Source organism: Parasulfitobacter algicola, from assembly GCF_013315265.1.
GTDB classification, from domain to species: domain Bacteria; phylum Pseudomonadota; class Alphaproteobacteria; order Rhodobacterales; family Rhodobacteraceae; genus Parasulfitobacter; species Parasulfitobacter algicola.
On record NZ_JABUFE010000011.1, the window covers coordinates 1 to 56292 of the forward strand.

Consider the following 56292-nt stretch of genomic DNA (forward strand, 5'->3'; position numbering starts at 1 on the left):
CATCATCGCCAATGCCCCCAACCAATAAGGGAATTGAATCAGCCGTTAGGTCATCAATCAAGCAGGAGTTTTTCAACGAAATAAGCCCTTTTACAAGTCAAATCCAGCGATATCTTGTCCCAGCCTTCCGAATCCGTTCATCTAATGCCATTGAATGCGCGTCGCAGTATCTCTGCAAAGCGCTGACATGATTTTCCATGAAGTTGTGGAAGTTGTCACTCGACACATCTGAGATTGCCGCACGGGTGACAAACAGACCCAACAGCTGCGCGTCGATTTCGCGCATTTTTTTGGCGCGGTTGGCATCCCACACATCGTTAGGCAGACCCCGCAACAGTTCGCCCGTAGGTCATTTCACGTGCTTAAACTGCCGCCATAGCTCATGTAGGGGCCAGCGTGACCGGTTTATCGCGACCCGTAAGACGATACTTAGGGTGTTCAGAACGCGCTATCGCACGGTATGGGTTGAGCCAGAACCGTTAAAAATTTAGGTCAGATGAGGCTAGGATTGGCCGTGGTCCTTAGCTCTCGATAGGCGACCGGTTAGAGGTCGACAGATAATCTTCAATCAATGCCCCCAACGCCGCTCCTTTTTTTGTGTCTGTTCGACTTGGAGGCTGCGAGAGGGCTTTAGCTAGAGCTTTGCCAATATTAATATAACATATTGTTGTTAAATAATAAAAAATCACTAAGCGCCATTTGATCCGGTCCAATTTGATCCGACTGTGTCTTTTCTTATTGTTATTTCACGAAGGTGAATGAAGTTTTTCGCGATGCGTTCGTTAAGGTGCAGATGTATCCCTACGGCGCGCACAGCGTTCGCAAGACGCTGGGGCATGAATTAAGCGACCGCAATTTGCCGTTGGCTACGTAAAAGGCTTGGTCGCAAAATATGGGGCACGAAAATTTCACAACAACCGCGTCAAGTTACTTGCCTGTTTCACATCAGCAGCAGGGCGAATTGATCAAAGGTCTAAGCTCGGACGGGTAGTGATAACCGGCATGCATGCGATGAAGATGGCCGCTCTCAGGGCTGCCTTATGACACTGAACCGAAGCGTTGCAGCTCACCGTTTGTAGCCCAAAATTCTAGTTGGTGTAGTCTTGTGAACATCCGCTTTTTAGTTTCGACCTTATCTACCTGTAATTGTGATTGAAAACGATTTCTGTGCACCATTTGGTGGTATTGGAAAAGGCGCAGCTTTTCGAATAACATCAATAGCAGCTCTGTCTAATTCACCAAAGCCAGAACTTCGGGTCAATGACACCCTGGCCAGTCCACCATTAGATGAGATAGAAAAAGAAATAACCGCCGACCCTGATGATCTGACGCGTGGTTTTGGAACACGGGAAATTTGGCTCATGACCCGGCCTGGATAATTGCTGATTTCTGCATTCCCACTGCGCCTGCTGGTTCCAGCGGCAGTACCTTGCACCTTTGCCCGAGATTGCCTGGCCCCTGTGCTTGAGCCTTGCGTATTATTCTGCTTGGCGTTGCCCGGTGCGGGTGGCGTTGGCTGAACCGTCGTTTGCGTATTTCTTGTCGCAATGTTTTCTGGGCGGTTTTTCGGGCGCATTGATGCCACGGGGCTGGTATTCGGCAACGTATCAGCGGGCAGAATTTCAGTGGTATTGAGTAATGGTGTTTCTGAAGGGGTCGGCTTTAGGACCTCAATCGTATTTGTCTTGATATCGGGCAAAGACGTTGGGGGTATAATTTCAGCCACTTCGTCAGGTTGAACCCTTTCAGTTATTTGATTAGCAACATGTGACGTTAGCGTTCCCGCAGCCATATCTGCAAAACTTGTGCCTATTCTTGCCTCAAGCGCCCCTTGGGTGCTTTCAACTTGAACCATAGTTTCGGGGGCCATTCCGATACCAAAGCCAAGATGCAAAACAAAGGCACTGGCCAAAGCTGCAATCTGCATCTTGCGCGAACTGGCGATCATTTTAGTCCCCGCTCGGTCACGATCATGATCTGACCTGCACCACCTGCCCGCAAATCACGCGCGATTTGAACTAATGTTTGGGCTGGCAACTCACGATCGGGAACAAGCCGTACGACTTTCTGTTCTTCAGCGGTCAATTCAGACAAAAACAACCCTGCGCTAGTCTGATCCGCACCGCGATATTGCATCCGCCCATTTGGATAAATGATCAAAGCATCCAAGGGCGCGCGCCCTTGGATATCACTGGTTTGAACAAGATTAAGTGATTTTTCCACAGACTGAGACAAGCTTCCGGCAACCATAAAAAAGATCAACATTAGAAAAACAATATTGATCAAGGCGATCGTAGGTTCGCGATGTGGTTTCTGCCGCTTTTGTCTGCGCATCCGTCAGGACCCCAAGACTGTCACGGATAGATCTGGAAGACTGCCTAACACCACCAAAAGGTCGGTCAGACGTTGAGCGTTGATGTCATTTTGCAAACTGACCAAAACTTCAGTGCCAGGTTTTGCCTGCGCGCGCAGTAATGCAGCCACGTTATCCAATGTCGTTATGTCCCCATTCAAGCGCACAGTATCGCTGGCTAGCTGAAGAAAAGCACGAGATACATCTGTGGGTGTCGCGGCGTTGCCTTGTGCCGCGACCAATTCGACTTCGGCAAACTTTGAAAAAGTCGAACTGAGCATAAAGAAAAGCAATAGCAGGAAAATCACATCAATCAGGGATGTCATAGACAATCTGCGGCGGCGTTTGCGCAGCCTAGCCATGGGCAGGCACCATAGTCGCAGTATCGACATTTACATCGCCACCCGGCGACAGAATGGTCATGATTGCCTTATCTGCGAATACGCGTTCAGCTTCCATTCTGCCTTCGAACCAGCTAAGCACAAGTGCAGTTGGCATTGCCACCACTAACCCGACTGCTGTGGTTAAAAGTGCGACCCAGATACCGCCAGCCAGAATTGATGGATCGACCTGTGAGCCAGCGATCTGCAAGGCCTGAAATGCCTCTATCATGCCCAGAACAGTGCCAAACAATCCCAAAAGCGGGGCCAATTGTGCGACGCTGTCCAAAAACCGCAAACCTTGTTCTAGCCTGCCAAACCGCAACTCGGCTTCGGCTTGAAGACGTGCAGCCGTGTGGTCAGACAGGGCCATATCAATGATTGGTGCCAAGTAACTTTTCGAGTTGCTCAGTGACGTTCGCGCGGCACTATGATCATTACAATCCCATGCGCGGATCGCCTGTGACAAAGCCGTGTGACGCCCCACGCCTGCTGCAGAAAACTGCCAAAGTTTATAGAGCATAACTGACAAGGTCAGAACGGATACCATCATCAAAAGGATGACAACAGGGCCGCCAATATCAGCGATCTGACGTATTGGGCCAAACCAATCCAAGAAGCCGTTCATCAACCCAAAACCTCAATATCTATGCGCGATGATGGCAGAAACCCATTATCACACAGGGTTTCATCCAATCCGTCACCAACGCATGTACTGGCCCCATTGAACAGAACGCGCCCCAGATTTTCACAAGTCATTTGCGGTACTGCGAATTGGCGAACGCGCGGTCTTTGCGATGGCAAACTTCCGAAGTCGAACAGAGTAAGTCGGTTGACTTGCCCATTTTTATCGAACAGCACGGCTTCATATACAACTTTCATGACAGTTATCGCGCTGCTGTTCGTCACCATAAAGATTAATTGACAGCTGCCTTCGTGTGTTTTCGCTGCATTCAATTCAACCGTTATTTGATCAGTTTTTTGATTTGTTTCTGCGGCCAACTGCGGGGCCGGTAAACAAAAGGCAATGATGATTAAAGCATACTTCATACGGAGTCCTAAGTATTTTTGAATGTGTGAGTATCTGATTGAAGAAAGCGAATGCGGTTGCCAAAAGGATCAGTCACAGTGATCTGCACTCCCCATGGCAGTTCTTCCAGATCAGGATTCATATTCGGGTGGTTGCGGCTGCGTAAATCGTTCAAAATGGCTTGTACATCTGATACATTTACCATGATCGTAGAGCCTGGCGTGCAATCGCCATGATGTTCACTAAGATGCAGATTTAAAGGCCCACGCGACAAAAACGCATAAACTGGCGCGCCATCATAAAAGCGATGATCACCGTCCCACCTAAAACCTAGGTAATCGATATAAAAAGCCCGTGCTTTGGCTTCATCAAAGCTGCGAAATACGGGGGTGGCTGGACTAATCTGCATAAGTCACACGATATGTTGTATGGTGGAAAAGCCTTCGAATTTCGGTGTGCCTTCGTGCAGTTTTGCTGTGCTGCCTGCATCCTTATGTGCCGCGCGAAAGGCATCGCTGCGGGTCCAGTTGTGAAACGCGTCTTCGGATGACCAGACTGTATGTGAGGCGTAAAGAAGTTTACCGTCTTCCTCGGGGCCTTTGAGCATGTGAAATTCCACAAACCCTTTCATATCTTTTAAATGACTGTCGCGGCCCAGCCAGAGGGCTTCAAATGCATCGGCATTTTCGGTCGTAACGGTAAAGCGGTTCATAGCAATATACATTTTCATCTTCCGAGTCAGTTGTTGAAAGCATCACATGGATCAGCACGTATCGCAGGATCTGTCATGATGGTTATATCGAATGGCGGAATGCTATCGGGCTGCGGCCGTTCGATAAATCCGATGGACAGGGTTTTGATATTAGGTTCCGATAGTATGATCATGGCTGGTACACCCCAATCTGTGCGCGCATGTCCATTGCCAGCAATCAGCACGATCGGAGCGCCATATTCATCCAAAGTCGCAAGCATGACAGCAGCAAAACTGGCATCACGATACCGTTGTGCTTCGACCATTCCGGCCATCATATCCATAGGCATCGCATTACAATGGGCGCGAAATTGCATATCTTTACGAAGCGCCATTTGTTCGTCAGGCAAAGATTGATCAAGATCAAATCTTGTACCTTCTGGTCCGAAAACGCCAAACGCTGTTTCAGAAAATGCACGCCGCACCTTATCACGAGGCTGTGCCGCCCCAACGACAGGGGTCTCCCCAAGAGCCTCAAAAACAGGTTGGTAAAGCGCGAAATCTGGCCAACCCGCCTCTGCCCAACCAATTCGATGCCCAAGCACGGCAAGATTATCACGCGGATCTGCATTGATCTGTGCGGCCTGAGCAGACGAAAGCATCTCAAACACAACTGCCTTTGGATTGATCCGTTCAATCAGTTCTGCTTGCCCTTTATGATGAAAACCATTGTCATGGATTTCGCCCAGAATGATGATATCAGCCTGCATCAATGCGTCATCACGCACGCGGTCGGCAGTATCTGCCATCCCAGTCAACGGCATACATAGAATTATCAGAAACAGACGTATCATAAGCTATCTTGTGACACAGTGGCCAATCCTGCGCTGTGAGGAAGAAGATACGTGAAACCTGAAGGTGGTGGGGTATTCACTTTGACTGAGCATTCATAAGCTTTGGATAAGATCGCGTCAGTCATTACCTGCATTGGGCTGTCATGGGCCAGAACTGATCCATGCGCCAGTACTGCAACGCTATCGGCATAGAGGGCGGTCAGGTTCAGATCATGCATTACAGTGATTACACCACCACCTGCGTGGGCAAAGTTGCGTGCAATATCCATGATCTGCAATTGGTGTCCGATATCAAGACTGGCCACTGGTTCATCCAAGAGCAACCAACGCGGCGTACCATCCAAAACCGGATCCCAGACCTGCGCCAACACGCGGGCCAGTTGAACACGCTGTTGTTCACCGCCTGATAGTTCTTGAAAAAAGCGGTTGGCATAGTGGGGCAAACCGACAAGGTTCAGGGCCTGCATTGCGACGCTGTCAGTTTCGCCAGAGGTGCCGCTTTGCAGACCAATTCGGACCACTTCAATCACCGTAAAGGGGAACGCCAATGTGCTGGCTTGTGGCAATACCGCGCGTTCGGCCGCTAATTCCCATGACTTTAATTGACGGGTGTCACAGCCGTTTAACAAGACCTGACCGCTATAATCCACATCACCGCTCAAAGCCCGTAGAAGTGTCGTTTTGCCTGAACCATTTGGTCCAACAATCGCTGTTACTGTACCCGGCTGTGCGTTAAAATTAACATTTGACAGGATTGTGCGGTGTCCCAGTTGAACTGTGATATCATTTGCGATCAACATTTTACAGATCCACCATGCCACGGCGGCGAAGCAATATCCAAAGAAACACCGGCGCACCTAAGACAGCGGTGACAATCCCAATGGGCAGTTCTGCGGGAGCGATGATCACACGACTGATCACATCGGCCAGCAGCAATAGGCTTGCCCCTAAAAGTGCTGCATTGATCAACAGTGTGCGATGGTCCGGCCCAGTCCAAAGGCGTAAAAGATGTGGTACGACAATGCCTATGAACCCGATGCCACCAGACACAGCCACGGCTGCGCCTGTTGCTGCCGCGACAACCAGAATAGAAAGGTTTTTCATGCGTTGAACGGGTATGCCGATATGATGCGCCGTCACTTCGCCCAGTGCCAAGCCATTCAGGCCCCGCCCCAGGGTAAAGGCCCCCAGAATGGATAGCAGAATGATAGGGGCCGCAACGGCAACCTTACCCCACGTGGCCCCGGCCAGCGATCCTAGTCCCCAAAAGGTCAGATCGCGTAATTGCCGATCATCCGCAATATAGACAAGAATGCCAGACAGCGCGCCCGCAAGTGCCCCAAGCGCGATACCCGCTAATAGCATAGTTGCAACCGATGTGCGTCCGCCGCGTGTGGCAACGCGGTACAATACGATTGTCGACAACCAGCCACCGAAGAATGCCGCAACAGGGATCAGCGCATTACCAGCCAGCGCCACTATCCCAATCGGCAGGGTTGACCCAAGAACAATTGCACTGATGGCCCCCAGACCGGCCCCTGCGCTGACACCGACCAATCCGGGATCAGCCAGCGGGTTACGAAAAAGCCCCTGCATAACAGCGCCTGCAACAGCCAAAGCAGCCCCAACACTGATGCCAAGAAGCAGACGCGGTGCGCGGATATCCCACAGCACAACTTTTTCCATCTGCGACAGGGATTGCCCCGAAAGGATCTTGGCAAATGCACCCCAAAGCGATGTCCCTGATGCGCCAACAGCCAAACTGGTTACGCTGACACTAACCAGCAGTAACACCAACCACAGGTGAGCTGCGCGGGCAGTCTGAAAGCGATCCTTGGTCAGTGGAACATCACTGAGCGATACCATATTATCAGCCTCCGTAGATGGCTAAATTTAAGTCTAAAATGGCTTCGGATGTGCGGGGACCAAATCCTAATAGATAAAGCCCATTCATCCTTATGATGGCGCGGTTTTCTGCAGCAGGGGTCGGGATAATGGCAGGCATCGCGAACAGCTCGCTATCCGGTACGTTGTGATCACCAGTACGGTCCATCATCAAGATGACATCAGGTGCAGCAGCGCTAATCGCTTCATCCGTCATCGGTTTATAGCCCTCAAACGCAGTCACCGCATTCACTGCACCCGCCATGCGGATAATCCCATCTGCGGCTGTACCTGTGCCCGACGCCAGAATACGCCCGCCTTGAGTGCTTAGAATGAAAAGCACCTTTTTGGGCATACCATCGTAATCGTTGGCACGCGCTTCGGCCTGCGCAAAATCAGTGGCAACCTGATCTGCCAGCGCCTGTGCTTTATCTTCTACGTCTAACGCCGCGCCCACAGCATGAATTTTCGCGACGATACCCTCAAGGTTATAGGCATCGGGAATTTCGATAAATGGGATGGAAGCGGCCTGAAGCAACTCGATCGTTTCAGGCGGGCCGGCACCTTCTTCGGCAATGATCATTGCAGGCCCGACTGACAAGACGCCTTCGGCAGAAAGCGCACGCATATACCCAACATCTGGCAATCGCGTAGCATCGGGTGGAAAAACAGACGTGGTGTCGCGCGCAACAAGACGATGTTGTTGATCCAAAGCGTAAATAATCTCGGTCACTGATCCGCCGATGGACAGTACATCGGCATTGGAATCCACTTGTTGTGCGGCACTTGACGACACCCAAAGCGCTGTTCCTGCACCCCAAAAAACAATCAGAAACGTTATTATCATAAGAATGGAAGACCGCTTATCAGAACACATCATGATACAGCTTCCATGTGCAAGCTATCCAAGTCGTTGACAATTTCACGCCATTCAGCCCGGCTATCGCGGCCTTCCTTACCAACACCGAACACCTGGAAAATCAAAGCCCCGTGTTTGTCAAAAGCTTCAACAGAAATGGCAGGACCGCGTTGCGTAGGCTTGTCTACCGCCCAAACTTCGGCGATGTGATCAAGGCGTAAATGTAAATTGAAGCCGGGATCCATAACGTTTTGCCATGGCCCCATAGGGCGCAAAGTCTTAATCCAACCGGAATGGATTTGAATGCAGCCCTTGTTCCCAACAAAAACCATAACGCCAGTTCCCGTCTGCTGCAGCTTTTGCAGCATTTGGTCAATCGCATCAGGGCGAAGCGCACGCACGAAGGGGGCCCCAGCAATCCGGTAAGCGCCAAGCCGGTTCATCTTGAGTTTTGAGGTTAACCGCATGAACTGATGTGTGTCAGTCATGCGCACCCATTCCTTTCGTAATACATCCACCTTTGAGGGATCGGCCTTAGGCGTCTCAGGTGGAATCCGCGAACTTACAACCTGTGTCTGATCTTGGCTTTCCATGGCAAGTGATGATTTAATATCTTGCCATACATCCAGATTTGAGCTGTCGCGCAGAAATATCTTGTGCACTGCGTCGCCCGCTGCATCATAGATTTGCAGGCTGCGGCGCATGCCATTTTCTGTTTCCTTTTCCACTGCAAAACCATGCTGCCAATGATTTGGAAATATGCGCAAATCTATGTCTTCGGTCAGGATCATGGCCGCGTGCTGGCCTGGATGATAATTGTCGTAGGTGCCCGTTTTTTCATGTACGCAAGACAAATTTCGGGTCAAAGCCATGACTTCACCCAATTTTGTGGCCACAGGCATAATGACATCAGGGTGTGCATTAATCCGGGTGACGCCTTTGCCACAATGTGCAGCAATTAATTCTGCTTCTGATATACCGATCTGACCTGCAAAGTCACGGTCGCGCATTTTAGGCGCATCTGCGCGTCGTTCACGAATCTCATTCGGGGTTAGGTCAGCCACATCAAAACCTCATCATTGTCTGATTAAATTGATTGGCTGGCCCTTCTTGCGGGCTTGGCTATCAGCAGGATTTCATCCCCCGCATAACATTGTTGACACTTTTAGTAAGATTAAATTATGAATGCAAGCGGTACGAACATGTGCCGCAAAACAAATTACGACACGCAAGCCCTTCGCAAGCCTTCGTCGATAGATACGAGCTGGTCAGGGGAATAATGTCTTCAATAAATACCCGCGTATATTTGCGCATAACGACATCTGTCACGGCAGCACTTTGCCTTACAATAGTAAACGTCAAAGCAGAAACCGAAGTTGATCTGGGCACGTTAGTGCTTGGTGAAAGCAAGCGCGAGGTTCAAACAGATCGCGCCGCAGCGGTCACTGAAATTGATCAGCAAGAGATTGACGATCGTCAGCCAGGCACTGTTGCCGAAATTGTTGACAGTGCGCCCGGTGTAAACCTTGTTAATGGGTCAACCCCCCAAGGTTCGGGGATAAACATTCGTGGGTTTGGCGCGAACTCGACTTTTGGGACGGATCAGAAAGTCGCTATTATTGTCGACGGGGCAAATGTTGGCGCTGAAGAAATTTACCGCATTGGAACGCAGCTTTTCACTGACCCGTCCCTTTATCGATCGGTTGAGGTCATTCGTGGTACAGTGGGCAGTTTTGAATTTGGATCAGGTATTGTTGGCGGCGCGGTTATACTGGAAACGAAAGACGCCGCAGATTTCACTGGGGGTGAACCCGGATTTGCCGCTCGTCAAACCCTGCAATTTTCAAGCAATGGCGATGGTATCACCAGTTCGTCTATTCTGGCGTGGCAGCCAGATGAAAATGTTGAATTGCTATTTAACTATACTTGGCGTGAACAGGGTAACCAGACCGATGGCGACGGCAATGAAATAGGATCAAGCGAATTTAGCCTGCCATCGATTTTGTTAAAGGGCCGATATGCCTTTGGAAATGATATGGATCAGTCCCTGACCTTGTCCTATACAGATAGTCGAACCGACGAAAGCGATGTTCCCTATGATACGTTTTTCGTCACGGGCGGTGTGTTTGGCAATGTGGATCGCACAGTGGATTCACGCACAGCATCACTGACGTATAATTACAATCCGGCAGTTAATGATATGATCGATCTAGATGTGATCCTATCTTATGCAGATCAGGAAATTGAACAGGAATATGTTCCGGGCAGTTCAACCTGTGATCTGCCATCGAACCCTTGCATGTTTCCAGGTGGTTTTCCGACAGGCGGCTTTGCCACTGTGAATGCAGATCATCGATATGAAACAACAAAATTGGCGTTGAAAAATACAAGTTTGTTTGAAACCGGCGCAATATCGCATGAATTGCGCATGGGGCTGGAGTTTATCAATAAAGATCGCCGTGATGCGGGCTCAGCCGCACCTGGTGGAACAGATGATCGCATTGCCATATTTGCCGTGAATGACATGCAGATCGGGCGGGCTTGGACGGTCACGCCTGCGTTGCGTTATGAAAGATCGCAGATCGAGGGACAGACGACAAACGGCGCAGCAAGCGAAGATGTTGATTTCGATAATGACGCGTTAATGGGTGGCTTGTCTGTAAGGTATGCATTTGAAAACAACATCGCTATCTTTGCCAGCGCGGCATATACCGAAAGTCTGCCCATCATTGATGATTTGAACACAGCAAGGTTCAGAACCCAGTCTGAAAAATCCCGCACCTATGAAATTGGGGCGTCTTATGATGCTGTGGGCCTGTTTCGCGACAATGATAATTTTGCTATTAAAGCCAATATCTATAACACTGAATTATGGGATGTGACATCGTTTACGGCACCAGGCTCTATGACAGAGCCACTTGATCGGATCGAAACAGAAGGTCTTGAGATCGAAGCAAACTATGCCATAGAAACGGGGTTTTATGCAGATTTCAACGCGAACATCACAGATGGCCGGGGGTATGAGGCCGACGGATCATCGTCATTCTGGCGCGGCTTACCTGCAGATGGCGTGCAGTTTACATTAGGTAGGCGGTTCGATGACGAACTTGATCTAAGTTGGGAAGTTATCGCGGATCGTACTTTTGAGGATACGGCCCCCGACGTGCCTGGATTTGCCGTCAGCAATTGGCGTGCAACATATCGGCCGCAAAACGGCGCATTACAAGGAACCGAAATCCGACTGGGTATAGAAAATGTCTTTGATCACGATTATTCGCGACGCTTGTCAACACGTCCCGCGCCAGGCCGTAACATCAAATTGACATTAGCCAAGACCTTTTAAAGCAATCAACGAAATCAACCTTACTGGGGTCCGTTCCAGTAGGGGGGCAGGATCGTGTCATAAGCGGCCCTTCGAGCGGCGCGCAGAAGCATCTGCCGCTTTGGGCCTAACATTTTGAAGGCGAAACCATCCTGAAAACGGCGTTTCAGGCTCCATTGGCCTATGACCGTTTCGAACCCAAAGCTAGTTTTTGAGATTCCAATATGGTTCCAACTCACGTGCTACGTACCTGACGCCAACGCGAGGTTCGCGTTTCCCACACCTGGATCACCGCATATTCCAGCACCAGCATGACGGCCACGAAAGTGAACGCATAGGCCAGTACATATCCGGTTTCAAACAGCTGAAAGTAAAGGTGTATCTGAAAGCCAACGCCGTCGGACCGGCCCAGAAACTCGACGACTAGCACAATTTTCCAAATAATCGCCAAACCATTACGCATGCTGGCCGCAATAAAGGGGGTCAGTTGCGGCAACAGGATGTGCCGCACCCATATGACACGTGACAGCCTGAAACTGCGGGCCATGTCGTTGACTTTGGGGTCAAGCGTGCGCACGCCTTCGCGGATCGTGACGGCGACCATTGCGGTCTTGTTGACAGCCACCGCGATGATCGCTGCGGTTTCATTCAGACCAATCCAAAGATAGCACAGCACAATCACCACCAATGCAGGAATGTTCTGAAACACCACCACCCACGGCCCAAACCATCTGTTGGCCCACGGGCTTAACCCCAGACCGATCCCGATCAACATGCCTGCGCCCATCGCGATGGAAAAGGCCAGCAACACGCGGATCAAGGTGGCAAGCGTGTGATGCCATAACTCTCCGCTTTGCGCTTCGTTCATCATAATGGCCCAGACCGCCGCCGGGCCCGGCATGATCGTGGCATCCGCTGTCATGATCGCAGCCCCTTGCCAAAGCATCACAAGCAAGACGACTGAACAGGCCAGAACAGGCCATGACATCTGATCCGAAGGTGCACTTTTCATATTGGCATCGTGCCATATCACAGCTGCGCCCTGCAGTGCGACTATCGTCCCATAGAGCACACCCGGCTTGCTGCCTATCGTCACCCTATGGGAGGACTGCGCCACATCATTTGCTGGTTGACCCTTGTGCTGATGCATCTGGGAACAGCAAGCTTTGCAGAGCCTTCAGATCGCGCCATCATCGCCGCGATGATTGCCCCCCCGATGGAACTGGGCGCAGCGCTGAATGACAAGGGCGTCTATCAGTTGCTGAATTCCGGCGGGGCCGAGGCGGGATATGTCTTTGAAACCGAACCTATGGCGCCCCTGCCCGGCTTTTCGGGGGCCGCTATCAATGTTCTGGTTGTGCTGGATCTGAACGGTCAGTTTCTGGATGCCAAACTGATTGATCACAATGAACCGATTTTCGTCTCAGGTCTGGGCGAAGCGCCCTTTCACAAATTTTTCGAACAATATCGCGGTCATTCGATATCGGATTCTTTGGTCGTGGGCAGCCCCTATGGATCAGGGTCCGACAGCAGCGCGCTGGTTTATCTGGATGGTGTGACCAAAGCCACGGCCAGCGTGCGCATCGCCCATGAAAGCATTCTGGCCGCAACGCTGCAGGTGGCGCGCGAAAAGATGGGCGGCATCGCGGCCAGCGCACCGGCTTTTCCGAATGTGGAGTATACCGAAAATCTGAACTGGGATGACTTAATCAATCAAGGGCTAGTGACCCGCAAGACAGTGACCAACCAACAGATAGACGCCGAATTCAAAGGGACGATCTGGTCCGACGACGACCCCGAAGCCACAGCCAACCCAGATGCGCCCTATCTGGATTTATGGCTGATCGACATCGGCCCACCGTCCATCGCGCGCGCGGTGCTAAGTGACGACAGCTTTGATGATCTGCAACGATTCTTGCAAATATCCGGCGATGACGAACCTATTCTGGTAATCGAAACGGCCCGGCACGGTCTGGTGTCCGAAGACTTTGTGCGCAACACTGCACCCGACTGGATCAGCGCTGAACAAGGCGGGTTTCCCATTGCTTTGCGTGACAGCGATCTGTTTGTGGAACTGTCCGATGACCTGCCTGTTGCGCTGCAGGATGGCGCGGTATTGATCCTGCGGACTGATCGACGTCTGGGCTTTGATCCCACAACAGAATGGACACTAAAGGTGCAAGCCGTGCGTGAACACGGCATGTTTCACCCCGAAATCGGGTCTGTCACTCTAAATGTGCCCCATGTCACCGACGCACGCTTTTTCATCCGGCCCGAGGTTGTCAAACCCGCAGCGCCCTGGGTCGGGGCCATCCGCGGTCGCGCCAATGATCTTATTCTTCTGACGCTGTTTTCGATTGCAGTTTTACTGTTGTTGGGCCTGCGTCTGAATCGGTTGGCCGGGCAGCGCTATTTCACGCAGATCAGATTGGGCATTCTGGGCTTTGTCACCGTCTTTATCGGCTGGTGGGGCCAGGGGCAGCTGTCGATTGTCACCCCCCTTGCCAGCCTGCGCGCAGCCCTTGACGGCGGCAGCTTTGCCTTTTTGCTGTATGATCCATTTTCGCTGGTCATCTGGGCTGTGACAATCATCGGCTTTATCCTATGGGGGCGTGCTTTGTTTTGCGGATGGCTGTGCCCCTTTGGCGCACTGCAAGAATTCACCAGCCAGATCGGACGCTGGATGCACCTGCCACAAATTGAGCCATCAGAAACCTGGGACAAACGTCTAAAATGGCTGAAATATATCATTTTGGCCGGCCTTGTCGCAATTGTCTTGGTCGCACCCGACCACATGGACAAAGCAGCCGAGGTCGAACCATTTAAAACCGCCATCACCACCTTTTTCATCCGCGAATGGTACTATGTCGCCTATGCCATTTTCTGGCTGGTGCTATCGATGGTGCTGTTCAAGGGCTTTTGCCGCTATGTCTGCCCCTTGGGTGCGCTGATGGCGATCGGCGGGCTGTTGCGCGGTCGCAACTGGATAGAACGGCGCGCAGAATGCGGATCGCCTTGCCAATTATGCAAGGTCAAATGCGACTATGGCGCCATCGCCAAATCTGGAAAAATTCAATATTCTGAATGCTTTGGGTGTCTTGAATGCGTGACGATCCATGATGATCCTAAAAAATGCGTGCCACTGATTATCTCGGACCGGCGTGAAACACGGGGGGTTGCCGCCAAATGATCTGTCGTCGCCGGTTTTTGACAATTGCAGCGTCTATGGCCGCAGCCCCTGCGCTAGGGGCGACACATCATTGGAACGGCTATGCACTGGGCGCGCAGGTGCATGTGGCGCTGAACGGCCTACGTCGTGACGTGGATCTTTTGATGGCAAATATTCAAGCGCAGTTGATCCGGATCGAACATCAATTCAGCCTTTATAATCCAACCTCACAGCTGGTCAGACTGAACGATCAAAACCATCTTGAAGGTCTATCGCCTGACTGGATCACGTTATTGGATCAGGTGGATCGGCTTTATATGGACACCGGCGGACTGTTCGATCCGTCCATCCAGACCCTTTGGCATCACCGGACTGCAGGGCGTGATAGCACCGCAGGATTTGGGTGGAACAAGGTGCAGCGGTCGCCGAATGCCTTACAATTGGTCCGTGGTCAGCGCATCAGCCTGAACGGGATCGCGCAGGGCTATGCGACAGACATGATCTGCGATTATCTGCGCACACATGGGGCCACCGACACATTGGTGAACATCGGGGAACACGCCGCCATTGGCGGGCCGTTCCAGCTTGGCCTGGAAGACCCGGATCATGGGCTTATGGGGCATATTACACTGAATAATCAGGCTGTTGCGACATCCAGCCCCAATGCAAGTTCCGTTGCAGGGCAGCCGCATATTATGCATCCAAATGCGCAAGCGCAATGGTCCACCGTATCCGTAACTGCAACAAATGCGACGTTGGCGGATGGCTTATCAACCGCCTTGACACTGGCCCACCATGACGACATTCGCCAAATCGTAAAACGCTTTCCAGAGGTCACGCGCATTGTTCTAGTGGAACCGTCCGGCGATCTGATCACGCTTTGAGTTGGCAAATATTCAGTTAGCCGTTCAAACGCTAATCAACTTGATTTTCAGCAGATATCCTGGAGCTAAAATATAAAAGAACAAGACCGAGAACTGCGGGGATCGCTTGTATATAAACGGCGCGTATTGTGACGGTCGCGCCACAAAAAATCCCTGCGACCACAACAAACAGCAAGAAACATACTGCTATGTTACGTTGCCATTTCCGATCTTTGATCAAAAGCGCCCAAAACAACCCCGCAGATAGAAAAGCATTATAGACCCCCTGATTTGCCGCCATCGTAACGGTCTGCGGAAAAAGGTCGTCAGGAAATGATGTAAATACTTTTGGCCCCCGCGTTTCCCAGGCGAATATTTCGAACCAGGCGATATAGGCGTGCACAACCGCGACAAGGCCAATGACAATCAATGCTGCAATGCGCATGGTAAACCTTCTCTGTGGCCAAGTTCGGTCTATGGATAGTACTATCTGTTTGTCGAAAGAAGCAAATAATCTGAACACACCTTTGCTGTGCGAACATGTTCAGACCGTTTTCAATCGCTAGCCGCCAATAGTCGTGCGGCCCGTTCTTCGATTGCGTCAATGCGCAGTTCTGGCGGGCACAGTGCTTCGCATTCGACCACAAAAGCGGCTGTGGCAGCTGCGAATGCTCCGGCAACCTCTAGCGGTTTGTGTTGGTTTTGCGCATGCCAAAGCGCCACCGAAAACGCGTCGCCGGCCCCATTGCTGTCTTTCATGACGGACTTGCATGCCGGAATACGGATGTGTTGCTTTTCAGTAAAAACCTCAGCACCCGCACTTGCCTTGGTCAAGACAACCTGCCGCGCGCGCGCGGAAAGCAGCCTTTCGATAACAGGTTCTGGATCAGGCAAAGACACGTTCGACAGTTGGATGATGTCCGCGCACGCGATGAAATCATCATACCATGGGTTCATCCCATCATAGTCATGCAGATCAAGCAATATGTCATTCGGATAGCCGTCAAGAAGATGAAGTGCTTTCTTTGAAGACGCCGACAGGCTTAGAAAAATCGCGGGCGCTTGATCAATTGCGGCGGCCAACCGACTTTCGTCAAGTACCGGATCCGTTGCGCCGTTTTCAAGAAAAATCGAATATCGACCGCCCATGCTGTCCATGATGTTCAGATGTTGCGGAGTTGGTTCATCGGTCTCGTCGATTATCATCGTGATACCATGCGCCTGGCATTCAGCTTTCACTTTCGCACAAACACATCCCTGCCAAGCGCACAGTGCAGCGTTGTCCGGTATCGCAAAGCGGAAAGGGCCATGGCCTTGCCCATACCCGTTGACCCGGCAGCTGCGGTTTCGTGTGCGTTAAAAATGGTAGCAGATACCCCTTGGGGCAGATGATCCACATGGACCATGCGGTTCCAGCTTGCCGCCCCTAGAACAAGTACAGGATTAGCTGTCACTTTTGCTACCTTGGACTGTCATTTTGCCATTACACAATGAAAATAGCGCACCCGGTATGGATGCGCCATTCCGTTTAAAAAATGCCTTTTAGTTGGCGTCAGCCAGTTGTTTGGGCAGTTTGAATGTCCAAAGCAGACCGCCCTGGTTCAGATAGTTGACCTTGCTGGCCACCTCGCCGCCCCACAGCGGAACTGCGCCGCCCCAACCCGAGATGACGCTGACGAACTGTTCGCCGTCCTGTTCCCAGGTGACAGGCTGACCGACGATGCCGGACCCTGTCTGAAAGCTCCACAGCTCTTCGCCGGTTTCGTCATCGAAGGCGATAAAGCGGCCTTCGGGCGTGCCGGTGAACACCAGACCACCCGCTGTTGTCATAACGCCAGCCCAAAGGGGTGCTTCATTCTTGTATTCCCACTTGATTTCGCCAGTGTCGGGATCAATCGCCTTTAGACTTCCGATATGGTCTTCGTAGTTGGGCTTGATCGTAAAGCCAGACCCAAGATAGGCCGCACCTTGTTTATAGGTGATTGGTTCGTTCCAGATATCCATGCCCCATTCATTGGATGGCACATAGAAATTGCCAGTACGCTGCGAAAATGCCATGGGCATCCAGTTCTTGCCACCCAGGAAACCAGGTGAAGAAAAGACGACCTGACCCTTGTTTCCATCGGCAGATTCAGCCGGATCACCGGGGCGGTTTTCTTCGACAAAGATCGGGCGGCCATTTTCATCAATGCCACTGGCCCACGTGATGTCTTTCACAAAAGGCACAGCGCTGACAAAGGCCCCATCTTCACGGTTCAGCACATAGAAATAGCCGTTCCGGTCTGCAGTGGCATAGCGCATATTGCCATCGCGGTCGGTATAGGACACCACTTCGTTGGTGCCGTCATAATCCCAACCTTCACGCGGGGTGGTTTGGAAATGCCACTTGATTTCACCCGTGGCCGGATCGATGCCCAAACGGCTGGCGGCATAAAGATTATCGCCTGAATTATCATCGAGCGGTTCACCTGCATTGCGCAAATGGCTGTTCCAAGGCGCTGGATTGCCAGTACCAAAGACCAGCGTATCAGTGTCTGCATCATAGGATCCGCCAAGCCACGTGGCCCCACCACCTGTTTTCCACATATCACCGGGCCATGTCGCGTTCAGTGTGCCAGTCATGGTGCTTTCTTCGCCATTCAGCGTGCCCATATGTCCTTCGATTACGGGGCGGGTCCAAACCAGATCACCGGTTTCTGCATTTCGTGCCTGCACTTCGCCAACAATCCCGAATTCACCGCCGGAATTGCCCGTGATGACCAGACCATTCACGATCAGCGGCGCGGCGGTATAACTGTAACCGGCCTTGTAATCGGCGATTTTCTTGCGCCACACGACATCACCAGTGTCTTTGTTCAGCGCAACGATGCGCGCGTCCAAAGTACCGAAATAAACGTTATTGCCATAAATCGCGGCACCGCGGTTCACCACATCACAGCACGGCAAGATACCTTCGGGCAAACGCGCGTCATATTGCCAGATCTCTTTTCCGGTTTCGATATCAATCGCATAGATACGGGAATATGATCCGGTGATATACATCACGCCATCATGTATAATGGGCTGCGTTTCCTGCCCACGCTGCTTTTCACCACCAAGCGAAAACGCCCAGGCAGGCACAAGATTTTGCACATTGTCCTTGTTCAGCGTGTCCAGCGGGGAATAGCGCTGAAGATCGCGACCCATGCCATTGGTCAGCACATCACCCACACTGGCCTGATCGTTTGCCAGATCGGCCTCGGTAACTTCGGCATACGCAGCGCCCGTCGCCAATATCCCAAGCGTTACAGCTAAAATAAACCTGTTCATCGGTTTCCCCTCCTCTGTGATATCAAAAGGCCAGTCGCCAGACCCAACAGCATACAGCCTTGCCGACAGTATTCGCCGAATACCCAATTGTCGGTATTGAACAATGGTCGTACAGATTTTGCGCGACAGCACAGTGCTTTGGTCGTGGTTCATCTGTGGGCGCGACTTGCTAACATTCCCTCACACTGGGAGGTTGAAGATGTCGTTCATGAAAATATGCACCGCAGCTCTTTTTTCGGCTGCAATCCTGTTGTTACCTGCGTCGGCCGAAACGCCAACCCTGCGGGCGGCTGTATTGAAATTCGGAACCGTGAATTGGGAACTGGATGTGATCAAGCATAATGGCTTGGACACACAGAATGGATTTACGCTTGACGTTCAGGGGCTTGGCGGTGGTGCGGCTGCCAAAGTTGCCTTTCAGGGCGATGCGGCAGATGTGATCGTCAGCGATTGGCTTTGGGTGGCGCGTCAACGCGCAGCTGGCAAGGATTACGTCTTTATTCCCTATTCTAAAGCCGTGGGCGGGGTATTGGTGCCAGCCGATAGCACAGCACAAACGCTGGCTGATCTAAAGGGCGGCAAGATCGGAATTGCAGGTGGACCGCTGGATAAAAGCTGGCTGATCCTGCAGGCTTACGCAGAACAAACGCACGGTATGGATTTGAAAGCAGACACCGAACAGGTTTTCGGCGCACCGCCCCTGATCTTTAAAACCGCGCTTGGTGGCGATTTGCAGGGCGCGATCAATTACTGGCATTTCAGCGCCAAGATGGAAGCTGCAGGGATGCGCAAGCTGATTGATGTGGACACGGCCGCCCTTGCCTTGGGCCTTGATCCCGAAACACCGTTGCTGGGCTATGTCGTCAAGGGCGAACTTCTGCGCGACAACCCCGATCTGATTAATGGATTGGCCGCTGCATCACGTGCAGCCAAGGATATTCTGGCGACCGATGACGCAGAATGGGACCGCTTGCGCCCCCGTATGAACGCAGAAACAGACGCGCAGTTTGCAGCCCTGAAAGCAGGGTTTCGCGCGGGCATCCCAGCCCCTGGTCCTGTGGATGAAGTTGCCGCTGCCAAGATGCTTGAACTTATGGTATCTTTGGGCGGAGAGGATCTGTTGGGCCAAGCCAAAACTTTGCCGGACGGAGTATTTCTGCAAAGCGGAAGCTGATGCATTTGAAAGTCGTTGATCCTGTTGACCCTGCCCCGCTGCTGTCTGTGCAGCTGGACGGCTGGTCGGTGGCCAAACGTCAAATTCTTGGGTCGATCGATATAATGATGCAATCAAGCGAAACACTGGCCCTGATCGGACCATCGGGCATTGGCAAAACATCATTGCTTCGGATTATCTCGGGCCTGGAAACCGACTATCGGGGCCAAGTCAAAGCGCCCCCAACAATCGCAATGGTATTTCAGGAACCCACGTTGCTGCCATGGCGCACTTTGGCACAAAACATAACGATCACCACGGGCCTGTCTGACCTTCAGGCGCAAAACGCACTGGCCGAAGTCGGGCTTTCGGGTCGCGACGGAGACTTTCCCAATCAACTGTCGCTTGGTGAACAACGTCGCATGGCGCTTGCCCGCGCTTTTGCGATCAAGCCTGATCTATTGTTATTGGATGAACCCTTCGTGTCGCTTGATCCGCCTTTGGTCCAGGAAATGATGCGACTTTTCGCGATTTTACGGGCCAGACATTCAGTCGCAACCATTTTCGTGACCCATGTCGAAGCCGAGGCAAAGCAGCTGGCCAGTCGCATTATCGAACTGCGCGGCACCCCCGCACAGATTGTTGCGGACCGTCAAAACAAGGGCGCATATTTCCAGTTATCCGCATCTGGTGTAACCTCATCAGGGTCATAACCCGCGCCTTGCAATCGCTTGGCAATCGGCAACCCGTCCGCAGCCGCCTGATCCACATAATTCTGCCCCAACTCTTTGTCTTGCGGCACACCGTGGCCTCGTAAAAGATTCAAACCATAGTTAAACTTGCCCACCGGATCACCTGTTTCAGCCGCACGACGATCCCATTCAGCACTGGCGTCCGGGTCATAATCACCGCCCAGCCCGTTGTTTTCCATCTGGCTCATCCAGGTCATGGCGCCCGGATAACCCGCATCCGCACATTGCTGGAAAAATTTCCGCGCCAGATCATGATTGCCGGATTTGGTCACATAATACCCCATTGAGCAGGTAACCATATCCGTCATGCCCAACTCAATCTTGCGCTTCAACATACCGATACCTGTATCCTGTGGATTAAGTGTGCCTGCGTCGTCCTCAACCGTTTGCACATCTGCAAAGGCAGGCCACGCCAACAGGATCACGATTAGGGACATCAAGCGCATATCTTACCCTCCGTTCAGATCAGGCTAACACATTGCGGCCCATTTTCCAGGTTTTCTATCTTTATTCCGCACAATTACTTTTGAAATCGCCTGTGTTAATCTGCAATCATTCCGTTTGATTTTGATATTCTCGCAAAAATAGACCTATCCCAAAAGACATAAATACATTTTAACCATTATGAAGACGATTTGCGGATTGAGTTTTCAAGATCGGGTTTTTCATGATCGCTGCATGTCAATCCGGACAAGAATGGGGGGCTTGTCTATCAAATGAACAATGCAAATGCCAAACCAAAACCAAGTGAGATCGCAGCACTTTTGAATATGGCTGAAGCAAAACAGAACCGCGAATATTATACTGAAAATATAAGTGATATTGGAATGCCCTGCGGTGGAACAGGCATCGTTATACCGCATGAAAAAGATGCCCCTGAGTTAGATGCAATATTCGATCTTCCAGATCCCGATGATCTACCGATGAGCGATGAGATCCTTCCGGTTATTTTCGATCATGCGCTGATCACAGAGGAAGGTGTGATTGACTGCTTCGCCCGTCATTATCCCAAACGCGCCGCGTTGCTGTTTCAACTTTTGTCAGATGCAGGAAAATTGGGTGCAGGCTATACTTGGGTTTATCGACAAGAAATGATGTCCGACGAAGACATCACTAAAATAAAAGCAGATGCGCAGACCTATGCCAATAGTCGCGCAAGGCCCGGTGTTAAAAATGATGCCATTCCAAAGCAGCCAACACATATTGATAAAAAATACGGAATACAGACTGATAAAAATCACATCCCGGACCTTGATGAACTGGATGAAAAGCGTGCTATGCGTGCTTATACATTGCGAAAAAGATTAGATGAATTCGGCAAATGGCGCATAGATGATGAACGCAAAACAATTTATGTTTATGGCAGCATTAATAAAAACGTAGATCGGAATTATCTGGCCGAACACGTGACAGATGATGATGGCATAAATCACTTTCCAACCAACAAGGATGGCGCTGATTGGCTTTATGCCGTCATGGGCGATTGGATGGCCCGGCAAGGGCATCCCGACGCGGATCCCGAAGAAGAATTTCTGCGCAATGAAGTCGACAGAAAGGTAGGCGGCGTTGCACTGGTGGCATTTGGTACAATAGAAATGTTTGGGGGTGTGGCCGTCATTATCAAAAGCGCAGGAATCGCGACATACCCAGGGGTTGCGCTGACCGTTGTTGGTTTCGACACATTTACCAACGGTCTTGATATGCTTGAAAGCCCTGATCCTGAAGCAGCGGCCAGAGGTTGGATCGGGGACGGTATTCACAATACCGGGAAATATTTTGGCGGCGATGAGTTGGCGCAAAGTTTTGACAGGGGGTGGATTTTCACGCAATTCGCAGTCAGCTTTGGCGCACCCGTGGTCATTCGAAACAGTGCACGAATTGCAAAGACCGTGCATAAATCAAACCAGATTATCAAACCCATAACCAACGGCACACTGAACAAAGCAAAACTTGCCCTGCTGGAAATCAAAAACTGGAAAATCGCCAAGGGTCTTTCGATGGACTATGTGGTGTTACCGTCGGGTCGGGGGGCAATTGTTACATTAAAAGGTATTGGTAAATTCGTATTACCAGCCCTGGAAAGCGACATCCGGGTTTTATTACGGTTGAAAACAGCAAAGCTTGATCGACTGAGGGCATCGACCAAGGCGTCATCAGATGGTCTGGTTCCTGGTCCAGGTCAAAACTTTGATGCAATTCGCGTAATGTTGGATGATATCGGCAGGCACAGCGGCGTAGAATTCAGGAAATGCATAACAAAGATCGGCTTTGATTCCCAAATAAAGGACGCGTATTTCAAAATTCTCAAAGATGGTAGTCTGGGACTTGGTCTTCCACCAAGTTTCAAGAAAAAAGACTATATTGATCAACTCTTCACACTAGCACACGAATTGAACCACGGGCGGATGCTTCAGAAACTTGTCAATAGATTTGGCAAAAAACGTGCATTTGAAATCTGGCATGCTGAATTGAAAAATCAAATAAAATATGTACGTGAAGAAGTCGTTGTAGAATTAGCTGCGCAAAAAATGGTGAAATCCTTTGTATTAAAGTCAGTATATGAAGGCAAGCTCTCCATGAAAGATGTTAACCGACTGATAGAGCTACTAAAAGAATCCGATATTTATGTCAAAGAATTCAAAACCAAATGGCAAGTTTTGGATGAGTTAGATAGACGAATGCTAGAAACTACAGATAAAACGAAGCTGTACATACGTAATGCAGATCAAGGTTTTATAGACGATCTAATGGAAGATTTTGATAAAAGCTATATTCCACCCAAAAGACCTTGGGATTAACAACAGGGAATATTCCGGTCTTTTTTACCTTAAAAAGTAATTCCTTAGCCTTTGCGGCGGATCAAACCGCGGGCAGGATCATACCCCCAAAGGGCAAGCGCCATAAAAGCTGTGACTGCCAGCACAGTCCAGCCAAGGGCTGTCGCATTGAACTGGCCATAAAGCGCAAACCGGATCAGTTCGACGGCGTGAGTAAACGGGTTTATCGAACATATCTGATACAAAAGGACCGAGCTTTCTTTCATTTTCCACAATGGGTACAATGCGGATGACAAAAAAAATGTCGGGAAGATGACAAAGTTCATCACACCCGCAAAATTCTCTAATTGCTTGATGAAGCTTGAGAGTGCCAAGCCCAACGCGCCCAGCATCAACCCCGCGATCAAAAACGCAGGCAAGGCATAAATATATCCTAAAGGGTCAAAGCTGATATCGAACAGCCAAGCCACAAACAAAAACGTATAGACCTGCAAGATCGATATGATCGTGGCGCCCAACAGCTTGCAGGTCAGCAACCACCAGCGCGGCAAGGGCGCTGTCAGCAACAATCGCATGGACCCCATCTCGCGGTCGTACACCAGGCTAAGCGAACTTTGCATACCGTTGAAAAGCAAGATCATGCCACACAATCCGGGGACAATGTAAATCTCGTATGTGATATAGGTCTGATAGGGCGGCGTGATCGACAGGCCAAGGGCCGCACGAAATCCGGCCGCAAAGACCAAAAGCCATACCAAAGGCCGCACAAGAGCCGCGACAAACCGTTCACGCTGATGCACGAAACGCAGGGCCTCGCGTTTGATGATTGCGGATAGGGCGATAAGATAAACGGTCATGCAGGTTGGCCTGTCAGGTCCAGAAAGCGTGCTTCAAGCGGGGCATCCGGCGCGATCTCGTTGGCCTGCCCATCGCGCAGGATACGGCCTTGGTGCAAGATAACGACCTGATCATTTGCGACAATTTCATCGGTCAGATGCGTGGCCCAAAGGACTGTGATGCCATCCTGATCTGCGATGGAATGGACATGATCGGTGATCGCCCGGCGCGTTGCGGCATCAAGGCCGACGGTGGGTTCATCCAATAGTAAAATGCTGGGACCATGCAACAAAGCACGGGCGATTTCAGTACGACGTTTGTGGCCACCATTCAACGTGCGCGCTTTTTCACCAGCACGATCGGCCAAATCAAGGCGATCAAGGGCCGCATCAATCCGAACAGTTGCACCCCGCCCTGACAAACCATGTAATGCTGCAAAATAACGCAGGTTCTGACGGATCGTCAGATCCAGATCCAATGTAGTTTGTTGAAAGACCACACCCATCTGCGCCAATGCTGCACGTGGGTGTTTGGCCAGATCGTAACCACCCACCGTGATCTGTCCATCTGGCGTTGTGAAAAGCCGCGTCAGCAATGAAAACAGCGTTGATTTACCCGCCCCATTCGGCCCAAGCAACGCGCAAAACACCCCAGGTTCGACGCTGAACGATACATCCACCAGCGCCTGTTTTCGGCCAAAGGCAAAGCTGACCCCTTTGACCGACAGCCCCTTATTCAATGGTGATTTCAAGGCGTTGCGTTTCCCCGGTCGTCCCTGGAATTTTCATATAATAACGCCCCGGCTTGATGGCGACAAAACCGATCTCCATCTCGCCTGCTTCGTCAAATTCGATGGAATCCAGGCCCAAAGGGCGAATTTCCAGCCCTTCGACCACGATTTCATCAATCCAGATCGCGCGAAAAAACTCTGGCCCCACCAAGGCAAGTTCCTGTGATCCATCGCCTTGGATTTCGAATTCATAATAGGTGCCAGATTTCAGGACCCAAGGCGCTGATGTCAGCGGAATGCCCGCACTCAGCTGGATCGGTTCAAGATCCTGTTTGTTCTTGGCAGACAGGATGCCTGCCAGGCCAAAACCACCTTCGGCCAAGGCCATACCCGGCAAACACATCATGCATGCAAGTGATAGTATGTATTTCATAAATTCCCTCTAGTCTGTTGGACGAAAGGCGGCACCCCAGGGAAACCGGCCAACCTTGATCGTCTTGATGGGTTTACGACTTGCAACATCAATCACCGTTACGTCCCCAGATACGCCATTTGTTGTAAACAACTGCGACTTGTCGGCGTTGAAATCCATATGCCAAACACGGCGCCCGACAAGAACATAGTCTTCAACTTCATAAGTTTGCGCATTCACCACAGCCACATGGTTCGACGGCCCAAGCGCGACAAAGGCGTATGTATCACCGTTGGTAAATTCAAACCCCACGGGCTGAACCCGGTCAGGATGTACGCCCGTCACGTTGAAATCAATCTTCGCAATTTCGCTCTGGTCGGCCACGTTGAATACCGTGATTGTACCCCCGATTTCCGAACTGACCCAAAGTTCTGTACCATCTTTGGCAAATTCAGCATGACGCGGGCGGCTGTCGACAAGTGTGTTGGCAAACAGCTCTTGCGTACTGGTATCGATCCAATGGGCCATATTCGTTGTTTCAGACGTGGTGATGGCGATCTTGCCATCGGGCGATACGGCCATGCCTTCGGGTTCGATCCCGACATCGATCTGGGCCACGACTTTGCGGGTTTCAGTATCGACCACAGTGGTGATCGCATCGTCTTCGTTCGCGATATAAAGATGCCGGTCATCGGGGTGCAGCACGAATTGTTCAGGATCTTCGCCAGACGGCAGATCAAACAGGATTTCGCCAGTATTTGGGTCCATCACCTGAACCGTGTCGCTGTCAGACGCGCAGATATAAAGACGGCTGAAGTCTTTGGAAAAGGTGATGCCACGAGGCCGTTCACCCGTGGGATAGGTTTGAATCACCTCAAGAGTTTCAATGTCAATCACGCTGACCGTGTCGTCTTTTTCGTTCGATACCCAGATTTCATCGGCGACTGCGGGCAGCGCGGCGATCATCAGGGCAAGTGTCATGCGTATCATTGGGCAAACTCCGTACAGTTGCTTTCGGGTTGATCCAGGCCAAGGGTGTCCAGTTCCGTGCGCTGGTGCAAAAACCCTTCCAGCGGGGCTTGCGCCACCAAGGCACGCGGATGAACCAGCGGGATCGGTTGGCGCAACTGGCCGTTCCAGGTGCGGAATGTCAGTGGACGCCCCTTAAAGCCCGCCAGTTCGAACTGGTCCGAAAGCATATAGCTGCGCAAGGTGGCCGGATCGTTTGAGTTGGTGCGCGTCACGGCCTCGCCCACCGCACGCACGGCAGCCCAGGCGGCATAGTCTTTTTGGGCCATGCTACGCCGAAATTCATCAGTAAAACGACTTTGCAACTGTGCTGCCCCCCATTGTTCAACGACGGGCGACCATGTGACGGCGGTCAGACCTTCGGACCCCACAACAGGGCGCGCTTGCCAAGTATTATAGATGATATAACGCCCGAAATCGCCCAACTCATCCGCGACGATCAGCGCGTTGTAATCGCCGAAATCCTGAGTGAACAGCGGCACCTCTTGCGCGGCGTTCCGGCGCATATCGGCGTCAAAAGCCCATGTCTTTTGCCCACTTAACTTCAACCCGAATTTCTGCAAAGACCGCAGCATCGCATCGGCATAAGCCACATCCCCGGGATGTTCGCCCACGATCATAACCAGATCATCCCACCGTTTTTTGACAAAAAACTGCGCCAAGGCATCTGTGCGCATGGCGACAGACGGGACCGTATGCAAAATATTCGCACGGCAGTTTTCGGCGCGCAACGCCACGTCTTCAGCGGCGACGTTTAGCAGCACGGCACCGCGTGCATCGGGTAAATCAGCAATTTGCAGCAAAATATCTGCGGGTGCATCCATCACGACAATCTGTGTTGTCCCAAGCACCGCTTGTGCAGCTGCAACTGCATCACCGCCAACTGGCACTCTGACCACGTCCAGCCCGTAGTTATGGCCAAGAAACCGGCCTGTGGTGATATTGTCCTGCAATCCCGCATGCGCCCCGTCGATGCCAAGCGTGTCAGGCAAAGGATCAAGGCCAGATAAAGTGGGTGGTTGCGGTTGTTCGACCAGAAGATAGGTCATATCCAGGCGCACGTCTGCATGTGCAAAGCCAAATATCGCCCATACCGCCAAGACAGCCCAGATCAATCGCATCAGATCCTCCCACATCTTCGACGCTATACGTTACGGCCACAAAGGCGCAGTCCGACTTTGGTCTGATTTCACGGCATTCGAAACCAAAGTCCAATACCACACACGTCAATCACCACGTTACAACACATACAAACACCAGAATACTTTATCAGGAGTTCACAGGATGGCATACGGCACGCGGATTATATCAGGCGCATTGGCATTGGGGATCGCAGGATCGATGGCACTGGGTCACGGCGATGTTGCGCCGCAGGCCGTTGATACCGCAGGCCTGCCAGAATTGGGCGACGAATGGTTGATTGAAAACCCCTATCGTGCCGAAGCCGCAGGCGAAGATGTCTGGGCCCGTGCTGTTGAAATCGGCGCATCCGGATATAACCAGAATTGCGCACGTTGCCACGGGCTTGAGGTCGTATCAGGCGGGTTGGCCCCTGATCTGCGCTTTCTTGAGGCCGAAGAATACGGCGATGAATGGTATGCTGAGCGGTTTCAGACAGGCTATACCCAGAACGGAATCACCAAAATGCCAGCCTTTGGCGACTTATTGGGGCAAGAGGCCGCATGGGCCATCCGCACCTATATCGAAACGCGGCCAGATGATGCTGCCATGGAACAGGCCAGCGACACGCTGAAAGGCTTGCGCGATCAATTGGCCAGCATGGCGGATGGTGCAGAAGGCGACAGTGCCGCCATTCAATCGCAGTTGTCCGAAATCGCCAGCAGCATTGATACATTGTCCGGCGCGCCCTTGGCCGACAGCGTGGCATTTCGTGCCGCGAACTTGCTGCAAGGCAAACCCATGGCCTATAAAGAAGCGGCAGAAATTCTGACCATCGGTCTGTCTGCGGCCCATTAAAACCCTATGAAACGGCACGCTTTTTCAATTGCTTTGACATTTTGCCTTTGGGCGGGCCATCCGGCTTTCGCGAATGATCCCTGCGCAGATCACATCCCCCAGGCAAAACCCCAAAACGCATCGCGCGATATCGTGGGTCAGGAACTTGACCAGATTATCGACCAAGGTCACATGCTGTTTGCGGTCTATGAAGAGTTCCCGCCCTATTCCTGGGAAGACGCCGGAACGCCCCGTGGTGTCGACATTGATATCGCCCGCCTGATTGCGGCTGATATCGGCGTTGAAGCTCGGTTCAATTTCGTCGATGCTGGCGAAACGCTTGAGGCTGACTTGCGCAACAACATCTGGCAAGGCCCCATTATCAGCGGGCGCGTGGCCAATGTGATGATGCGGGTTCCTTACGACTCCGCCTTTGCCTGTCGCGTTGAACAAGTTGTCTTTACCGGCCAATACGCCATGGAAAGCATCGCTATCGCCTATCGCAAGGATGCATATCCCGACGAAAAACCGGTGCCCGCCTATTTTCGCTATGACACAGTTGCGGTGGAAAACGATTCCATCTCTGATTTCTATCTCAGTTCATTTGCGGGCGGGCAGATGAAGTCAAATGTCGTGCATTTCACCACAATGGCGGACGCAATGCAGGCCCTTGCAAATTCAGACACCATGGCAGCCATGGGGCCATTGGCACAACTGGAATATGGGGCAACGGACAAAATCGGCATCCACCAACCGCCCCTGCCCGGCTTTGCTGTTGGCACATGGACTTTAGGTGTGGCTGTGAATTTTCGGTACCGCCCGCTGTCCTATACGGTCGATGATGCGATTTTCGCAGGCTTGCAAGACGGGCGGATCGCTGCAATTTATGAAAGCTACGGGCTTCGTTTTCAACCGCCCGTGCGATAACTTGGCCATTGGTCTTATATGCGTTCGGGCGCACTGCGCTTAACGTCAATCCAAACTGCGGAGCATTATCATGAATTTATCTGGTTTTCGGGATATTGGTTTGGGGCGTGATGCTGTATGGTCTGGCTTGCTGGACGGCGATGTTTTGCAGCGCAGTGTTCCGGGGTGTACGGAATTGACCGGATCAGCGACGGATGGGTTTGAAGCGGTCGTTGTTCAAAAGGTGGGCCCGGTCAAGGCGACGTTCCGGGGCGCCGTTGTTCTTGAGGAAATGGTTGCGCCGGAGAGCCTTGTGCTGCGCGGCGAAGGCAAAGGTGGCGCTGCGGGTTTTGCCAAGGGCGGCGCGCATGTCCGGCTTGAGGAAACGACCGACGGCACGCGCTTGCATTACGAAGTTGAGGCAAAGGTGGGCGGAAAACTGGCGCAACTTGGCAGCCGGATCATCGACGGGTTTGCCAAAAAGATGGCAGATCAGTTTTTTGAGAATTTCCAATCTGTGCTTGAGGGCAGCCCCGAGGAGGAGGAAGCCACGACCGAAGCAGAAGAAACAGATGAAACAGCCGAGAAAAAAGGCTGGTTGAAACGTTTGGTTAAAAGCTGATCCCGGGGTGGGTCAGACGATAAGGGAGGATAACAATGACATCGATATCATTATCTGTGAACGGGAAATCTGTTTCAGGTGACGTAGAAGGGCGCACGCTGCTATCGGCGTTTCTGCGCGAGAACCTGCAATTGACAGGCACCCACATCGGTTGCGATACCAGCCAATGCGGTGCCTGCGTGGTGCATGTGGATGGTCAGGCGATCAAAGCCTGTACGATGTTGGCGGCCGAAGCGGACGGCGCGGATGTGCGCACGATCGAAGGGATGGAAAACGCCGATGGATCGCTTGGCGTGATCCAGCAGGCGTTCCAGGATCACCACGGACTGCAGTGTGGGTTTTGCACACCGGGTATGGTGATGTCAGCTGCTGCATTGCTAAAGGACAATCCAAACCCGACCGAAGGCGAAATCCGCGAATACCTGGAAGGCAACCTGTGCCGCTGCACGGGCTATCATAACATCGTCAAGGCGATCATGGCCGCCAGCGGTCAGGATGTGTCCAAAATCGCTGCCGAATAAATAATGACACAGCCTTTTATGGAAATTGGTACAGACGACCAAACCGTTAATCGTGATTTCTTTGCTGCAGTTTTTGACTGGGCATGGAAGGGGGAAAGCACACAAGGATGGTTTGAAAATAATCACGGACCCATTGGTCTGCATGGCGACGATACACCAATGGACGATACACCAATGATTGTACCCTATTTCCCCGTGACGGATATTAACGCTGCGATGGTGCGTGTTCTAGACAGCGGCAGCACGATAATGGGCGATATAAACCAAGAAGAGGGCTTTGGCGCCTTTGTCACATGCGCCGATCCACGCGGCGTCCGCTTTGGACTGCACGAAACATAACAGAACCGATGGCCTTGCTGCCCAGCCAACAGGCTGCAGGGTGCATCACATTCAGGGAGGATAAAATGCCAAAAGACGGAGGCATCGGCGCCAGCACAAAACGGCGCGAAGATTTGCGGTTTTTAACGGGTAAGGGCCGCTATACCGACGATATCAACCTGCACGGTCAGGCCTATGCGTATTTTTTACGCTCGGACATCGCGCATGGAACAATCAACAGCATTGATACCAGCGGGGCTGAGGCCATGCCCGGCGTGGTACGAGTGTTCACCGCAAGCGATTTCGAAGGTGTGGGTGGCATTCCCTGCGGCTGGCAGATCACGGATCGGCACGGCGAAGTGATGCAGGAACCCAAACACCCGGTTCTTGCCGAAGGCAAGGTGCGGCATGTGGGCGATCCGATTGCAGTTGTCGTCGCCGAAAGTCTGGATCAGGCCCGCGATGCGGCCGAAGCAATTGACGTCGATATCACCGAGCTTGAGCCAGTGCTAGATATGAAGGCGGCTGTGGCTGACGGCGCGCCCAAGGTGCACGACGATCTGACCAGCAACCTGTGCTATGATTGGGGCTTTGTCGAAGAAAATCGCGATGCTGTCGATCAGGCGATCAAAAACGCCCATCACGTCACCACGCTTGAACTCACAAACAACCGTCTGGTCGCTAATCCGATGGAACCGCGTGTCGCAGTGGGCGATTACAGTTTAGCTACTGATGAGCATACTTTATACACCACCAGCCAGAACCCCCATGTGATCCGCCTGTTGATGGGCGCGTTCGTTCTGGGCATTCCCGAACATAAACTACGCGTCGTGGCCCCGGATGTGGGCGGTGGCTTTGGCACCAAGATCTTCCATTACGCCGAAGAAGCGTTCTGCACCTTTGCCGCCAAACAGCTGCGCCGCCCGGTCAAATGGACCTGCAGCCGGTCCGAGGCGTTCATTAGTGACGCCCATGGCCGCGATCACGTGACCAAGATTGAACTTGCGATGGACAAAGACGGCATGTTCCTGGCCCTGCGCACAGATACTTATGCCAATATGGGCGCGTATCTGTCGACTTTTGCGCCGTCGGTCCCGACCTGGCTGCATGGTACCTTAATGGCGGGGAATTACAAAACCCCGCTGATCTATGTGAACGTCAAGGCAGTCTTTACCAATACTGTACCTGTAGATGCCTATCGCGGGGCGGGCCGCCCCGAGGCGACGTTCCAGCTGGAACGCGTTGTGGATAAGGCCGCGCGTGAAATGGGCATTGATCCTGTAGAACTGCGGCGGCGGAATTTCATCACAGAATTCCCCTATGCCACGCCGGTTGCAGTGGAATATGACACGGGCGATTACCACGCTACGATGGACAAACTGCTGGACATATCGAACCATGCAGGTTTTGCAGCGCGGGCCGCCGACAGCAAGGCGCGCGGCAAGCTGCGCGGCTTTGGTATCGCGCATTATATCGAAGCCTGCGGGATCGCGCCGTCGAACCTTGTGGGGCAGTTGGGCGCACGCGCCGGGCTTTATGAGTCCGCCACCGTGCGGGTCAATGCCACCGGATCGATCAGCGTGATGACCGGATCGCACAGCCACGGACAGGGCCACGAGACATCGTTCGCCCAGGTCGTATCTGATATGATCGGGATTGATGCCGACCAGATCGACATCGTCCACGGCGATACCGCCAACACCCCGATGGGCATGGGCACCTATGGCTCCCGCTCGCTGGCCGTGGGGGGATCGGCGATCGTCAAGGCGACCGAAAAGATCATCAGCAAGGCGCGCAAGATCGCGGCCCACCTGCTTGAGGCCGCCGAGGCGGATATCGAGCTGAAAGACGGCGCGTTTACTGTCGCGGGCACTGATAAATCCGTGGCCTGGGGCGATGTCACGCTGGCAGCTTATGTGCCGCACAACTATCCACTGGAAGAGATTGAACCGGGGCTTGAGGAAACGGCTTTCTATGATCCGGCCAACTTTACTTATCCCAGTGGCGCCTATGGGTGCGAGGTCGAAGTGGATCCCGACACTGGCAAGGTCGACGTCGTGGCCTTCAGCGCGGCAGATGATTTTGGCAATATCGTCAATCCGATGATCGTCGAAGGTCAGGTGCAGGGCGGACTGGCCCAGGGTATCGGGCAAGCATTGCTGGAAAACTGCGCCTATGACGAAAATGGCCAACTGTTGTCGGGATCTTACATGGATTACACCATGCCGCGCGCCGATGATGTGCCGATGTTCAAGGTCGATCATTCCTGCATCACGCCGTGCACGCATAACCCGCTTGGGGTCAAAGGCTGCGGCGAAGCAGGCGCGATCGGATCGCCGCCTGCGGTGGTGAATGCCGTCATTGATGCGCTGCAACGTGCAGGCCACGATGTCACCCATATCGACATGCCGCTTAGCCCAGATCGGGTCTGGGCCGCGATGAACCGTTAAGGCAATGGCCCTGCCCCATGCGTGGCAGGGTCGATCCCAAAGGAGACCAAGATGCATAATTTTGACTTTGCAAAACCTGCCACCATCGCCGACGCCGTGGCCGCCCTGCAGGGCGACGAAGCCCAACCCCTTGGCGGCGGACAAACCCTGATCCCCACGATGAAACAGCGACTGGCCGCGCCCGAAGTGCTGGTCAGTCTAACACACATCCCGGACATGCAGGGTGTGTGCACCAATGACGCAGGCCAGTTGTGTATCGGCGGGGCGACCACCCACGCCACTGTTGCACGCGAAGCCGCCAGCAGCTTTCCGGGGCTGGCGCATCTGGCCGCTCATATCGGTGATCCGGCTGTGCGCAACCGCGGCACCATTGGCGGCAGCCTGGCTAATAACGACCCGTCGGCGTGCTATCCCGCTGCGGCCTTGGGCACCGGCGCCACGATCTGTACCAACCTGCGCGAAATCACTGCCGATGATTATTTCCAGGGCATGTTTGATACTGCACTGGACGAAGGCGAAATCATCACCGAAGTTCGTTTGCCCATCCCTCAGGCTGCACATTATGAAAAGTTCGTTCAGCCGGCATCCCGCTTTGCGCTGACAGGCGTCTTTGTTGCCAAGTACCAAGACCATGTGCGCGTCGCCGTCACGGGGGCTTCGGAAAACGGAGTTTTTCGATGGGCTGACGCAGAAGCGGCCTTATCGCAATCCTTTGCTTCAGACGCTGTCGCGGACCTAAGCGTTGATCCAGATCACATGATCCACGATCTTCACGCGTCAAAAGAATATCGCGCAAACCTTGTGAAAGTTGGCACAATGAGAAGTGTCAAAAAAGCAAAGTAGACATATCTTGATTTAAAAAACGGCGGCTCGGTACAGGGCCGTCACTATTAAAAAGCGCATTAACGTCAGATTTTTGACGCAGGGGAAAATTCCCCCTCGCCATTCGGGAACAGCTCGGCTAATAAATAGTTTAACACTAAACTATATTTAGATTCCCGAGGGAGACACGCACATGGCGACCCGGAAAGCGGCCAAAAAACCGAATGTTTCGAAAGAACAATTGCTGGATCATTACCGCGAGATGCTTTTGATCCGACGATTTGAGGAAAAAGCCGGCCAACTATACGGGATGGGTCTGATTGGCGGATTTTGTCACCTTTATATCGGGCAAGAGGCTGTTGTTGTTGGCCTTGAGGCCGCCGCAAGCGAAGGCGACAAGCGCGTCACGTCATACCGCGATCATGGTCACATGCTGGCCTGTGGTATGGACCCTAAGGGTGTGATGGCCGAACTGACGGGCCGCGAAGGCGGGTACAGTCGCGGCAAAGGTGGCTCAATGCATATGTTTTCCAAGGAAAAACATTTCTATGGTGGGCACGGGATTGTGGCCGCACAGGTGCCGATTGGGGCCGGTCTGGCTTTTGCAGACAAATATCTGGGCAATGACCGCGTGACGTTCGCCTATTTTGGCGATGGTGCGGCCAACCAGGGCCAGGTTTACGAGACATATAACATGGCCGAACTTTGGGACCTGCCAGTGATTTTCGTCATTGAGAACAATCAATATGCTATGGGAACCAGCGTACAGCGGTCGACCAAATCACCGTCACTTTGGGAACGCGGTGCGGCTTACGGCATTCCGGGTGAAGAAGTCGACGGCATGGATGTGCTGGCGGTGAAAGAAGCCGGTGAAAAGGCTGTGGCACACTGCCGGGCGGGCAAGGGCCCCTATATTCTTGAGGTCAAAACATACCGCTATCGCGGCCATTCGATGTCAGACCCTGCCAAGTATCGCACCCGCGAAGAGGTTCAGAAAATGCGTGATGAACGCGACCCGATCGAACAGGTCCGCGATCTGCTGCTGACTGGTAAACACGCAACCGAAGATGAGTTGAAAGCCATCGACAAAGATATCAAGGCCGTCGTGAACGAGGCTGCAGAGTTTGCCAAAGAAAGCCCCGAGCCCGCGCTTGAGGAACTTTGGACAGATATCTACGCCTGATCGCGATTTGGAGATCCAAGTATGATCGGTTTACTATTTTTTATTTTGTACATTGCCCTTTTGGCTTTTGTACTTAGCCTGTCTACGAAAATTGTGATCGGGCGTTCGGCCACGTTTTCAAGTGCGTTTCTGACGATTTTTGTATCGTTTATCTTTACAATAATCATAAGTGTTGGCGTTGGTCTGACTTATATTCTTTTACAAACTGGTTTGGACCAGTTCGATACAGACAGCATAGGCACTATAGCGACTGATCTAAGTGAAACAGCATCCCCGGTCATCAGTATTGCATTTCTAGGAGTGCAAACGCTGATTATGACATTCAGCGTTTGGGCTTTCATCAATACGAACCAATCTTCAGTCCGACCAACTTTCACATCCAGTCTGATTATTACGATTGTAAATCAAGTAATTCTATTAGTCGTAACGTTTGGAATTGGCTTTTTGGCCGGATCCCTGATGATGCAACAAGGAGCCCCGTAAGATGGCAACCGAAATTCTCATGCCTGCCCTGTCACCCACTATGGAAGAAGGCACCTTGGCCAAATGGATGGTTAAAGAGGGCGATACCGTCAGTTCCGGCGATATTCTGGCCGAGATTGAAACCGACAAAGCCACGATGGAATTCGAAGCCGTCGATGAAGGTATAATCGGCAAGATCATGGTGGCCGAGGGCACAGAAGGTGTGAAGGTTAACACTGCCATCGCGGTTTTGATTGAGGAAGGCGAAAGCGCTGACGATATTGATACCTCTGCGAAGTCGTCTGAACCCTCAAATGATACAGCCCCGGACGCAGAACCCAAAGCTGAGAACGCGTCCGCACCTGTCGCCGCAAAAGTTGTTGAAATCGACGTGCCAGAAGGCACCGAGATGAAGCCAACGACCGTGCGCGAAGCCCTTCGTGACGCGATGGCCGAAGAAATGCGCGGCGATGATACCGTTTATCTGATGGGTGAAGAGGTCGCAGAATATCAGGGCGCCTATAAGATAAGCCAAGGTCTGCTGGATGAATTCGGCGCAAAGCGCGTCATCGATACACCGATTACCGAACATGGGTTTGCAGGTATCGCTGTTGGTGCTGCCTTTGGTGGTCTGAAGCCAATCGTTGAATTCATGACATTTAACTTTGCGATGCAAGCCATCGATCAAATTATCAATTCCGCCGCAAAAACGCTGTACATGTCTGGCGGTCAAATGGGCGCGCCCATGGTTTTCCGCGGACCGAATGGCGCCGCCGCCCGTGTTGGTGCGCAACACAGCCAAGACTATGCCGCATGGTATGCGCATATCCCCGGGCTAAAAGTCGCGATGCCCTACTCTGCCGCTGATGCAAAGGGTTTGCTGAAATCCGCGATCCGCGATCCGAACCCCGTGATTTTCCTTGAAAACGAAATCCTTTATGGCCGCACCTTTGATGTGCCGGTTATGGATGATTACACCGTACCTTTCGGCAAGGCGCGGATCTGGCGCGAAGGCAGCGATGTGACCATCGTCAGCTTTGGTATTGGAATGCAATATGCACTGGAAGCGGCTGATAAACTGGCCGAAGATGGCATCAGCGCCGAAGTGATCGATCTGCGGACTTTGCGCCCGATGGATACCGAAACTGTGCTTAAGTCAGTCATGAAAACCAACCGTTGCGTGACCGTGGAAGAGGGCTGGCCCGTGGGCGCCATCGGCAATCACATATCGTCTGTGATCATGCAAAATGCCTTTGACTATCTGGACGCTCCTGTCATCAATTGCACCGGGAAAGATGTGCCGATGCCTTATGCAGCAAACCTTGAAAAGCTGGCTTTGGTTACGACAGATGAGGTGATTGAGGCCGTGAAACAAGTGACATATCGGTAAGTTATGAATAAGCCTTGGGTCTTTGTTATTGGTTTGGGTACTGGCACACTGATGGGTGTGGTTGGGCACATGGCCTGGACCTTTGCGGATGGTCTAGGAGATGCATTGGTTGCTGCGGGAAATACTGCAGCCGGGGTGACCTACATGCAGATCACAATCGACGAACAGCAAGTTATGATTGACAATATGAAATCTGAATCAGACCTGCTGCGCACGCTTGCCGTACATGGCTTGCAAGGCGCTGAAAGAGACCAGCTTTTAGAAGCGGCACGTCAAATTCCAAACATATCTGTCTTTGGCACAACTGGGCCTGATGTTCACGTACAGCACGAAAATTCTGGCACAGCCAATCTGATCTTCGAAAACAATCGCCTTGTCTGGATCACAAACCACTGCGAACGCAATGCGGCCACATCCGTAACCTGCAGACCTACAGGAGCAAACTAAAATGCCAACAGAAATCCTGATGCCCGCATTATCCCCCACGATGGAGGAAGGCACGCTTGCGAAATGGCTGGTCAAAGAAGGCGATACTGTATCGTCAGGCGATTTGCTGGCTGAAATCGAAACAGATAAGGCCACCATGGAATTCGAAGCTGTGGATGAAGGTGTGGTGGGTAAGATCATGGTGGCCGAAGGCACCGAAGGCGTGAAGGTCAACACGCCGATTGCCGTTTTGCTGGAAGATGGCGAAAGCGCTGATGATATCGGCGATACATCGGCTCCGAAGTCAAAAGCATCATCCAATGCCGCACCGGCTGAAGGATCAGATAAAACTGACCCGGCTAAAGGTTATGGGCGCGGTGATACTGATGCCTCTCCCGCCCCTGCGGCGCCCAAATCCGATAGCGGCGACCGCGTTTTTGCCTCGCCTCTTGCTCGTCGCATTGCCAAAGACAAAGGTCTGGATCTTAGCCAAATCAAAGGGTCTGGCCCCAAAGGTCGAATTGTCAAAGCAGATGTAGAAAATGCTACATCAATGCCAAAAGCCGAAGCGCCTAAAGCTGCATCAATTTCATCCACTCCCGCATCAACCGGGCAATCGAGCGATGCAGTGGTCAAGATGTATGAAGGGCGCGAATACGAAGAAATTCCGCTGAACGGCATGCGCAAAACAATCGCAGCGCGCCTGACCGAAGCCAAACAAACCATACCGCATTTCTATCTGCGTCGCGATATCCAACTGGACGCATTGCTGAAATTCCGCAGTCAGCTTAACAAACAACTTGAAGGACGTGATGTAAAACTATCTGTGAATGATTTCATCATCAAGGCCTGTGCCTTGGCATTACAATCCGTCCCGACTGCAAACGCCGTTTGGGCAGGTGATCGTGTACTGCAGCTAAAGCCATCAGATGTCGCCGTTGCCGTCGCGATCGAAGGTGGACTTTTCACACCTGTTTTGAAAGATGCGGAAATGAAATCGCTGTCTGCATTATCGGCTGAGATGAAAGATCTTGCAACGCGTGCCCGCGACCGCAAACTGGCCCCGCATGAATATCAAGGCGGCAGCTTTGCGATTTCCAACCTTGGCATGTTCGGAATCGATAATTTTGACGCCGTTATTAACCCACCCCACGGCGCGATTTTGGCCGTGGGTGCAGGTGTGAAAAAACCAGTTGTAGGAGACGACGGAGAGCTAGCAGTTGCAACAGTTATGTCCGTCACTTTGTCCGTCGATCACCGTGTGATTGATGGGGCACTCGGGGCGGAACTGTTGTCCGCAATTAAAGAAAATCTAGAAAACCCTATGGTTATGCTCGCCTAATCCAAGGCGAGCAAAGCTTTATTGAAAGTTGTCACGCAATAGCTGATCCATTGTGACCGATGGTTGTGAACAACCCGCTTCACCCACGATCCGTGCCGGAACTCCTGCAACCGTCTTCATAGGCGGAATATCCTGAAGCACAACGGAACCCGCAGCAATCCTGCTGCAATGGCCGACGGTGATATTCCCTAACACCTTGGCCCCTGCCCCGATCAACACTCCGTTCCCAATTTTTGGATGGCGATCATCGTCTTCTTTTCCTGTTCCGCCAAGGGTCACAGAATGCAGCATAGATACGTTATCACCGACAACTGCAGTTTCCCCGATCACGATGGAATGGGCATGGTCAATCATTATCCCACGCCCAATTTGTGCTGCGGGATGAATATCAATACCGAAAACTTCAGATACGCGCATTTGTATAAAATAAGCCAAGTCATGGCGACCGTTCTTCCAAAGCCAATGCCCAACACGATAAGCTTGAATGGCCTGAAATCCTTTGAAATACAAAATTGGCTGAATCAACCGATGGCACGCTGCATCACGCTCATAGACGGCCACCAAGTCAGTGCGCGCAGACACAACCAGTTCTGGTGAAGCACTGAATGCTTCATCTGCAATTTCGCGCAGGATCTGTTCTGACATCTCAGCAGATGCCAGCTTCAAAGAAATACGATATGCCAGTGCAGAAGAAAGCGACTTGTGATGCAGTAAGCTCGAATGTACCAAGCCTCCCAATAGCGGTTCATCTTGAACCGCCACTTCAGCTTCTTCGCAGATACGACGCCAAACAGGGTCAACTTCAGTCAGATGTACTTGGGGTTCTGCCATGATATATCTCCGGATATTTCTTTATATCTATCTTATCTATCCTGCGTCGGCTATTCAAAATATATTGCATTTCTCTTAGGCAAGCGATGCATCAATGCGTGCAAAGGGCCCAGGACCAAACTGTTCAGAAATCTGGGCGATTTCGACAGAGAAATCATTCATCAGATTATCTTCCGTCTGCATTGAACCACTATATGTCCATTCAGCAGTTTCAGAAGTAACCTCACGAATGATTTTATTATCCGACATAACCCGAACTAAGTATGCTTCACGCGCTTCGCCAAGTGGAACATCCAATCCATTCCAGTTATCGCCGCTAATTCTCGTTCGACGTATCCAACTGACATTGATGTCGCCGTTGTTGCTTTCGTTAAGCTTCAAGTGACACGGTGCATATGGCCTCAGCCCAACTCCGCGAAATGCTTCAACATGATGGCTGTAAGATGGATCATCATACCCCCTTTGCGCTGGCCCAATGCGATAGTTCTGCACCACATCTCGTAGTTGCGATGACAGATCAATTTGCTCAACAGCACTATCAATTAGAACAAAGGTCGAATTTTCAGGCCAAACATCCGGAACCAAAGCATCAGTCCCAAGTTGACCGCGTAAAAAGCCACTTAACTCATAGGTATCTTTTTCAACCAAGATCGCAGTTTCAAACTGAAACAGCTCCCAATCGGTTGAACCATTACCAGAAATTGCTGCCAGATTGGCCCCTGACAAAAGTTGCTGAGCAGACGTTGACGACAGTTCCCCAGAAAACAATTCGACACGTAAAGTGATTGTTCTGTCAATCACAGCATATTGCGAGCGCCTGAAAATCCCTTTGGTTTCACCAATGGTCGCCCGCTGAGAAATGATATTTTTCAACACATAATCATTATCAATCGAAGACCCATAAATGGCAACAGATCCAGGCCATGGCGTGGCAGTGATCGCGATATGTGGCGCATGCGGAATTTCATCCCCGGACATGAGCGGAATATCCATGAACATTGGCAATACTGGTACAGGCGGCGTGAATGACTTTACCGCAACTTGACTGTCGATCATATCACTTTGGTGATAGACACTAGGATCAATTCTAACTGCTTCCGCGAGTTTCACACCATTATCTTCAACACGGTCTATTCGATAAAACCCAGATACATTTTCACTAGCCATCTCAACAACATCGCCTGCACCAAGATTTACTTCAGATGGTGGTAATGCAAACTGAATACTATCGCGCGCAACACGCGCCTCAGCTAACCAACGTTCTACGATACGTTGTCCTTCGCCCTGAGTTAACCCGATTGGTAATTCTGTTTGCGAAGTTGATCTGGTTATTTCATCAGGAAATGTAGCTTCGACAGTACGTGCTTCATAGTCCCCATCATTTTCGATAAAATTCAACCGTACTCTGCCAGATATCTCTGCTGACGGCGCACGTGTCGCCTCGATTACGCTGTCATTCTCATCTGTCACTGCCAAACTATTATACGCAATCTTTTGTTTGATCCGTCCATTACGCGTGCGAAAAATTAGTTTCCCATCTCGTTCGATCGCCTCAAAACCAAAGGCTGTCATAAGTGGCTGCAACGCTGATCTGGCTGTTGTAACCTCATCAATGGCATAGCCTCGCAAAACACCATACAGCGCACTCACATCAACGTCAGATACACCTGATCGCAGCGTAATCTCACGCACGACTTCCGATAATGCGCGCGATGAACTACGGCCATTTAGCCAATGACCTCGTGCATAATTTCGACCATCACTCCAAAGCGATTGATTGTTGGGAAAAAAGGGATATGGTCTTGCGTCCCACGCCCACACGTGCGCCCTTGACATGTCAACCATTGGACCATCGAAAAGCTCTGACACAGGGTTATTCTCTTGCATACCCCAATATGACATCATGGCTCGCAGGTATTGCATCTGTATCATGTCATCTCGTACACCTGTTGAATAATAGGGCACAGAGGATTCTGATGATTTAGGGTCAAGAAACTTGTTGGGTTGGTTCGTTCCCTTATCAATCGCAGCACACCCATATTCAGTGAACCAAAATGGTTTTGACATTGGAACCCAGGGTGTTTGGCCTTCACTGCGAACACCATTAATGCGGTTATGATGCGGATTTTCCCACCATCCGCGCAAATCCTTATAGCGGTAAATCCAGTCTTCCCCGTGCGCATGATCTTTGATTGGCGTTCTGATTTGTGCTTCCCGGGATTCAGGTGAATGGTAATACCAGTCGTACCCTTCACCACCTTCGATATTTGACTGCAAATACTCTAGATTATGAATTGCGCCCCAATCTGCATCTGCATGATCAGGACCATCCCGCCAATCAGATAGCGGCATGTAATTATCAATCCCTATGAAATCGATATTTTCATCCGCCCAAAGATCATCAAGATGAAAGTATACATCACCACTGCCATCTTGGGGATGATACCCAAAATACTCTGACCAATCAGAGGCATAGCTGATTTTTGTATCGGGCAAGATTGTCCGCACATCTGCTGCCAATGCTCGCAAAGCATCAACTGCAGGAAATCCATTTTCACCACGGATTTGTGTAAGGCCACGCATTTCCGAACCGATACAAAACGCATCTATGCCACCCGCTAATTTACAAAGATGCGCATAATGCAGAATAAACCTGCGGTACGACCATTCCTCCGGCCCCGTATACCGCACTGTAGAGCCATCAGATTGAAAATCTGACAGATGCGCATTGCCAAAGAACTGAGCAACCTGCGCATCCGCAGAAGGCGTCTGATCAGATGTATCCGGATGTGTTGGCGCATAATCCAAAGTAATGCGTCCACGCCATGGAAGTGCTGGCTGATTTTCCCCTCCGGTATATGGATTGACCAATCCGTTTTCATCCAACTGATCCATTAGAATAAACGGATAGAAGACAGGCATTTTTGCACTTTTCTTCAAATGCTTAATGGCCTGAATGACAGATTGATCTGTCGGTGTGCCCCCATAAACAGGGCGGCCATCCAAAAGCGGCGTTGCTTCAGCCTCGGATCGGTTAAGTCCGGACACTGTCCAAGGCATGGCAAAGGCTTCATCACGGTTTTGTTCGACTTTTGGCTTTAAAGAACATGAACCACATCGCAGGTCATTACCAAACCAAGACACAACCAACAATGCCGAACCACAATTTGGCAATTCACCATTCAACGCCTCAACAGAAGTCAGAAAATCTGTTTTCCCAGACGGTGAATTGATATTCGCAGCCTTGTTGGCACCCTTACGGCTTTGATAGTATACGGGGGTCGTTGCTAAAGCATATTCTCCAGTACCAGGAACCAGCGCAACAGCTTGAACACCGTTTGATACTTCAGGGACATCACTATCGGTATCATTGGCTCCCCGCATTACCTCAAAAGTGAACTGCGGAACCCGGTTATTAAATTGGGCAAGTTGCAGATCTTCTAATACAACATATGCCGTACCCCGATATGCAGGGGCCATACCAACGCCCTCAATCACCTCAATTTTGGGATCAGGCAGCTGAGTTTGAGATCCACTATAAACTCGCATGTTCAAGTCGTCAGGCGAAACTTCGACACCGTCTGCCCAAACACGACCAACACGTGAAATTTCACCTTCACAAAGCGCCAATGCCATACTGACAGAATAGCTGTAAGACGTCGTTGATGGTTGCGAACCGCCACTGCCCTTACCCCCGCTGCCTTCAGTTTTCTTTTTACGTTCCTTGAAACGGCTGGCCCATATCACTTGTCCAGGAATGCGCAGTCGCCCGTAAAGCTGTGATACAGCGCTACCCTCACTGGCACTGGTCAAACGAAAGCGATCAATACGGCCGATCTCAACTGACTCAGACCCTGCACCCATCAAGCGTTGATCAATTACGCGCCCAACAGTCGCACCGACAAAGCGACCGGCTGCTGCCATCGAAAGCCCCATAACGGTGCCACCGATCGACCCACCAACAGCCATGCCAACAGACGCAAGAACAATAGTCGCCATCAGTTTATCTCCTCAAAAAACGAAAATCTTGCCGCGATACGACGCGTCCATGGATTGCTTAGCGGACTTTCAACGACGCTATGGCCGGAATAGGCATGAATAAACGTGGGAACATCACCCGTCTTACCGATGATCCCAAGATGCTTTGCGATGCTGTTTTCTCGAAGACGGAACAATACAACATCTCCGGGGTCGATCTGTCGGTGATCCACAGGAAAAAGATACTGCTGCGCTGCCTTCAGTAAAATTTCGTCGCCCTGTGGCTCTGACCAGTCCGCGGTATACGCGGGCACGTTTTCAGGTTCGTCATCAAAGCATTCACGCCAAACGCCACGCAATAATCCCAAGCAGTCCGACCCTGCCCCCTTAACTGAACATTGATGACGGTATGGCGTCCCAATCCAGCTGCGCGCAACTTGCGCAACGTCTTCACCACGCAAGGAATTCATCTCAGACTACCACCATTGTTTGTGCCACTTTGCGATGGAAAAGTCATCAGCCAATCCTCACCGGGAATGTCGGGAAAGCCTTGATAATTAAGGAAATTATTGAACTTCAGTCGACATGTCTCTACACGCCTGTCACATCCTGCCTCAATTTTAACCATATCCCCGGTTGCAATTGTGGCGCGCAACGGCTCCCATAGCTCGATCAAGCGTTCCTCATCACTAAGGCGATCATTTTTGATCAAACCAATCAAACCGACAGCATCTCCGGACATAACAGTCAGACGCCCGCGTTCGAACCAATTCAGATCAAAACCTTTCAAATCAGTAAAACGAAATATTCTTGCATCTTCGATTATTTCAACTGCTGTTTCGTGAACATATCCTGGCTGGTTTAGTTTGAACTTGCATTGCGCATCGCCCAACACAGCTGAGCATGCTTTTTGAAATATGCGGCCTTGTGGTTGATTAAGAGCTTCGGTTAAACCGCGCAATTCAGCGCGAAACGCACCAGATCCGCGGCGAATTTCGCCAATTGTACCGCGAAACTGTAGCATACGCTGATTAACATCTTGCCAATTGACCAACCATGATACCACTTCGGCACTATCATATCGACCTGCCTCGATATCTTCATCATTAATGGAGACATCACTCAGAACCCCCAACGCTTCTGAATTGTCCACAGCAAGTCCGGTTGTCTGCTGCAATGCACTGGCGGTCAGACCAGTATCTGCCTTAAAGACAATATTATCGAACTGAAAACCGATATCATGATCTGTAAAGCCAAGCGTCCTGCCGTCTTTGCGAATAACGGCCCATGCACGGCAAACTGTTGTTAATCCAGTTGCCAAATGCTCGACCAGTTTGTTTGACTGGGTCATCATACACGCACCTCAACAACGGGTACACTTGGAATTTCCCCGGCTTGAAAACTTGCAACGGAAGTCTGAATGCGGTCCGTATCGAAACGGACAGGGACATCAAACTCATACCCTGCTGTAATCTCGACATCTACATCAGGGGCTGTATCGAATGTGACTAACCCAGTGTTATAATCAACTTCAAAATGGATTGCTTCGCGCTGAATCTCACCTTGAAGTCCCAAGATAACCGTTCCCAAAACTGGTTTGGTGATAGGTCGGATATAACTTGCCTCACCAGATTGATAGGTTTTCGTCAGCTGAAAAATTGCAGTTTCGCCGTCACCAATCGCAATGACCTGGTCTTCGAACGTAATGTCTTGCATTGCGCGTCCAGATTTAAAATCAGCCCAATCCTTCCAACGAAACCCATACAGTTGTCCGCGCCGTGCTTCGAAAAATGAGATCAGAGTTTCAACATCATCCAACGATCGCATACCAACACCAGCATCATAGCGCCTGCGGGAATGGGCCCATGGTGTGTTGCGTTCTTCAAATCCATTGGCAAGCGTAACAACTTCAGTCCGTCGCTCAGGCCCGCCAAGCGATCCAAAACTAAGCGATGCCGGAAATCTTACATCGTGAAACCCCATGATACGTCCCTCTTACCGATTACGCTGTCCACGCGATAACGCGCGGTTCATCTGTGTTGAAATCTGTGATTGTGATCGCCGGAAACCTTCGACATCTGGTGTCGAAATATTCATTACGATTGTCGTCGGCCTTCCGCCGCCGTCGGTTTTAACACCAAGCCGGCCATCCGGCCCACGCGACAAGGGCATAATCGCCTCGGGCCCAGCTTCGCCCATAAGACCCATACCACCGCGCATTGGGAAAGTGGTCGGCCCACTCAATACGCCACCTTTTGCAAAGGGCGTGACTTTACCTTGGGAAAACGCACCGCCCTTTTCAAACGGCATAAGCCCCTGCATCAGTGAACCAACCCCACTGCCAACTAGATTGCTGACATGATTTGTGACAGGACGAATGGCAGCAGAATACGCGGTATCAACCATCGACTTTGCAATTGTATCCAAAGCATCCGACAATTTCATCCCATCGAAAACCACACCATCAAAAGCACGTCTCAACCCTTTGCTCATACCTGTTGACAAACTATCTACCTCACGGCCTGTGGCCCCTAAGGTGTTTCGCATTCTGACCAGTTCTGTATCAAAAGCTGCAGCGACACCTGAGGCACCGCCAAGTGTGCGCTCCAACGCAGACACTTGATCATCAAGCGTATCAAGGCCTTCTAATTCTTTCATATGTGATCTCCTTAAGTGTCAGGATAGGCCGCAGCCAATTCATCCAACCGAGAGCGTGTAAGCGGCGCATCTGCACTGGTTGTCCCTAGCAAGAACAGCAGTTCAGCCGGGGTCAGCGCCCAGAATTCAACAGGCTTCAAAGCCAATCCACGCATTCCGGCCCGCATTAGCGCGGGCCAGTCAAATCCATTTTCCATTTTATGTAACCGGCAGGGCGAACGCGCGGGCCAACAGCTCAGCCGCGACACGGGCAGCCTCAACTGGACCGCCCTCGATCTCAGAATGCAGTAAATCGGCGGCCGATCCATTCCAGCCACCACCACGAAGACCTGCAACAATCAATGCCAAAACATCCCGCGTTGAAAACTGGCCGCGTTCAAAGCGCTCAACCATCTCCACAAGCGTGCCTGTATCCAAAGCTGCCTCAAGCTCGGCCAACGCACCCAGCGTCAACTTTGCCACGTGACGCTGCCCATCTAAGACCAACGCCACTTCCCCCGTCCAAGGATTGGCCATCGTTTAAAGTGCCGTAAAATTCAGCGCACCAGCCGAGGCCATCGACATTTCATATGTCGCTTCCCCGTTGTGGCTGCCTGAATATTCGATTGAAGTGACCTGAAAACGGCCCTCAACAATTCCAAAGTCAGGGATGATAACCTGAAATCGTGGCGTTTCCCCATCAAAGAAAATTTGCCGTGCACGTTCATCCGTGGCGGCATCTTTAAACACACCAGACCCTGAGATTCCTGCAGACTTGACGCCAGCACCACCAAGCAACTCGCGCCAACCACCCTGGCTTTCCAGGCTAGTCACATCAACGCTTTCAGCATTGAAATTAATCCGCGAGGCCCGTAGCCCCGCTATAGTTTCGAATTGACCATCATCGGTCATGTCGAGTTTAATTAAAAGGTCTTTACCATTTTGGGCAGCCATTGTCGTTCTCCGTTAAAAAGTGTCAATTATCTTCCACAAGTGCGCGAAATTTGAGATCAATCCGCCGTTCGGCGCCGGTTCCCACACGCCGTGCCAAAGCTTTTTCAAAATTCAGCGCAATTAAACTGCCCCGCGACAACGTCAAATCCGCATCAATCAAAATGTCGGATAGAAGGGCAGCCAATTCCTTGGCTGTTTGAAACCCCGCCGCATTTGTCATCACCGAAACAGTAAAAACATGTGATGCCCCCTGCCCAGTCATATCTGACCTGTCACGCACATCCTCGGGGCCCAGCGTGATATAGGTATCTGGCAAAGTGCCAGATGGGATCGCATCATAAACTGCAGTGCCAACACGCGCTTGAACACCCGAGTTTGTACTAATTTCCTGATAGACTGCGGCCTGAAGGGCTGCGCTTACACCATAGCTCATGCGGCCACCTCCTCAATTGCGTGACAAATCAGATATCGTCCGTTGGCATCGCTTTCACCGACGGCAAGGATGCGAAACACACGGCCACCATCGCGAAACCGCTGATCAGCTTTTGGTCGTGATGCTGTACCGAAAGGGGCACCGCGCACAGTAATGCGGTAAGACATACGAGATACCGGGCCAAAACCGCCTGACGTTTCACGGCCTGATCCAGCTTTGATTTCTGCCCATAATGTACCAAGGGCTTGCCAATTTTCACGAAAGCCCCCTGCACCATCAGGAAGCTGAACTGCGCCTTCTAGCACCAATTCCCGCGATAGATTGACCGCACTCATCGTTGACCACCTGCGGTCAATCGAACGGGCTTATAACGCTGAAGCAAGGCTGTCACACCAAATGGCATGCATCCATCACCCAGTCCCGTTTCATGCCGGTATTCGTAATAATGTGACGCCAAAAGCAGGACAGCTTGCGCCAGATCGGCAGGCAATCCACCCCAGTTATCTGCATAGCCAGCCCTGAACTGCACCTCAACCGTGCCGTGTTTTGGAATGCTTGGCAATGCGGCGCCACTAGACACGATCATAGGCCTATGCCCATCCGGGATCAAACGGCACCGACCCTCAGGTACATCACTTACAACATCATCTGCATTGATCAGGCGAATTGGTAACAATGCAATAACTGGCGCGACTGGAAAAACTTGATGATCAACAGCCTGCCATCTTGTCAGAGTCCATGAAAAGTCTCTTTCAATCAGAACTTTACCAGTTCGCGCTTCAATTGCAGCCATTGCTGCCCGCAAAAAGCTTTCAAGAACAGCGTCTTGCAGCCCTTCATCGCTGAACCCTGTACCCAGGCGCAGGTGCCGCTTAAACTCTGTGACCGGCAAAGCACCTGCGAGCACTGTGGTCTGTTCAACTAACATCATGGAAACTCTCCGAAAATCCGAGTTTTCCCCCCAAAGAATGGACGCGCGCCGCCCATATTGCTCGGACGGAGGGGAGCAGCTAGACAACACGGGGGATTAGAAAGGCGCGCGCCCAAGGTCAGGCGGCCCTGTCCGGGACCGCCCGTTCACAACGCCTTAAGACGCTGCGAATTTCAGCAGTTTGATTGCTTTGAAATCGCTAACATCACCGCCAACACGTTTTGTTGCGTAGAACAGAACATTCGGCTTGGCCGAGAAAGGATCACGCAAAATCCGCAGATCAGGGCGCTCCGCAACAGTGTAACCGGCTGCGAAATCTCCAAAGGCAATCGCATATGCGTTATCAGCGATATCTGGCATATCTTCGGCAATCAGAACTGGATAACCCAGTAAACGTGCTGGTTCACCAGCGGCCAAGCCATCTGACCACAGGAAACGGCCTTCGGCATCTTTGACCTTGCGGATCTCACCAGCAGTTTTCGAATTCATGACAAATGTTGCGTTCGCGCGGTACTCGGCGCCAAGGGCGTAAACCACTTCGACCAGCTTGTCAGGATCGCCCAAGCCACCAGGTGTTTCAGTGGCAATGTAACCCAAGCCACCCCAGGTCCATACGTTGTTATCCACTGCAGGATGCGTCAGAAAGCCCGTGGGCTTATCCGTGCCATCCCCATTAACAAAAGCAGCGGCTTCTGAACGTGCAAATTTATCAGCGATCTTACCAGCCAACCAGCTTTCAATGTCAAACGCGCTGTCATCCAGCAAGCGCTGCGACGCTTTGGGAAGTGCAGACAGTTCGTGCAGCGGGATAGAAATACGGTCAATCTGCGGCGTATCTGTCTCGGCCATTGCACCACCTTCGGATGCCCAGCCAGAGCCCATATCGCCATGATCCACGATCACATCATACGATGTGGCTTCAACATTGACGACTGTCGCAATCGCACGGATTGATGCAGTGGAATGCAGAACCGAATTGATGGTTTCGGATGTTTGCGGATCGACAAGATAGCCGCCATCGCTGTTGACAGCTGTCGACATGGATTTGCCGTCCAGCTCAAGGCCGCGCAGGCCATCGTCGTCGCCTGAACGCACATAGGCATCGAACGCTTTCTGGTGGGGGGCTTCGTCATGGGCCACCGACAAAACGGGACGGTTAACAGATGTCATATTTTTACGATCCAGCATGGTCAATCTTTCTTCCTGATTTTCGATTTTGGTATGAATAGTGCTTTGGAACTCTTTGAAGTCATTCACGAAACCCGCCAGCGCGGTTTTCATTTCATCGGCCGGAGACAGACCATCCCCGGCCCGAGCCTTCGTCTCGGGTGTGCTCATCTTTCAATCCTTAAATGAGTGCGTGTTGAAACGCTGGCTCAGGTCCGTGCCAGCTGCCGCCGCGCGTCCTCGAACGCGGCAGCCAATTCGCGCAGGGTGGTGTCTTCAGGACTATCGCCCTTGGACCCCACCCGCGCATCTGGAAGCATTGGAAAGGTCACCAGCGACACCTCCCAAAGCTCCAATTCAGACAAGAGCCTGCGGCCCTTGTTGTCTTTCGCTGACATGACAGTACGATACCCAATGGATAATCCATCAATCGCACCTGCCTCGATCAGTGCGGCCGCTTCACGGCCTTTTGCAACATCCGTTAAGATACGACCTTTGACATAAAGTCCTTTTGCATCTTCGCGAACTTCGTCCCAAACACCAATCGGTTGCGTTGGGTCATGCTGCCACAGCATTTTGACCGTGCCCGCTTTTGCCTTCATTGCCGCCAGACTGCGGGCGTAAGCACCTGCCTCAACCACATCGCCGCCCTGATCGCATTTGCCAAATAAAGACGCATAGCCTTCGATCAGCGTGCCATCTGTTACGCTCAACGTTGCGTCTAGTTGGCAGAACTTATGTTCTAACCCATTCATATGTTTCTCCTGCATCACGGCGTCACCGCCAAAACCGATTGGAACGCCTGCGCCAAAATCACGCCAACCACGCCGAACACGATCAGCCAAAGTCGCTTTTCCAGTCGTTCCATCATTTCTTCCACACGATCCAAACGCTTGCTCATTGCTTCGAATTGCAGCGAATTAATCCGTTCGTTCGACGCAATCCGGTGCGCCGGCGCGCAATCAAAGCCATCCAAACTGATAAGCTCGCTCATAATCTATTCCTCGGCCAAAGCGGGTAGACCAAGCAAAGCGCGCTTTTCGGCGTCTGTCAGAAAACTCGCGCCCGCGACCCGTGACCACTGTTGATCACGTTCCGCCGCCAAAGCAGGCACCTGATCAAGATCGGGCTTCAGCTGAACGTCTTCACCTGCGATTGCCGACAGCCAATCCGAAATACTGGCCGCAACCCGTGTCGCCAGCGGAAGAACCGTTAACCGATAAAAAGCGCGATTGGCTTCCTGATAATTGGCATAGGTCGCCTCTCCTGTGATCCCCAACATCATTGGGGGCACACCAAAGGCCATTGCGATCTCACGTGCGGCGGCTTCCTTGGTTTTCTGAAATTCCATATCGGATGGGGAAAATCCCATGGGTTTCCAATCCAGCCCACCTTCCAGCAACATCGGCCGTCCCGCATTGCGTGCGCCCTGATGATGCGTCTCCATCTCGTAAATCAAACGATCATACTGATCTGACGCCATAGTCGCACCCGCGTCAGAGCCTTGATACACAATGGCACCTGACGGACGTGCTGCATTGTCCAAAAGTCCTTTTGACCAACGCGATGCTGAATTATGCACGTCAATTGCCGTCGCCGCTGCCTGCAAGGGGGACAGACCATAATGATCATCTTGCGGATGGAAGCTTTTTATATGGCAAATTGGCGTGACCTCTTGCGTCATATCAAATCGATGTTTGCGCCCACCAACGGCATATTCATAGGCAATCGGCCAACCATCCTTGCCAGGGACAACGCTCATCCGGTCTGAACGCAGAACATGCAATTCGTCCAACGCTCCGACAACTTCGACATAGGCATTGCCCGACAACAAAAGTTGCCCATAAAGCGCCTCAAACAACTCTGCCCGGCCTTGCGCGGGATTTGGACGTTTGATCAGGCTTAAGACCGGGTGCATATCGTAACGCCGCTCAGCGTCCTGCAAAACCAAAGGCAGTGCAGCCGCCGCTTCCGCAATCAGCTTAACAGCACGAAACCCTACAGGGTTCGCTGTAAAGCCTGTCTTAGTCAGCGAAACACTGTCCCGCGGGCTCCAGGCCACACGACCGGATCCGTGATAAGCTATCGCCGGACCCGTTGCAGACGCCTTTTGCTCCGGCGGGGCACTTGCCCCCCGGCGAAAAATTTCCAGTACCATCAAAAGCTCCTCAGTTTGTCCTTCAGCGAACACCTTGCGGGAAATACCCCACAACCAACGCATCATGTGTGGCCAAGAAAAAAGGCAGGGCTTTCACAAAGCACTGCCTTCTTCTTGATCATTAAATATTCACGCGCGTAACTCTACAAAGATCGAATTTGCGGTCTGCGCCATGTCGCAGCGGGCTCAATCATCAATTCATGCAACGCCCAAACCAGCGCATCCACGCGATCGGGGCTACCTTTACCGGTATACCCTTCGGCGGTCATCCGGCACATCTGATCTTCAAGATCACCCAACCCGCGGGCGTGTTTGACACGCCCCTGCTCATACAACGCTGCCACAGGTTCAGATCGCGCAACCTTGCCCTTAGACGCCCGAACAGCGCGATAAGGCACCAGCGGATCGACTTGCCGAACCACCGTTTCAACCAGATCACCGCCTTGGTTAACCTCGGCAATTAACCGTTCGGCTTTATGGTGTCCAACTGTATCAATCGCCCTTTGCGCCCAGGCCATCGGTGATGCCGCTGTGATCGTGGCGTCAGCCAGCACATATACTTTCCAGTTTTGCGGTGCCCCTTGGGCAACGACCCCCGCTACGACAATACCGCATTCGTCCGACCCTTTGTGACCCGTCACTGGTGGGTCAACCGCCACAACGATTCGATCAAGATCAGGCACCACGTCCACTTGCAGCGCCTCCAGCATCTCAGAGGTCCACAAAGCGCCCTCTGTATCCTCCAATAAAATCCCATCCAACTCCTGCCGCCCCAACCGGGTTCCGGCATAGCGCGCACGAACTTCCTCAAGAAAGCTCTCTGCCAAATACGCGCTATTGGCCTCGGTTGGGGCGGTCGTCGTAACTGTCGATGGCGTCTCAAGCAGCTTTTTCAAAACCCCCACATTGCGCGGCGTGGTCGTCACACATTGCTGCGGATGATCACCCAGCCGCAATGCAAACTGCAGCATGTCCCATGTCTCCTCGGCCTTTTTCCATTTGGCCAACTCATCAACCCAAGCCGCATCAAACTGTGGCCCACGCAAGGCCTCAGGCTCATGGGCTGAAAAAACCTGCGCAACAGCGCCATTCGGCCATTCCAGACATTTGCGCGACGCAATCCAGGTCGGGCGACGATCCGGCGGGGAACAAGCCAAGATGCCGCTTTCGCCGAAAATCATCACATCGCGAACCTGATCAATCGTTTCGCCCACCAATGCCACACGCTTTGACCGGCCCGGGTCCATCGCCTTTGGACCTTCGACCTGCGATCTTACCCACTCAGCACCAGCACGGGTCTTGCCCGCACCACGTCCGCCCATGATTACCCATGTCTTCCAATTCATTTTTGGCGGTAGCTGATGATCATGGGCCCAGAATTCAAAAATGTAAGGAAGAGCACGAAGCTCTTCCTCACCAAGACTATTCAGAAACTCGTCTTGAACAGCATCGCCCGCGCAGCTTAACCAAACGGCCCCGGATCTGACATCTTGCGGCGTCAAGATCCAATGGCTCCCCGACGATGACGCCTCGTTCTTTTCTGTCGCGTTCATCGATCTTCGCCCTTTCTTGTAAAACCAGCTCATTCGCCTTCATCAGATTGACGATATGACCCCTAAGCGATTTAATCTCTCCCAGGTCGCCGGCTTTCAAAGCTGCTATGGTGTCCTGTACAGCGTCTTCGCACTGGTCCAGGTGTCGTCGTGCCGACGCCATCAGGCATCGCGCGTTTTTGTCTTCCTCAGTCTCGATACGAGTCATCATGCTCATGTGGTTTGCCTATGTTGCTTTTTAGCCTCCACACGAGAGAAACGAAAAAACGGCCTAAGGGTTATCCCCCGGCCGTTTGCCCACTTCTTCTAGCATGTCACAAGGTGTACATTGGACCGTTCGCAAAGTCAAGAAAAATCGCCTTAGCTACTTCCGCTAACCGTACGGTATCATTAACAAATTCTTAATTTAAGAAGTTAATAAACTATTAACAAATCTCTATACTACTCAATTCAAAGGCAAATTAGAAATACACCGCATGGTTGAACTGAAAGAAATGTATAATTTCGCCTGAAAAACGGCACATACCTATCTTGCAGTCGTCGCAGCAATAGACCGAATCCGTTCGATCATAGCGCGCAATCCGTTGGACCTTTGCGCCGACAGATGATCATTCAGACCAAGACGGCCCAACTCTGCCAATGCATCCACCTGCGTTACGTCTCTAACTGTCAGATCATTATAAAGTGCATGTAAAACAGCAATCAGCCCTTTAACAATCATCGCGTCACTATCACCGCGGAATGTAAAGACGGCACTAGGGCCATCGCCCTTAATCTCAGGAACCAGCCAAACCTGACTGGCACAGCCATCGACTTTTGTTGCGGGTACACGAAACGCATCCTCCAAAGGCGGCATCGCTTTGCCCATATCGATCACATGGCGATAACGATCTTCCCAGTCTTCCAAAAACTCAAACGTCTCTGCAATATCCTCAAAGGCTTCGGTTGCCATGTCATACTCCTTTTCAGCAGCAAACAGTTAGGGCTGATATCACCAAAGGTCCAGACCAACCGGATGCGCAGAATGGCTTTTCAACCCCGCAAGGATGCGATACGCCCAATCAAAAGGTATTTGAGGAGTCTTTATGCGCCGTTCCATATTATCTGTATTGATCCTTGGCACATGTCTTGCTGGTTGCGCGACAGTGCGCGAAAGCCGCGTCAACCCGTTCAACTGGTTTGGAAACGCACAAGAAGAAACACTGCAAGCCGCCCCTGAACGCGCCACAACGCAAGATCGTCGCCCCATGGTCAGCCAGATTGTTTCGATTGAAATCGATCGGACGCCCGGCGGCGCTATATTACGTGCTGTGGGTCTGCCCCCGACTCAAGGATATTTTGCTGGCGATCTTGTCCGCGTTCAGAATACCGATCCTGGCGTTCTGACGTATGAGTTCAGAATAATCCCACCGCGCGGCACCCAAAGAACAAGCACACAACAATCACGCGAAGTGGTTGTTGCCCTGTTTATAACAGATCAGGATTTGCAGCGTGCCAGCGCGATACGCGTTATCGGTCAACTAAACGCACAATCTTTACGGCGTTAAAGATCAACAATCACCACACGACCGGATTGCGCGGCCAGACCGATTTCACCATTGCACAGGCGCAGGGCATCTTCTCCGAAGACCTCTTTGCGCCAACCCTTCAGCGCTGAACAATCCCTTAAGCCAGCCGACAACCCATCCAGATCCGACGCAGAAGCGATTAGCTTTTGCGCCACACCTGCACCTTCGGACTTTGCTTTCAGCAAAACGCGCAACAAATCGGCCAAAGCCGGATTCACCTGCAACTTGTCCCGACTACGATCTGGTTTTGGTTGATCTTCTGGCGGGCATGCCAGCCCTGCAGCAACGGCGGCTATTATGCCTTCCGCAATCTCGCCCCGTCGCGCATCGCGCAACAAAAGCCGCGACCGGCCCAAATCAGCCAAATTGGCGGGTTTAGTTGATGCCAGTTCAACCAACGCATCATCTTTGAACACCCGATTACGCGGCACATTATGCGATTGGGCATAGATTTCGCGAAAGGCGGCCAGTTCCCGTACAATGGCCAGAAAACGTCCTGAATTCGTACGTGTCTTCACACGGTTCCAGGCCTGCATCGGTTCGATGATATATGTATCCGGGGTCAGCAGAACCTGAAGTTCTTCCTCAACCCATTTGGTGCGCTTGGTCTTTTTCAACTCGGCAGACAGATATTCGTAAATTTCACGCAGGTGCGTCACATCGGCCAAAGCATAGGTCTTTTGCGCATCCGTCAGCGGTCTGCGCGACCAGTCCGTAAACCGCGATGTCTTGTCCAATGATTCCCGTGTGATTTTGCGAACCAGCGTTTCATATCCAACCTGATCACCAAATCCGCACACCATTGCAGCCACTTGCGTATCAAATAACGGGTCGGGAAAAACATCCGCCTCAATAAAGAAGATCTCAAGATCCTGACGCGCGGCATGAAAAACTTTGACAACAGATGTATCACGAAACAGGTCATATAAAGGGTCAAGCGACAAGCCATCGGATAGCGGATCCACTAAAACGGCATCATCCGCACCATCCCCCGGCACAGCCAGCTGCACCAAACAAAGCTTGGAATAATAGGTCCGTTCACGCAGAAATTCTGTATCTACCGTTACATATTCATGTGTTTTGGCTTTGTTGCAAAACTCAGCCAAACTGTCCGTCGTCGTCAGCGTCTTCATATGGGGCCGTTCTTTATTTGTTTTGGGCGCAACCCTTGCCGCAAAATTATTAATGAAATGCGGCAGAAAAGAAAAGCCTAGTGAAAATTCTTTAGACATTGCCGCCTATGATAGAAAAACCGGTGTGCGGTCCCCTGCCGCAAAACG

General features: G+C 51.7%; 62 protein-coding genes (1 of these 62 only partly in view). 19 read left to right on the forward strand and 43 right to left on the reverse strand.

Going from position 1 to position 56292, the window contains the following annotated elements; genetic code table 11:
- Window positions 1-1132: 1132 nt before the first annotated feature.
- The 12 genes from HRQ87_RS15525 to HRQ87_RS15580 all read right to left on the reverse strand — a co-directional run bounded on the left by HRQ87_RS15525 (window position 1133) and on the right by HRQ87_RS15580 (window position 9061).
- The gene (locus tag HRQ87_RS15525) at window positions 1133-1948 is read right to left on the reverse strand and encodes an energy transducer TonB family protein (protein ID WP_174139360.1); all 816 of its coding nucleotides are present in this window, start codon (window positions 1946-1948) and stop codon (window positions 1133-1135) included.
- Window positions 1945-2334, reverse strand: coding sequence for an ExbD/TolR family protein (locus tag HRQ87_RS15530; protein ID WP_174139361.1), 390 nt, complete (start codon window positions 2332-2334; stop codon window positions 1945-1947). Before HRQ87_RS15530 ends, HRQ87_RS15525 begins: the two co-directional genes overlap by 4 nt.
- Before the next feature lie 3 nt (window positions 2335-2337).
- Window positions 2338-2715, reverse strand: a complete 378-nt coding sequence (locus HRQ87_RS15535; protein WP_174139362.1) for a biopolymer transporter ExbD — start codon at window positions 2713-2715, stop codon at window positions 2338-2340.
- A complete protein-coding gene (locus tag HRQ87_RS15540) occupies window positions 2708-3361 on the reverse strand; it encodes a MotA/TolQ/ExbB proton channel family protein (RefSeq protein ID WP_174139363.1) in 654 nt (217 codons plus the stop codon). The genes HRQ87_RS15535 and HRQ87_RS15540 overlap by 8 nt, the downstream gene beginning before the upstream one ends.
- Window positions 3361-3615, reverse strand: coding sequence for a hypothetical protein (locus tag HRQ87_RS20300; RefSeq protein ID WP_246252339.1), 255 nt, complete (start codon window positions 3613-3615; stop codon window positions 3361-3363). The genes HRQ87_RS15540 and HRQ87_RS20300 overlap by 1 nt, the downstream gene beginning before the upstream one ends.
- Before the next feature lie 176 nt (window positions 3616-3791).
- Window positions 3792-4172 carry a glyoxalase superfamily protein gene (locus HRQ87_RS15550; protein WP_174139365.1) on the reverse strand — a complete coding sequence of 127 codons (381 nt, stop codon included), beginning with the start codon at window positions 4170-4172 and terminating at the stop codon, window positions 3792-3794.
- Window positions 4173-4175: 3 nt separating this feature from the next.
- Complete coding sequence (gene hmuQ / locus HRQ87_RS15555; protein ID WP_174139366.1) at window positions 4176-4487, reverse strand: heme-degrading protein HmuQ; 312 nt, start codon at window positions 4485-4487, stop codon at window positions 4176-4178.
- 14 nt (window positions 4488-4501) lie between these two features.
- Complete coding sequence (locus tag HRQ87_RS15560; RefSeq protein ID WP_174139367.1) at window positions 4502-5263, reverse strand: ChaN family lipoprotein; 762 nt, start codon at window positions 5261-5263, stop codon at window positions 4502-4504.
- 41 nt (window positions 5264-5304) lie between these two features.
- On the reverse strand, window positions 5305-6108 hold the full coding sequence (locus tag HRQ87_RS15565) for a heme ABC transporter ATP-binding protein (RefSeq protein WP_174139368.1): 804 nt from the start codon (window positions 6106-6108) through the stop codon (window positions 5305-5307).
- 1 nt (window position 6109) lies between these two features.
- Complete coding sequence (locus HRQ87_RS15570) at window positions 6110-7174, reverse strand: FecCD family ABC transporter permease (protein WP_174139369.1); 1065 nt, start codon at window positions 7172-7174, stop codon at window positions 6110-6112.
- Between the two features lie 4 nt (window positions 7175-7178).
- Window positions 7179-8039, reverse strand: coding sequence for a heme/hemin ABC transporter substrate-binding protein (locus tag HRQ87_RS15575; RefSeq protein ID WP_174139477.1), 861 nt, complete (start codon window positions 8037-8039; stop codon window positions 7179-7181).
- A 29-nt stretch (window positions 8040-8068) separates the two neighbouring features.
- On the reverse strand, window positions 8069-9061 hold the full coding sequence (locus HRQ87_RS15580; protein WP_174139478.1) for a hemin-degrading factor: 993 nt from the start codon (window positions 9059-9061) through the stop codon (window positions 8069-8071).
- A 269-nt stretch (window positions 9062-9330) separates the two neighbouring features.
- Here HRQ87_RS15580 and HRQ87_RS15585 point away from each other — a divergent pair, with 269 nt between their 5' ends.
- Window positions 9331-11394, forward strand: coding sequence for a TonB-dependent receptor domain-containing protein (locus HRQ87_RS15585; RefSeq protein WP_174139370.1), 2064 nt, complete (start codon window positions 9331-9333; stop codon window positions 11392-11394).
- A 214-nt stretch (window positions 11395-11608) separates the two neighbouring features.
- Here the strand turns inward: HRQ87_RS15585 and HRQ87_RS15590 are convergent, their stop codons facing one another.
- Window positions 11609-12385: an ABC transporter permease gene (locus HRQ87_RS15590; protein WP_246252344.1), complete on the reverse strand. Its 777-nt coding sequence runs from the start codon at window positions 12383-12385 to the stop codon at window positions 11609-11611.
- A gap of 132 nt (window positions 12386-12517) precedes the next feature.
- Here HRQ87_RS15590 and HRQ87_RS15595 point away from each other — a divergent pair, with 132 nt between their 5' ends.
- Both HRQ87_RS15595 and HRQ87_RS15600 read left to right on the forward strand, forming a co-directional pair.
- Complete coding sequence (locus HRQ87_RS15595) at window positions 12518-14563, forward strand: 4Fe-4S binding protein (RefSeq protein ID WP_246252354.1); 2046 nt, start codon at window positions 12518-12520, stop codon at window positions 14561-14563.
- A complete protein-coding gene (locus tag HRQ87_RS15600) occupies window positions 14560-15426 on the forward strand; it encodes an FAD:protein FMN transferase (RefSeq protein ID WP_174139372.1) in 867 nt (288 codons plus the stop codon). The genes HRQ87_RS15595 and HRQ87_RS15600 overlap by 4 nt, the downstream gene beginning before the upstream one ends.
- A 31-nt stretch (window positions 15427-15457) precedes the next feature.
- Here HRQ87_RS15600 and HRQ87_RS15605 read toward each other — a convergent pair whose 3' ends face one another.
- From HRQ87_RS15605 to HRQ87_RS15620, 4 genes are all read right to left on the reverse strand, one after another.
- Window positions 15458-15928 carry a DUF1304 domain-containing protein gene (locus tag HRQ87_RS15605; protein ID WP_343035335.1) on the reverse strand — a complete coding sequence of 157 codons (471 nt, stop codon included), beginning with the start codon at window positions 15926-15928 and terminating at the stop codon, window positions 15458-15460.
- A 32-nt stretch (window positions 15929-15960) separates the two neighbouring features.
- Entirely contained in the window at window positions 15961-16611 is a 651-nt protein-coding gene (locus HRQ87_RS15610) for a carbohydrate kinase family protein (protein WP_174139373.1), read from the reverse strand.
- Between the two features lie 29 nt (window positions 16612-16640).
- Window positions 16641-16859 carry a carbohydrate kinase family protein gene (locus HRQ87_RS15615; RefSeq protein ID WP_174139374.1) on the reverse strand — a complete coding sequence of 73 codons (219 nt, stop codon included), beginning with the start codon at window positions 16857-16859 and terminating at the stop codon, window positions 16641-16643.
- Window positions 16860-16947: 88 nt separating this feature from the next.
- Window positions 16948-18714: a PQQ-dependent methanol/ethanol family dehydrogenase gene (locus HRQ87_RS15620; RefSeq protein WP_174139375.1), complete on the reverse strand. Its 1767-nt coding sequence runs from the start codon at window positions 18712-18714 to the stop codon at window positions 16948-16950.
- Window positions 18715-18922: 208 nt separating this feature from the next.
- Here HRQ87_RS15620 and HRQ87_RS15625 point away from each other — a divergent pair, with 208 nt between their 5' ends.
- Complete coding sequence (locus HRQ87_RS15625; protein WP_246252357.1) at window positions 18923-19888, forward strand: ABC transporter substrate-binding protein; 966 nt, start codon at window positions 18923-18925, stop codon at window positions 19886-19888.
- Window positions 19888-20580 carry an ATP-binding cassette domain-containing protein gene (locus HRQ87_RS15630; protein ID WP_174139377.1) on the forward strand — a complete coding sequence of 231 codons (693 nt, stop codon included), beginning with the start codon at window positions 19888-19890 and terminating at the stop codon, window positions 20578-20580. Before HRQ87_RS15625 ends, HRQ87_RS15630 begins: the two co-directional genes overlap by 1 nt.
- Here the strand turns inward: HRQ87_RS15630 and HRQ87_RS15635 are convergent.
- On the reverse strand, window positions 20520-21065 hold the full coding sequence (locus tag HRQ87_RS15635; protein WP_174139378.1) for a tetratricopeptide repeat protein: 546 nt from the start codon (window positions 21063-21065) through the stop codon (window positions 20520-20522). The two genes, HRQ87_RS15630 and HRQ87_RS15635, sit on opposite strands and share 61 nt — an antisense overlap.
- Before the next feature lie 270 nt (window positions 21066-21335).
- Here HRQ87_RS15635 and HRQ87_RS15640 point away from each other — a divergent pair, with 270 nt between their 5' ends.
- A complete protein-coding gene (locus tag HRQ87_RS15640; protein WP_174139379.1) occupies window positions 21336-23417 on the forward strand; it encodes a hypothetical protein in 2082 nt (693 codons plus the stop codon).
- Between the two features lie 44 nt (window positions 23418-23461).
- On the opposite strand, the gene HRQ87_RS15645 is transcribed toward HRQ87_RS15640, so the two are convergent.
- From HRQ87_RS15645 to HRQ87_RS15665, 5 genes are read right to left on the reverse strand one after another with little or no spacing between them, the layout of a single operon-like run.
- Window positions 23462-24253: an ABC transporter permease gene (locus tag HRQ87_RS15645; RefSeq protein ID WP_174139380.1), complete on the reverse strand. Its 792-nt coding sequence runs from the start codon at window positions 24251-24253 to the stop codon at window positions 23462-23464.
- Complete coding sequence (locus tag HRQ87_RS15650) at window positions 24250-24984, reverse strand: ABC transporter ATP-binding protein (RefSeq protein WP_246252347.1); 735 nt, start codon at window positions 24982-24984, stop codon at window positions 24250-24252. Before HRQ87_RS15650 ends, HRQ87_RS15645 begins: the two co-directional genes overlap by 4 nt.
- Window positions 24965-25396 (reverse strand): hypothetical protein, encoded by a 432-nt coding sequence (locus HRQ87_RS15655; protein ID WP_174139381.1) that lies wholly within the window; start codon window positions 25394-25396, stop codon window positions 24965-24967. Before HRQ87_RS15655 ends, HRQ87_RS15650 begins: the two co-directional genes overlap by 20 nt.
- Window positions 25397-25405: 9 nt before the next feature.
- The gene (locus HRQ87_RS15660; RefSeq protein ID WP_174139382.1) at window positions 25406-26365 is read right to left on the reverse strand and encodes a YVTN family beta-propeller repeat protein; all 960 of its coding nucleotides are present in this window, start codon (window positions 26363-26365) and stop codon (window positions 25406-25408) included.
- On the reverse strand, window positions 26362-27525 hold the full coding sequence (locus HRQ87_RS15665) for an ABC transporter substrate-binding protein (protein ID WP_174139383.1): 1164 nt from the start codon (window positions 27523-27525) through the stop codon (window positions 26362-26364). The genes HRQ87_RS15660 and HRQ87_RS15665 overlap by 4 nt, the downstream gene beginning before the upstream one ends.
- 163 nt (window positions 27526-27688) lie before the next feature.
- Here HRQ87_RS15665 and pedF point away from each other — a divergent pair, with 163 nt between their 5' ends.
- From pedF to HRQ87_RS15725, 12 genes are all read left to right on the forward strand, one after another.
- On the forward strand, window positions 27689-28381 hold the full coding sequence (gene pedF / locus HRQ87_RS15670) for a cytochrome c-550 PedF (RefSeq protein WP_174139384.1): 693 nt from the start codon (window positions 27689-27691) through the stop codon (window positions 28379-28381).
- 6 nt (window positions 28382-28387) lie between these two features.
- Complete coding sequence (locus tag HRQ87_RS15675; protein WP_174139385.1) at window positions 28388-29287, forward strand: substrate-binding periplasmic protein; 900 nt, start codon at window positions 28388-28390, stop codon at window positions 29285-29287.
- Window positions 29288-29357: 70 nt separating this feature from the next.
- Window positions 29358-29888, forward strand: a complete 531-nt coding sequence (locus HRQ87_RS15680; RefSeq protein WP_174139386.1) for an SRPBCC family protein — start codon at window positions 29358-29360, stop codon at window positions 29886-29888.
- A 35-nt stretch (window positions 29889-29923) separates the two neighbouring features.
- Window positions 29924-30409 (forward strand): (2Fe-2S)-binding protein, encoded by a 486-nt coding sequence (locus HRQ87_RS15685; RefSeq protein WP_174139387.1) that lies wholly within the window; start codon window positions 29924-29926, stop codon window positions 30407-30409.
- A 3-nt stretch (window positions 30410-30412) separates the two neighbouring features.
- The gene (locus HRQ87_RS15690) at window positions 30413-30748 is read left to right on the forward strand and encodes a VOC family protein (RefSeq protein WP_174139388.1); all 336 of its coding nucleotides are present in this window, start codon (window positions 30413-30415) and stop codon (window positions 30746-30748) included.
- A 65-nt stretch (window positions 30749-30813) separates the two neighbouring features.
- Window positions 30814-33177 carry a xanthine dehydrogenase family protein molybdopterin-binding subunit gene (locus HRQ87_RS15695; protein WP_174139389.1) on the forward strand — a complete coding sequence of 788 codons (2364 nt, stop codon included), beginning with the start codon at window positions 30814-30816 and terminating at the stop codon, window positions 33175-33177.
- 51 nt (window positions 33178-33228) lie between these two features.
- Complete coding sequence (locus HRQ87_RS15700; RefSeq protein WP_174139390.1) at window positions 33229-34020, forward strand: FAD binding domain-containing protein; 792 nt, start codon at window positions 33229-33231, stop codon at window positions 34018-34020.
- Between the two features lie 172 nt (window positions 34021-34192).
- Window positions 34193-35182, forward strand: a complete 990-nt coding sequence (gene pdhA, locus HRQ87_RS15705) for a pyruvate dehydrogenase (acetyl-transferring) E1 component subunit alpha (protein ID WP_174139391.1) — start codon at window positions 34193-34195, stop codon at window positions 35180-35182.
- Window positions 35183-35203: 21 nt separating this feature from the next.
- Window positions 35204-35665, forward strand: coding sequence for a hypothetical protein (locus HRQ87_RS15710; protein ID WP_174139392.1), 462 nt, complete (start codon window positions 35204-35206; stop codon window positions 35663-35665).
- Window position 35666: 1 nt separating this feature from the next.
- Complete coding sequence (locus HRQ87_RS15715; RefSeq protein ID WP_174139393.1) at window positions 35667-37034, forward strand: pyruvate dehydrogenase complex E1 component subunit beta; 1368 nt, start codon at window positions 35667-35669, stop codon at window positions 37032-37034.
- A gap of 3 nt (window positions 37035-37037) precedes the next feature.
- Window positions 37038-37481: a hypothetical protein gene (locus HRQ87_RS15720; protein WP_174139394.1), complete on the forward strand. Its 444-nt coding sequence runs from the start codon at window positions 37038-37040 to the stop codon at window positions 37479-37481.
- 1 nt (window position 37482) lies between these two features.
- Entirely contained in the window at window positions 37483-38802 is a 1320-nt protein-coding gene (locus tag HRQ87_RS15725) for a pyruvate dehydrogenase complex dihydrolipoamide acetyltransferase (protein WP_174139395.1), read from the forward strand.
- A gap of 18 nt (window positions 38803-38820) precedes the next feature.
- On the opposite strand, the gene cysE is transcribed toward HRQ87_RS15725, so the two are convergent.
- From cysE to HRQ87_RS15815, 18 genes are all read right to left on the reverse strand, one after another.
- Window positions 38821-39633 (reverse strand): serine O-acetyltransferase, encoded by an 813-nt coding sequence (gene cysE / locus HRQ87_RS15730; RefSeq protein ID WP_174139396.1) that lies wholly within the window; start codon window positions 39631-39633, stop codon window positions 38821-38823.
- 75 nt (window positions 39634-39708) lie between these two features.
- Window positions 39709-43632, reverse strand: coding sequence for a baseplate multidomain protein megatron (locus HRQ87_RS15735; RefSeq protein WP_174139397.1), 3924 nt, complete (start codon window positions 43630-43632; stop codon window positions 39709-39711).
- On the reverse strand, window positions 43632-44081 hold the full coding sequence (locus tag HRQ87_RS15740; protein ID WP_174139398.1) for an NlpC/P60 family protein: 450 nt from the start codon (window positions 44079-44081) through the stop codon (window positions 43632-43634). The genes HRQ87_RS15735 and HRQ87_RS15740 overlap by 1 nt, the downstream gene beginning before the upstream one ends.
- On the reverse strand, window positions 44078-44965 hold the full coding sequence (locus HRQ87_RS15745) for a DUF2163 domain-containing protein (protein ID WP_174139399.1): 888 nt from the start codon (window positions 44963-44965) through the stop codon (window positions 44078-44080). Before HRQ87_RS15745 ends, HRQ87_RS15740 begins: the two co-directional genes overlap by 4 nt.
- Window positions 44962-45594, reverse strand: a complete 633-nt coding sequence (locus tag HRQ87_RS15750) for a DUF2460 domain-containing protein (protein WP_174139400.1) — start codon at window positions 45592-45594, stop codon at window positions 44962-44964. The genes HRQ87_RS15745 and HRQ87_RS15750 overlap by 4 nt, the downstream gene beginning before the upstream one ends.
- 12 nt (window positions 45595-45606) lie before the next feature.
- The gene (locus HRQ87_RS15755; RefSeq protein ID WP_174139401.1) at window positions 45607-46269 is read right to left on the reverse strand and encodes a phage tail tape measure protein; all 663 of its coding nucleotides are present in this window, start codon (window positions 46267-46269) and stop codon (window positions 45607-45609) included.
- Window positions 46270-46280: 11 nt separating this feature from the next.
- Entirely contained in the window at window positions 46281-46466 is a 186-nt protein-coding gene (locus tag HRQ87_RS15760) for a rcc01693 family protein (protein WP_174139402.1), read from the reverse strand.
- A 1-nt stretch (window position 46467) separates the two neighbouring features.
- Complete coding sequence (locus HRQ87_RS15765; protein WP_174139403.1) at window positions 46468-46785, reverse strand: gene transfer agent family protein; 318 nt, start codon at window positions 46783-46785, stop codon at window positions 46468-46470.
- 3 nt (window positions 46786-46788) lie between these two features.
- On the reverse strand, window positions 46789-47202 hold the full coding sequence (locus HRQ87_RS15770) for a phage major tail protein, TP901-1 family (protein WP_174139404.1): 414 nt from the start codon (window positions 47200-47202) through the stop codon (window positions 46789-46791).
- A gap of 22 nt (window positions 47203-47224) precedes the next feature.
- Window positions 47225-47635: a DUF3168 domain-containing protein gene (locus HRQ87_RS15775; protein ID WP_174139405.1), complete on the reverse strand. Its 411-nt coding sequence runs from the start codon at window positions 47633-47635 to the stop codon at window positions 47225-47227.
- Window positions 47632-47970, reverse strand: a complete 339-nt coding sequence (locus HRQ87_RS15780) for a head-tail adaptor protein (RefSeq protein ID WP_174139406.1) — start codon at window positions 47968-47970, stop codon at window positions 47632-47634. The genes HRQ87_RS15775 and HRQ87_RS15780 overlap by 4 nt, the downstream gene beginning before the upstream one ends.
- Window positions 47967-48566 (reverse strand): head-tail connector protein, encoded by a 600-nt coding sequence (locus HRQ87_RS15785; protein WP_174139407.1) that lies wholly within the window; start codon window positions 48564-48566, stop codon window positions 47967-47969. Before HRQ87_RS15785 ends, HRQ87_RS15780 begins: the two co-directional genes overlap by 4 nt.
- 156 nt (window positions 48567-48722) lie before the next feature.
- Window positions 48723-49904 (reverse strand): phage major capsid protein, encoded by a 1182-nt coding sequence (locus HRQ87_RS15790; RefSeq protein WP_174139408.1) that lies wholly within the window; start codon window positions 49902-49904, stop codon window positions 48723-48725.
- A 38-nt stretch (window positions 49905-49942) separates the two neighbouring features.
- On the reverse strand, window positions 49943-50488 hold the full coding sequence (locus HRQ87_RS15795) for an HK97 family phage prohead protease (RefSeq protein WP_246252350.1): 546 nt from the start codon (window positions 50486-50488) through the stop codon (window positions 49943-49945).
- 14 nt (window positions 50489-50502) lie between these two features.
- Window positions 50503-50727, reverse strand: a complete 225-nt coding sequence (locus HRQ87_RS15800) for a GTA head formation protein, RCAP_rcc01685 family (RefSeq protein ID WP_174139410.1) — start codon at window positions 50725-50727, stop codon at window positions 50503-50505.
- A 3-nt stretch (window positions 50728-50730) separates the two neighbouring features.
- The gene (locus HRQ87_RS15805) at window positions 50731-51891 is read right to left on the reverse strand and encodes a phage portal protein (RefSeq protein WP_174139411.1); all 1161 of its coding nucleotides are present in this window, start codon (window positions 51889-51891) and stop codon (window positions 50731-50733) included.
- A 143-nt stretch (window positions 51892-52034) separates the two neighbouring features.
- Entirely contained in the window at window positions 52035-53444 is a 1410-nt protein-coding gene (locus HRQ87_RS15810) for a DNA-packaging protein (protein WP_174139412.1), read from the reverse strand.
- Window positions 53445-53970: 526 nt separating this feature from the next.
- Entirely contained in the window at window positions 53971-54396 is a 426-nt protein-coding gene (locus tag HRQ87_RS15815) for a SufE family protein (RefSeq protein WP_174139413.1), read from the reverse strand.
- A 133-nt stretch (window positions 54397-54529) separates the two neighbouring features.
- Here HRQ87_RS15815 and HRQ87_RS15820 point away from each other — a divergent pair, with 133 nt between their 5' ends.
- Window positions 54530-54991 (forward strand): hypothetical protein, encoded by a 462-nt coding sequence (locus tag HRQ87_RS15820; RefSeq protein ID WP_174139414.1) that lies wholly within the window; start codon window positions 54530-54532, stop codon window positions 54989-54991.
- Here the strand turns inward: HRQ87_RS15820 and rnd are convergent.
- A complete protein-coding gene (gene rnd / locus HRQ87_RS15825; RefSeq protein ID WP_174139415.1) occupies window positions 54988-56145 on the reverse strand; it encodes a ribonuclease D in 1158 nt (385 codons plus the stop codon). The two genes, HRQ87_RS15820 and rnd, sit on opposite strands and share 4 nt — an antisense overlap.
- A 105-nt stretch (window positions 56146-56250) precedes the next feature.
- Window positions 56251-56292, reverse strand: partial view of a phosphoribosylglycinamide formyltransferase gene (gene purN, locus HRQ87_RS15830; RefSeq protein ID WP_174139416.1) — the end only. 546 nt of this gene lie beyond the right edge of the window; the window shows 42 of its 588 coding nt (coding positions 547-588); its start codon lies off the right edge, out of view — the gene reads right to left on this strand; the stop codon is at window positions 56251-56253.

Bases quoted from the DNA above. Each gene is read 5' to 3' on its own strand.
- HRQ87_RS15525 (WP_174139360.1), bottom strand. From the start codon at position 1,948: ATGATCGCCAGTTCGCGCAAGATGCAGATTGCAGCTTTGGCCAGTGCC.
- HRQ87_RS15530 (WP_174139361.1), bottom strand. From the start codon at position 2,334: ATGCGCAGACAAAAGCGGCAGAAACCACATCGCGAACCTACGATCGCC.
- HRQ87_RS15535 (WP_174139362.1), bottom strand. From the start codon at position 2,715: ATGGCTAGGCTGCGCAAACGCCGCCGCAGATTGTCTATGACATCCCTG.
- HRQ87_RS15540 (WP_174139363.1), bottom strand. From the start codon at position 3,361: ATGAACGGCTTCTTGGATTGGTTTGGCCCAATACGTCAGATCGCTGAT.
- HRQ87_RS20300 (WP_246252339.1), bottom strand. From the start codon at position 3,615: ATGAAAGTTGTATATGAAGCCGTGCTGTTCGATAAAAATGGGCAAGTC.
- HRQ87_RS15550 (WP_174139365.1), bottom strand. From the start codon at position 4,172: ATGCAGATTAGTCCAGCCACCCCCGTATTTCGCAGCTTTGATGAAGCC.
- hmuQ (WP_174139366.1), bottom strand. From the start codon at position 4,487: ATGTATATTGCTATGAACCGCTTTACCGTTACGACCGAAAATGCCGAT.
- HRQ87_RS15560 (WP_174139367.1), bottom strand. From the start codon at position 5,263: ATGGCAGATACTGCCGACCGCGTGCGTGATGACGCATTGATGCAGGCT.
- HRQ87_RS15565 (WP_174139368.1), bottom strand. From the start codon at position 6,108: ATGTTGATCGCAAATGATATCACAGTTCAACTGGGACACCGCACAATC.
- HRQ87_RS15570 (WP_174139369.1), bottom strand. From the start codon at position 7,174: ATGGTATCGCTCAGTGATGTTCCACTGACCAAGGATCGCTTTCAGACT.
- HRQ87_RS15575 (WP_174139477.1), bottom strand. From the start codon at position 8,039: ATGATAATAACGTTTCTGATTGTTTTTTGGGGTGCAGGAACAGCGCTT.
- HRQ87_RS15580 (WP_174139478.1), bottom strand. From the start codon at position 9,061: ATGCGCGACCGTGACTTTGCAGGTCAGATCGGTATATCAGAAGCAGAA.
- HRQ87_RS15585 (WP_174139370.1), top strand. From the start codon at position 9,331: ATGTCTTCAATAAATACCCGCGTATATTTGCGCATAACGACATCTGTC.
- HRQ87_RS15590 (WP_246252344.1), bottom strand. From the start codon at position 12,385: ATGAAAAGTGCACCTTCGGATCAGATGTCATGGCCTGTTCTGGCCTGT.
- HRQ87_RS15595 (WP_246252354.1), top strand. From the start codon at position 12,518: ATGCATCTGGGAACAGCAAGCTTTGCAGAGCCTTCAGATCGCGCCATC.
- HRQ87_RS15600 (WP_174139372.1), top strand. From the start codon at position 14,560: ATGATCTGTCGTCGCCGGTTTTTGACAATTGCAGCGTCTATGGCCGCA.
- HRQ87_RS15610 (WP_174139373.1), bottom strand. From the start codon at position 16,611: ATGATAATCGACGAGACCGATGAACCAACTCCGCAACATCTGAACATC.
- HRQ87_RS15620 (WP_174139375.1), bottom strand. From the start codon at position 18,714: ATGAACAGGTTTATTTTAGCTGTAACGCTTGGGATATTGGCGACGGGC.
- HRQ87_RS15625 (WP_246252357.1), top strand. From the start codon at position 18,923: ATGAAAATATGCACCGCAGCTCTTTTTTCGGCTGCAATCCTGTTGTTA.
- HRQ87_RS15630 (WP_174139377.1), top strand. From the start codon at position 19,888: ATGCATTTGAAAGTCGTTGATCCTGTTGACCCTGCCCCGCTGCTGTCT.
- HRQ87_RS15635 (WP_174139378.1), bottom strand. From the start codon at position 21,065: ATGCGCTTGATGTCCCTAATCGTGATCCTGTTGGCGTGGCCTGCCTTT.
- HRQ87_RS15640 (WP_174139379.1), top strand. From the start codon at position 21,336: ATGAACAATGCAAATGCCAAACCAAAACCAAGTGAGATCGCAGCACTT.
- HRQ87_RS15645 (WP_174139380.1), bottom strand. From the start codon at position 24,253: ATGACCGTTTATCTTATCGCCCTATCCGCAATCATCAAACGCGAGGCC.
- HRQ87_RS15655 (WP_174139381.1), bottom strand. From the start codon at position 25,396: ATGAAATACATACTATCACTTGCATGCATGATGTGTTTGCCGGGTATG.
- HRQ87_RS15660 (WP_174139382.1), bottom strand. From the start codon at position 26,365: ATGATACGCATGACACTTGCCCTGATGATCGCCGCGCTGCCCGCAGTC.
- HRQ87_RS15665 (WP_174139383.1), bottom strand. From the start codon at position 27,525: ATGCGATTGATCTGGGCTGTCTTGGCGGTATGGGCGATATTTGGCTTT.
- pedF (WP_174139384.1), top strand. From the start codon at position 27,689: ATGGCATACGGCACGCGGATTATATCAGGCGCATTGGCATTGGGGATC.
- HRQ87_RS15675 (WP_174139385.1), top strand. From the start codon at position 28,388: ATGAAACGGCACGCTTTTTCAATTGCTTTGACATTTTGCCTTTGGGCG.
- HRQ87_RS15680 (WP_174139386.1), top strand. From the start codon at position 29,358: ATGAATTTATCTGGTTTTCGGGATATTGGTTTGGGGCGTGATGCTGTA.
- HRQ87_RS15685 (WP_174139387.1), top strand. From the start codon at position 29,924: ATGACATCGATATCATTATCTGTGAACGGGAAATCTGTTTCAGGTGAC.
- HRQ87_RS15690 (WP_174139388.1), top strand. From the start codon at position 30,413: ATGACACAGCCTTTTATGGAAATTGGTACAGACGACCAAACCGTTAAT.
- HRQ87_RS15695 (WP_174139389.1), top strand. From the start codon at position 30,814: ATGCCAAAAGACGGAGGCATCGGCGCCAGCACAAAACGGCGCGAAGAT.
- HRQ87_RS15700 (WP_174139390.1), top strand. From the start codon at position 33,229: ATGCATAATTTTGACTTTGCAAAACCTGCCACCATCGCCGACGCCGTG.
- pdhA (WP_174139391.1), top strand. From the start codon at position 34,193: ATGGCGACCCGGAAAGCGGCCAAAAAACCGAATGTTTCGAAAGAACAA.
- HRQ87_RS15710 (WP_174139392.1), top strand. From the start codon at position 35,204: ATGATCGGTTTACTATTTTTTATTTTGTACATTGCCCTTTTGGCTTTT.
- HRQ87_RS15715 (WP_174139393.1), top strand. From the start codon at position 35,667: ATGGCAACCGAAATTCTCATGCCTGCCCTGTCACCCACTATGGAAGAA.
- HRQ87_RS15720 (WP_174139394.1), top strand. From the start codon at position 37,038: ATGAATAAGCCTTGGGTCTTTGTTATTGGTTTGGGTACTGGCACACTG.
- HRQ87_RS15725 (WP_174139395.1), top strand. From the start codon at position 37,483: ATGCCAACAGAAATCCTGATGCCCGCATTATCCCCCACGATGGAGGAA.
- cysE (WP_174139396.1), bottom strand. From the start codon at position 39,633: ATGGCAGAACCCCAAGTACATCTGACTGAAGTTGACCCTGTTTGGCGT.
- HRQ87_RS15735 (WP_174139397.1), bottom strand. From the start codon at position 43,632: ATGGCGACTATTGTTCTTGCGTCTGTTGGCATGGCTGTTGGTGGGTCG.
- HRQ87_RS15740 (WP_174139398.1), bottom strand. From the start codon at position 44,081: ATGAATTCCTTGCGTGGTGAAGACGTTGCGCAAGTTGCGCGCAGCTGG.
- HRQ87_RS15745 (WP_174139399.1), bottom strand. From the start codon at position 44,965: ATGATGACCCAGTCAAACAAACTGGTCGAGCATTTGGCAACTGGATTA.
- HRQ87_RS15750 (WP_174139400.1), bottom strand. From the start codon at position 45,594: ATGGGGTTTCACGATGTAAGATTTCCGGCATCGCTTAGTTTTGGATCG.
- HRQ87_RS15755 (WP_174139401.1), bottom strand. From the start codon at position 46,269: ATGAAAGAATTAGAAGGCCTTGATACGCTTGATGATCAAGTGTCTGCG.
- HRQ87_RS15760 (WP_174139402.1), bottom strand. From the start codon at position 46,466: ATGGAAAATGGATTTGACTGGCCCGCGCTAATGCGGGCCGGAATGCGT.
- HRQ87_RS15765 (WP_174139403.1), bottom strand. From the start codon at position 46,785: ATGGCCAATCCTTGGACGGGGGAAGTGGCGTTGGTCTTAGATGGGCAG.
- HRQ87_RS15770 (WP_174139404.1), bottom strand. From the start codon at position 47,202: ATGGCTGCCCAAAATGGTAAAGACCTTTTAATTAAACTCGACATGACC.
- HRQ87_RS15775 (WP_174139405.1), bottom strand. From the start codon at position 47,635: ATGAGCTATGGTGTAAGCGCAGCCCTTCAGGCCGCAGTCTATCAGGAA.
- HRQ87_RS15780 (WP_174139406.1), bottom strand. From the start codon at position 47,970: ATGAGTGCGGTCAATCTATCGCGGGAATTGGTGCTAGAAGGCGCAGTT.
- HRQ87_RS15785 (WP_174139407.1), bottom strand. From the start codon at position 48,566: ATGATGTTAGTTGAACAGACCACAGTGCTCGCAGGTGCTTTGCCGGTC.
- HRQ87_RS15790 (WP_174139408.1), bottom strand. From the start codon at position 49,904: ATGAGCACACCCGAGACGAAGGCTCGGGCCGGGGATGGTCTGTCTCCG.
- HRQ87_RS15795 (WP_246252350.1), bottom strand. From the start codon at position 50,488: ATGAATGGGTTAGAACATAAGTTCTGCCAACTAGACGCAACGTTGAGC.
- HRQ87_RS15800 (WP_174139410.1), bottom strand. From the start codon at position 50,727: ATGAGCGAGCTTATCAGTTTGGATGGCTTTGATTGCGCGCCGGCGCAC.
- HRQ87_RS15805 (WP_174139411.1), bottom strand. From the start codon at position 51,891: ATGGTACTGGAAATTTTTCGCCGGGGGGCAAGTGCCCCGCCGGAGCAA.
- HRQ87_RS15810 (WP_174139412.1), bottom strand. From the start codon at position 53,444: ATGAACGCGACAGAAAAGAACGAGGCGTCATCGTCGGGGAGCCATTGG.
- HRQ87_RS15815 (WP_174139413.1), bottom strand. From the start codon at position 54,396: ATGGCAACCGAAGCCTTTGAGGATATTGCAGAGACGTTTGAGTTTTTG.
- HRQ87_RS15820 (WP_174139414.1), top strand. From the start codon at position 54,530: ATGCGCCGTTCCATATTATCTGTATTGATCCTTGGCACATGTCTTGCT.
- rnd (WP_174139415.1), bottom strand. From the start codon at position 56,145: ATGAAGACGCTGACGACGACGGACAGTTTGGCTGAGTTTTGCAACAAA.